The organism is Neorhizobium sp. T7_12 (assembly GCF_002968535.1).
GTDB classification, from domain to species: domain Bacteria; phylum Pseudomonadota; class Alphaproteobacteria; order Rhizobiales; family Rhizobiaceae; genus Neorhizobium; species Neorhizobium tomejilense.
Window position 1 is genome coordinate 1 of sequence record NZ_PVBK01000023.1, and the last position, 55,087, is coordinate 55,087.

A 55,087-nucleotide genomic window follows, 5' to 3' on the forward strand; every position below is an offset into this window, starting at 1 on the left:
TTTCGAGAGAGGTCGATCCACTGTCGGTCACAGACACAGATCTGATCGAGATCTGCAACCACCTCAATGCCACGCCGCGCAAGTGCCTTGGCTATCGAACCCCGGCCGAAGTCTTCCGCAAAAAATTGCTCGCCCAGATGAGACACGCCGGTTAGCTTAAAGCAGCCCGCAAGTCGCGGTTCAGCATGAACTCACATCGGGAACGTTACAGACGAACGCTCGTTCTCTCTCTCGCTGAGGCTTCCCGGACCGTTGGCCTCTTCGTCAAGCTCGGCGCAAGCAAGCGTCCCTAACGTCGGCCTCACCCGGAATGATTCCGGTTCAGATTGAGGACAATGATATGTCGAACGAAACTACCCACCAGCCGTCCGAACAGTCGCTCGCGCTGTTCCTGCAGGACAACGACGCCGACAAGCTGACCGATATTCTGGTCGAGGCGCTCTACGAAACCTTCCGCATTCTCGAGGACGAAGTTCGTCCCGAAACGTTTCACTAAAACGTCCGTGCTGCTCGAGTGCTCGGACATGCTTGTCTTTCGCGTGCGAACATGATTGCCGTACGGCATTAGCAGCCCTCACGGATTCTCCCATCATGTTTGCAAGCGCCACGCCCTTCCTCACCATCGGCCTTCTGATTCTGTCGAACGTCTTCATGACCTTCGCCTGGTACGGGCACCTGAAATTCGAGAGCAAGCCGCTTTATCTCGTCATCATGGTGAGCTGGGGCATCGCCTTCTTCGAATATTGCGCCCAGGTGCCGGCAAACCGCATCGGCTACGGTTACTTCAATGCAGCCCAGCTGAAGACCATTCAGGAGATCATCACGCTCTCGGTCTTCGTCATTTTCTCCGTGCTTTATCTCGGCGAGCCAATTCACTGGAAGCAGATCGTCGGCTTCGGTTTCATCGCGCTCGGAGCGTTCTTCATCTTCACGAAATAGAGCGAATGCCGGGAACCGGCGCGCCACAGATGTGTTCGGGCCACCATGACGTCAGGTGGTGCGATGAAGAAGAGATCGGGCGATATCCGGATCGGCATTTCGGGCTGGACCTACAAGCCCTGGCGCGGCGTGTTTTATCCCGAGGGCCTGCCGCAGAAGCAGGAACTCACCTACGCCGCCGAGCATTTCCGCTCGATCGAGATCAACGGCACCTTTTACGGACTTCAACGGCCGGAGAGTTTTGCCACCTGGCATGACGCGACACCCGACGATTTCGTCTTCGCGATAAAAGGGTCGCGTTACATTACCCATATGCGCCGCCTCACCGACATCGAAACGCCCCTCGCCAATTTCCTGGCCTCCGGCGTCCTGCGCCTCGGCAAGAAGCTGGGACCCGTCCTCTGGCAGTTCCCCCCGCGGATGAAATTTTCGGCGGAACGTTTCGAGCCGTTTCTGAGGCTGCTGCCGAAGGCCACGGGAGATGCCGTCGACCTTGCGGGGCGGCACGATTCGCGCCTCGACGGGCGCGACTATGTGAAGACGGATGCGGATCGGCCGATCCGCCATGCATTGGAGATTCGCCACGACAGCTTCCGCTCGCAGGATTTCATCGACCTGCTGCGCCATTATAAGGTCGGCTTGGTCGTCGCAGACACGGTCGAGTGGCCTCTCCTGATGGATCTCACCGCCGATTTCGTCTATTGCCGCCTGCACGGCTCCGAGCAGCTTTATGTCAGCGGATATGATGACGAGGCTCTCGACCGCTGGGCGCAGCTCATCCGCCAATGGACGAAGGGTCGCGACCCGAAAGACGCGGAACGCGTGGGGCCGCCTTCCCCACCGCGTGCGCACGGCCGGGATGTCTATGTCTACTTCGACAACGACGTGAAAGTGCGCGCCCCGCGGGATGCCCAGGCCCTCGCCGACCGGCTTGATGCGGGGCCGATTTCGTCGATTGCGAAGACCGCCAGACGCGCCTGAACGGGAGGTTTTCGCTTTTCCGTCGGCATGCCTTCATTTCTATCTCGGTTTGATTTAGAGACAGTCCTTCAATCCGCCTTTTCCGGGCGGTAGGACTGTTCGCAAGGTATGTTGATAAATGCTTGATTCCCTCAGAAACGCCGCCCGCTCCTGGGTTGCCAAGTCGCTTCTCCTGCTTCTGGTTGCCTCGTTTGCCGTCTGGGGTGCTTCTCAGTCGTTGGTGACGACCGGCGGCAACACGGTGATGACCGTCGGGGACCAGCAGATTTCGAGCGAGGAATTCCGCCTCGCCTACCAGCGGCAGATCGCCAATCTCAGCCGCCAGTTCGGGACACAGCTGACGGCCGAGCAGGCCCGCGCCTTCGGCATCCAGAACGAGGTGTTCACGCAGCTCGCAGCCGGCGCCGCGCTCGATCAGCTTTCCGACGACATGAACCTCGGCCTTTCGGAGGACCGCCTCGCCAACCTGATCGCCGAGGACCCGGCCTTCAAGGGCGTCAACGGCCAGTTCGACCGCAACCTCTTCACCTCTCGCCTGCGCAATGCCGGCATTCGGGAGGACGACTACATCAAGGAGCGCAGCAAGGTCGCGGTCCGCAGTCAGATCGTCGAGGCAGTTTCGGATGGCTTCCAGCCGCCGAAAGTGCTGGTCGATGCCTTGAAGAGCTATCGTGACGAAACCCGCACGATCGACTACATCCTGCTCTCCAACGCCAATATCGATCCAGTGAAGGCACCGGCAAACGATGTACTCGCCGCCTGGTTCGAGGGCGTGAAGACCCGTTACCGCGCACCCGAATACCGCACTTTCACCTATGTGAAGCTGCAGCCGGGCGACATCGCCGACGCATCTTCGATTACCGACGAAGCGGCGCGCGCCGAATATGACAAGCGCAAGGACAGCTTCAAGACGCACGAAACCCGCACGATCGAGCAGCTCCCCTTCCCCAACAAGGAAATGGCGCAGGCGGCCGCGACGCAGCTGAAGGACGGCACCGCCACTTTCGACCAGATCATCAAGGATCAGGGCAAGACGGCGACGGACGTTCGGCTCGGCGATTTCACCAGGGAGAACGTGCCTGATCCGGCCTTTGCCGATCCGGCCTTCAAGGTCGCTGCCAGCGGCGGGACGACGCCGGTCATCGACGGCACCTTCGGCCCGGTCATCCTGCGCGTCACCAATATCCGCCCGGAGACGACGCGTTCGTTCGACGAGGTCAAGGAAGACATCCGCAAGCGGCTTGCCGTCTCTTCCGCGTCGCAGGAAGTTTTGAGCGTTCACGACCGTTTCGAGGACATGCGCAGCGGCGGCACCCCGCTCGAGGAGACTGCCAAGGCGCTCAACCTCAAGGCCGTCACCGTGACATCCGATGCCTCCGGCCGCGACGAGAAGGAGCAGCGCATCACCGAATTGCCGGCTTCCACCGCGCTGCTCGGCGATGTATTCCGGACCGAGCCCGGCGCCGACACCATTCCGGTCAACCTCGGCAATGACGGTTATGTCTGGTTCGAGGTGCGCAACATCGTGCCCGAGCGCGACCGCCCGCTCGCCGATGTGCGCGAAAAGGCCGTCGCCGACTGGACCGCCGAACAGCAGCGCCAGGCGCTCACCGCCCGCGCGACGGAGCTCAAGAGCCGCCTCGACAAGGGCGAGACGCTTGCAGCCATCGCCACCGAACTTGGCGTAGCGGTCGAAAACAAGCAGGGCCTGCGCCGTGGCGCCGAGGACGCGATCTTCGGCAACGAGGCGATTTCGGCGGCCTTCTCCGGCTCGGTCAACAAGACTGCGACAGCGATCGGTTCCGACGGTGAAAGCCGCCTTCTGATGAAGGTGGCCGCCGTCGACCAGGCAACGACGGATGCGGTTTCCGGCGACCAGCAGCTGCAGCAGATGGCGAACGCCGCCGGTGACGACATGCTCGATCAGATGGTCAACAGTCTGAAGACAAGCTACGGCGTGTCCGTCAACCAGACCGTCGTCGATCAGGCCATGCTGCAGTAAACCAGAGGGACGGCCGACCATGCCTGAGCTGAAACCCCTGCTTGCCAAGGTTGCCAATGGCGAGAGCCTCAGTCACGAAGAGGCGCGAGGCGCTTTCGACATCCTGATGTCCGGCGAGGCGACGCCCTCTCAGATCGGCGGCTTCCTGATGGCGCTGCGCGTGCGCGGCGAGACGGTTGCCGAGATCACCGGCGCGGTCGAAACCATGCGATCGAAGATGCTGCCCGTCTCCGGCCCTGCCGACGCCATCGACATCGTCGGCACCGGCGGCGACGGCCTCGGCACCTACAACATCTCGACGCTTGCCTCCCTGATCGTCGCCGGCTGCGGCGTCCCGGTCGCCAAGCACGGCAACCGGGCGCTGAGTTCGAAATCCGGCACTGCCGATACGCTGTCGGTTCTGGGCGTCAACCTGGAGATCGGGCCCGACCAGATCTCCCGCTGCATCACGCAGGCCAGTATCGGCTTCATGTTCGCCTCGATGCATCACGCGGCGATGCGCCATGTGGGGCCGAGCCGCGTCGAACTCGGGACCCGCACGATCTTCAACCTGCTCGGCCCGCTTTCAAACCCTGCCGGGGCCAAACGCCAGCTTCTCGGCGTGTTCGCGCCGAAATGGCTGGGACCGATCGCCGAAGTCCTGCGCGATCTCGGTTCGGAGACAGTCTGGATCGTCCACGGGGACGGCATGGATGAGATCACCACCACGGGCATTACCCAGGTGACGGCGCTGGAAGGCGGCAAGATCCGTTCTTTCGAACTGACGCCGATGGATTTCGGCGTTCAGCCTGCAACACTCGACGAACTCAAGGGCGGCGATGGCGTGCACAACGCGGCCGCATTGCGCGCAGTGCTCGGTGGTGCCAAGAATGCCTATCGCGATATTTCGCTCTGCAATGCGGCTGCCTCGCTGGTCGTCGCCGGCAAGGCGGAAACGATCGCCGACGGCATGAGGCTTGCCACCCGTTCGCTGGATGGCGGTCAGGCGGCTGCCGCGCTCGACCGTCTGGTTGCCGTCTCGAACGAAAAGGATTGAGGTCATGACGGATATCCTCAAGAGGATCGAAGCCTACAAGCGCGAGGAAATCGCCGCTGCCAAGGCAAGCGTACCGCTTGCGGAGCTGAAGGCCCGTGCAGCGGACCAGCCCTCCCCGCGCGGCTTTCATCGCGCACTGAAGGCGAGGCAGGATAGCGGTGCCTTCGGGCTGATCGCCGAGATCAAGAAGGCAAGTCCGTCCAAGGGCCTTATCCGCCCGGATTTCGATCCGCCTTCGCTTGCAGCAGCCTACGAAGCCGGTGGCGCCACTTGTCTCTCCGTCCTCACCGATGCGCCGAGCTTCCAGGGCGCACCGGAATTCTTGACGGCGGCCCGCAACGCCTGCTCGCTGCCGGCGCTGCGCAAGGATTTCATGTTCGAGACATACCAGATCCACGAGGCGCGCGCCTGGGGCGCCGACTGCATCCTGCTGATCATGGCCTCGCTTTCCGACGACGAGGCGCGCGAGCTTTACGACGTTACCGCCGAACTCGGCATGGACGCGCTGATTGAGGTGCATGACGAAGAGGAGACTGAGCGGGCGCTGAAACTCCCCTCGCCGCTGATCGGCATCAACAACCGCAATTTGCGCACCTTCGAGCTTAACCTCGAAACGAGCGAGCGGCTGGCGCCGATGGTGCCGGCCGACAGGCTGCTCGTCGGCGAAAGCGGCATCTTCACCCACGAGGACTGCCAGCGCCTGAAAAAGGTCGGCATCAACACCTTCCTCGTCGGCGAGAGCCTGATGCGCAAGGATGACGTGGCCGCCGCCACACGCCTTCTTTTGACCGGCGAGGCTACGGCCCAGGCGGCGGAATAATGGCTGGCCTCACCCATATCGGCGCGTCCGGCGAGGCGCATATGGTCGATGTCGGCGACAAGGCCGAAACCAGCCGCTCCGCGACCGCCGAAGGTTATGTCCGCATGCTGCCGGAAACGCTGGCAACGATCCGCGAGGGCAATGCCAAGAAGGGCGACGTGATCGGCACGGCGCGGCTGGCCGGCATCATGGCCGCCAAGAAGACCTCGGATCTCATCCCGCTCTGCCACCCGCTGATGCTGACCAAGGTGGTCGTGGATATCGCCGAGGACGAGGAGCTTCCGGGCCTCCGGGTGACCGCAACCGCCAAACTCACCGGCAAGACCGGCGTCGAGATGGAAGCACTGACGGCCGCTTCGGTCGCCTGCCTGACGATCTACGACATGGCCAAGGCCGTCGACCGGGCCATGGAGATCGGCGGTATCCGCCTTCTCGAAAAGACCGGCGGCAAATCCGGAACCTATCGCGCGGAGGACTGAGACATGGCGCTACTGCCCGTTTCCGAAGCGAAGAACCGCCTGCTCGGCAAGGCCAATCCGATCGGCACGGTGGAGACGGTCGCTCTTGGCGAAGCGGACGGTCGGGTCCTTGCGACGGACCTCGTTGCCCGCCTCACCCAGCCTCCCTTCGACGCATCTGCCATGGATGGCTATGCGCTCAAGGCTTCCGACGCACCGGCGATCGGGGCCGAACTGACCGTGATCGGTACCGCCGCCGCCGGCCACGCCTTCGAAGGCACGGTTGGCAAGGGCGAGACCGTGCGCATCTTCACCGGCGCCCCGCTGCCGGAAGGTGCCGATTCCATCCTCATCCAGGAGGATGCCGAAAAGCTCGAAGGCGACCGCATCCGCACCAGGTTCGAAGTCATCAGGGGCCGGCATGTGCGCCCCCGCGGCCAGGATTTCGCCGAGGGCGAAGCCGTGCTGCCGGCCGGCACGCTCATCGACTTCTCGCATCTGACGGTCGCTGCGGCCATGAACCACCCGGAGCTTTCCGTCTATCGCCGCCCCCGCGTCGCAGTCCTTGCAACCGGAGATGAGCTCGTCCCGCCCGGCGCCACGCCCGGGAGCGCGCAGATCATCGCCTCCAACACCTTTGGCGTTTCCGCGCTTGTGCGCGACAATGGCGGCGAGGTCCTCGATCTCGGCATCGTCCGCGACCGGCCTGAGGATATCACCGCGGCCATCGACAAGGCCCGTGCGGCCAAGGCCGACGTGCTGGTGACCCTCGGCGGCGCCTCGGTCGGCGATCATGACCTGGTGCAATCGACGCTGAAAGCGGCCGGCATGGAACTGGATTTCTGGCGCATCGCCATGCGGCCGGGCAAGCCGCTGATGGTTGGCGCACTGGGCGAAATGCATGTTCTCGGCCTGCCCGGCAATCCGGTCGCGAGCCTCGTCACCAGCCTGCTCTTCCTCGAACCGCTGATCCGCAAGCTCGCGCACCTGCCGGAGAAGCGCAGGGAGGTGCAGGGCGTCGCGGCAAGCAAACTTCCCGCCAACGACCAGCGCCAGGATTATCTGCGCGCCAGGCTGACGAGAGACCGCGACGGCAATCTCGTCGCGGAGGCCTTCGCGAAGCAGGACTCATCGATGATGAAGATCTTTGCCCATTCCGACGGCCTCATCATCCGCCCGGCGCACGCGCCGGAACTGCCGGCCGGCGCGCCCTGCCCGATCCTGCTGATCCGCCCTTGAGCTGATCGGGTCCGTCCGGCGCCCGGTCTCCATCCGCGAGCCGAACGGCCGCGACGAGACTATTCCTCGTCCTGCTCCCGCTCTCGCTCCGTCAGCACCCAGACGTGACCGGCCGGATCGAAGATCGAGGCAACCTGGCGACCATCCATGTCCGTCTGGATCCTGTCGCGCATCATGCCGCCGAATTGGAACGCCGCCTCGACCACGCTTTCGACATCCGGCACCGTCAACTGGAAGATCGTGCTGACGGCGCCGTCGTTTTTCGGATGGTAAGGCCCCTGATAGGAAGGTGCTGACTCCCTTTCCGGATCGGATCCGCAGACGACAATGCCGATCGGTCCGAGCTGCAGCTCGATCATCATCAGGCGCAGCATTTCATAGGAATTCGTTTCCGTGGCGCCGAAGACGTTCTTGTAGAACTCGGCCGTGTCGCGTTCGCGCCCCTGTGCCACGAACAGGCTCAAACTCAAGCTGAAATTACTACCCAACATCGTCCATGCTCACCCGTGATTCCCCGGCAGGATAAAGGAGTTATTGTGGTGGTGTCATGTCAGCCGTGGAGGCCTCCGGCCTTTAACGGACGCTATACACCGGATTCGCCGCCGGGGCCTGTATAACGCGCCCGTGGACGGATCAGGTGTCCGCTCTCAACCTGCTCCATGGCATGCGCCAGCCAGCCGGCGGTGCGCGAAAGCGCGAAGATGACGAGCGGCGCGTCTTCAGGGAGCTTGAAGGTCGCAGCAAGCGATGCCAGTGCGAAATCGATGTTGATCGGCTCGCCGAGCAGTTCCTCCCCCGCTTCGGCGAGCGTGACGTAGAGCGGTGGCGCTTCGAAGCTCGCCATCAGCGCCCGTGCCCGCGGATCGCCATGCGGATAGAGCCGGTGGCCGAAAGGCCGGACGACGCCTTCCGAGGACAGCATGCTGCGGATCGCCTCCCGCACGCCGACCGAAGCCGCCTTTTCCGCGAGCACCGTGACGCTGGTCCAGGCGCCGCCATGCCGCGGGCCTGTCAGCGTCGCAAGGCCGGAAAGCGCCGCAGCGGAGAGTGCGGCGCCCGACGACGCCGTCACGCGCGCCGCGAAGGCGGAAACGTTGAGTTCATGTTCGGCCGCCAGCACCAGTGCCCTGCGGATCGGCTCGGCCGCATCGGGCCGCTGCCAGCCGAGCGCCAGCCGCTCATGCAGGGGCAGCGGTTCCGGCCACGGCGCAAGCGCCATGGCGACGGAGGATAGCACGTCGGCTGCTTCCGCGCGCAGGATGGAGGGTTTTCGCCGCAGCGCCGGCAGGTCGCTCATCACCCGGGCGGCAAGCCCGGCAAAGGCCGCAGCCATACGGTTGGCGCCGCTTTGCCCTGCCCCGCCTGCGGTGACGCGCACGCTTTCCGTATCCCAGAGGAGTGCGGCGACCTCTTCCAGCGTCGCATGTTCGCAGAATTCGACGGCATCGCGGCCGCGATAGAAAAGCCGCTCGCTGGAAATCGTCGAGATTGTCGTCGGCAGGACCGGGTCGCCCCAGCGGATCGCGTCCGCTGCCACCGCCGCCGATTGTCGCCGCCCGGCATGCCGTTCCGAAAGGCGCTTGACGTCGTCGGCTTGATAGAGGCTGCGGCGCGGATCGGCAGGATCCGCCTTGGCGCGGATGCGGCCGCGGCTGACATTGGCATAAAGCGTCTGCGGTTTGGTCCCGAGGCGGGAGAGAGCTTCTTCGGCGGTGATCCAGAGCATGTTCATATTGATCGATTACATCAAGATTGACGTCAATAAGACTAGGTCGGATCATCACCTTCGTAAAGGAGAAACACTCATGAAAAACAACGGACTTGAAGATGTCATCGCCGCCGAGACTCGGCTTTCGGACGTGGACGGAGAAGCGGGCCGCCTCGTCATTCGCGGCGTATCTCTCGACCTGCTTGTCGAGCGCGCGACCTATGAAGACGCTGCAGCGCTGCTCCTCGATGGCTTCCTGGAACGTCCCGTCACCGCGGCCGATCTCAAGGCCCGCCTCGGCCAGGCCCGCGCCGAAGTTTTTGCGCATGTGCGCGCCGCAGATGCCGCACTTCTGAACCTGCCGCCTGTCGATGCCATGCGCGCCCTGATCGGGCGGTTGCCGGACGGCGAGGATTTCGAGACGACGCTTCGACTGCTGGCCGCTCCCGCCGTCTTCCTGCCGGCCGTGCTGAGGCTGCAGAAGGGAGAGATGCCGGTGGCGCCCACCCCGTCGCTTTCCCAGTCCGCCGATATCCTCGCCATGCTGAACGCCAGCCTGCCGACGCGTGAACAGGTCGCAGCGCTGGACGCCTATCTGGTGACGATCGCGGATCACGGTCTCAACGCCTCGACCTTCGCCTCGCGCGTCGTCGCCTCAACCGGCGCTGGCCTCACGTCATCGGTGCTGGCTGCCATCAGCGCGCTCAAGGGGCCGTTGCATGGAGGGGCGCCGGGACCGGTGCTCGACATGCTGGATGCGATCGGCAGCGACGACAACGCCAGGACCTGGCTCGGCCAGGCGCTCGATCGCCGCGAGCGGCTGATGGGGTTCGGGCACCGCATCTACCGCGTCCGCGATCCCCGCGCCGATGCGCTGAAAGGCGCATTGGCGCCCTTGGTCATGACCGGACAGGTGGACCCCGACCGCATACGGCTCGCCGAAGCCGTCGAGCAGGCGGCGCTCGCCATCCTCAGGGAGCGCAAGCCGGACCGGCCGCTCGACGTCAATGTCGAGTTTTACACGGCCCTGCTCCTCGATGCGCTGAAATTTCCGCGGGCTGCCTTCACCGGCGTCTTTGCGATCGGCCGCACGGTCGGCTGGATCGCCCATGCCCGTGAACAGGCGCTGGAAGGTCGGCTGATCCGGCCCCGCTCGGTCTATGTCGGCCCCCTGCCCCAGGCGGCATGACTGGCGATCACATCTGGATGGACATGCCGCCGTCGACGGTCAGCACATGGCCATTGACGAAGGAGCCGGCGTCGCTTGCCAGGAACAGCGCGGCGCCGGCGATCTCTTCGGGCCGGCCCCAGCGCTGCAGCGGCACGCGCTGGCGCATGAATGCGATCATGTCGGGTTCCGCGGAAATCGCCGCATTGGTCTCGGTGGCGAACATGCCGGGCGCAATCGCATTACTAGTGACGCCGAATGGACCGTATTCGACTGCCAGGCTTCGCACCAGACCGGTCAGGCCCTGTTTGGCGACGGGATAGATGGCATCGCCCGAACGGGCCATGTTGCCGATGATCGACGTGACCGAGATGAGACGGCCATGGCCCTGAGCCTTCATGATATCAGCGGCCTTGCGGGACAGCGCGATTGCCGAGAGCAGGTCGGTCTGGATCAGGTTGAGGATTTCGGCACTCGCTGAACGCTGCAAACGGGCGCCGGTCGCGGGCGCCGACATTGTTGACCAGGATATCCAGCCGGCCGTGATCTGTGTGGAGTTTTGCGATCGCCTCGCGTCCGGCATCGAGATCTGCGACGTCAAAGGCGGCAGCGCTCGCCTTGCCGCCCGCACCCTTGATGGAAGCCACTGCCTGTTCGAGCAGGTCGCCGGAGCGGCCGCTGAGCACCACATGCGCGCCGGCCTCCGCCAGAGCCTTGGCCATCTGCAGGCCGAGCCCTCGGCCGCTGCCGGTCACCAGCGCCACGCGCCCGATGAGGGAAAATCTGTCGAAAATGGCCATATCGCACCGCTGAAATGAAAAGAGCAATTCGGCGAAGCATAAGGGATGTTGAAGCATTCCCGCCAGTGCGAAAACAGAAGGTCTCCGCCTGACGGCAAAAAGGCAGGATGCGAGACCCTGCCTTTTTGAATTTGCTCAGACGAGGCGACTCTGTTCCAGGGCTGCTTCGATGAAGCTCGCAAACAGCGGATGCGGATCGAGCGGCCGGCTCTTCAGTTCCGGGTGGTACTGGACGCCGATGAACCACGGATGGTCCGGATATTCGATCGTCTCCGGCAGCACGCCATCCGGCGACATGCCCGAGAACACCAGGCCGCAGCTTTCCAGCCGGTCCTTGTAGTCGACATTCACCTCGTAACGGTGGCGGTGACGCTCGGAAATATCGGTCGAGCCATATATCTCCGCGATCTTGGTTTCCTTCTTGAGCGCCGCCTTGTAGGCGCCAAGGCGCATCGTGCCGCCGAGGTCACCGGCGGCCGAGCGGACTTCGAGCTCGTTGCCCTTGACCCATTCGGTCATCAGGCCGACTACCGGCTCCTTGGAAGGGCCGAATTCCGTCGACGATGCCTTCTCGATGCCGGCGAGATTGCGGGCAGCCTCGATGACGGCCATCTGCATGCCGAAGCAGATGCCGAAATACGGCACCTTGCGTTCGCGCGCGAAACGGGCCGCATTGATCTTGCCCTGCGAGCCGCGCTCGCCGAATCCGCCCGGTACCAGGATACCGTGAACCTTTTCGAGCCAAGGTGCCGGATCTTCCTTCTCGAAGATTTCCGACTCGATCCACTCAAGGTTGACCTTGACGTGGTTGGCGATGCCGCCGTGATGCAGCGCCTCGATCAGCGACTTGTAGGCGTCCTTGAGGCCCGTGTACTTGCCGACGATCGCGATCGTCACTTCGCCTTCCGGGGTGCGGATGCGGTTGCAGACCTCTTCCCAGGCGTCGAGGCGCGGCTTGGGGGCCGGTTCGATGCCGAAGGCGGCGAGCACCTCACTGTCGAGGCCTTCCTTGTGATAGGCCATCGGCACGTCGTAGATATTGGCGACGTCGAGCGCCTGGATGACCGCGGACGGGCGGACATTGCAGAACAGCGACAGCTTGCGGCGTTCGGCCTCCGGGATTTCCCGGTCGGCGCGCACCAGCAGGATGTCGGGGGCAATCCCCATCGCCTGCAGCTCCTTGACGGAATGCTGGGTCGGCTTGGTCTTCAATTCGCCGGCCGCCGGAATGAACGGCATCAGGGTCAGGTGGAGGTAGATCGCGGTGCCGCGCGGCAGGTCGTTGCCGAGCTGGCGGATCGCTTCCATGAACGGCATCGCCTCGATGTCGCCGACCGTACCGCCGATCTCGCAGATGACGAAATCATAGTCGTCATTGCCTTCGGTGACGAAATCCTTGATCTCGTTGGTCACGTGCGGGATCACCTGGACGGTCGCGCCGAGATAGTCGCCGCGGCGTTCCTTGTCGATGATGTTCTTGTAGATGCGACCCGTGGTGATGTTGTCGGTCTTCGTCGCCGAGCGCCCCGTGAAGCGCTCGTAGTGACCGAGATCGAGGTCGGTTTCCGCCCCGTCGTCGGTGACGAATACCTCGCCGTGCTGCGTCGGGCTCATCGTGCCCGGATCGACGTTGAGATAAGGATCGAGCTTCCTCAGCCGAACCCGGTAACCTCGTGCTTGTAACAAAGCTCCGAGTGCCGCGGCCGCAATTCCTTTTCCGAGGGAAGAAACCACGCCGCCAGTTATGAATACATATCGCGCCATGGGATTCACCGGATACCTTTTCATTGGTGATTCCGCCAGCCCAAATCGTCTGCTTTATAAAAACGGCTGTGGAATCTTCACAAAATAAAACCGGCAGGCTTTTGGCCTGCCGGAGCTTCAAACGTTGACCGAGCCTTATTGGCCGGTCGGAACACCCGTCGGCGCAGCCGGAGCGGCAGGCGCCGAACCGGTCGCTGGGGCCGCAGGAGCGGGCGTTGCAGGGGCAGCACCAGTCGCCGGGGCTGCCGGAGCGGATGCGCCGGAACCGGACGGAACGCCGTTGCCTGCCGGAGCGGGTGCGGGTGCCGGGCCGAGCTGGTCGAGAATGCCGCCGCCGGTGCCCTGCTGGCTCTGCGGGATGCGGTTCAGGATGTCGCTCGGACGGGATTCGTACCGCGCGAGGATGCCGAGCGCCAGCGAAGTGATGAAGAACAGCGTCGCGAGGATGGCGGTCGTGCGGGTCAGCGCATTGGCGGTGCCGCGTGCCGACATGAAGCCGGAGCCGCCGCCGATGCCGAGCCCGCCGCCTTCGGAGCGCTGGATCAGCACGACGCCGACAAGCGCCAGCACGATCATGAGATGAATAACGATCAGAACGGTCTGCATGAATTAAAGATCCCTGCCCCTCGACGAGGCAATAGAAGAAGATTGGCGGCTCTTTACATGAGGCTCGCGTGCATTCCAAGCCCTTATCAAAAAGCTTTAGGCCGTCAGTCCCTCATAGACCCGATAGATGGCGAGAAAGTCCTCGGCTTTCAAGCTCGCGCCGCCGATCAGTGCGCCGTCGACATTCTCGACGCCCATCAACTCCCGGGCATTGCCGGGCTTGACCGAACCGCCATAGAGGATGCGCATCTGTCTGCCTTCGTCGCCGAACCGCTGGACGAGTTCTGCCCGCATGAAGGCATGGGCGATTTCGATATCCTTGACGGTCGGCGTCAATCCGGTGCCGATCGCCCAGATCGGTTCATAAGCGACGACGGTGTTGGCGGCGTTTGCCGAGAGGGGCAGCGAGCCGAAAATCTGACGTTTCAGGATATCGAGGGTCTGGTAGGCGTCGCGTTCGTCGCCGGTTTCGCCGATGCAGACGATCGCCGTCAGGTCGGCGGCATAGGCAGCCTCCGCCTTGGCGCGGACCAGATGATCGGTCTCCGCGTGGTCAGCACGGCGCTCGGAATGTCCGACGATCACATAGGTGCCGAAACAGTCGGCGATCATCTCCGCGGAAATGTCGCCGGTATGGGCGCCGCTGAGGTTCTGGTGGCAATCCTGGCCGCCGATTTCGAGCGGACTGTCGGTCGCCAGGGCGGTTGCGACATAGAGCAGCGTCGCCGGCGGGCAGATCAGCGTATCGACCTTTTCTGACAACGGTCCGATCACGCCATCGGCAATCGTCTTGATTTCGGTCAGGAACTCGCGGGTGCCGTTCATCTTCCAGTTTCCGGCAACGAGCGGGCGCACATCAGGCGTCATAGGCAAATATTTCCTCTCCGTTCGGTTCCGACCAGCAAAACCGAGGCCTCCGTCTATTCGGGAAACTGTTTTTAGACATATCCTGCGTGAATTGGTATGCAAAAGACAGGTTTTGGTTCAGGACCTTAGTTAACGGCCGGCATTTCAGTGGCCGGTCAGGAGAAAATTCAGGACCTTCCGCCAATCGACCATCCGGATCGGCGTGCCGTGGCTGCCCGTCGCAAACAGCGTGAACCGGGTCGGGTAGCGTGCGGCCTTCAGCTTGCGATAGACCGCTTCCTGATCCTGCGACTTGTAGACGCTGTCGCTGCCGCCATGCGCGAAATAAATGGGAAGCTTGCGCTTTGCCAAAAGCGATTTCGGCAATTCCGGGTCCGGCGGACCGCCGAGCTGGGCCATGCCCTTCAGATACCGGACGGCCTGCTCGTCGCGGCTGATGCCCTGGCATATAAACCCGCCCATCGACGCGCAGGCGAGGATCACCGGCCGTCCGGACGAACGGTCGAACGCGTAGCGGATCAGCGCGGCGATATCGGCAACCCCTTGGTCGTCGAACGAGGTGACGCTCGGTGAATAATAGGTGCCGCCATTGCCGGTAGCGAGGTTCTTCAGGCGGTTGAAATTGCCGCCGAACGTATAGTCGTTGACGCCGAGCCGGCGGTCACCGCCGCGGCCGTGGATGAAGATCACCGTGAAAGCGGCGCCGTCCACCTGTCCCACCCAGGTGACATCGAGCCGGCGCCCGGCCAGATTCAGCGTCTCGTTCTGTTGATAGCGCCTGACGCCCAGGGAAACATACTCGTCCTTGACGCGCCGTTCCGGCTCGCGGTCGCGGCCGTTGATGTCGCGCATTTCCTGGTAGTCGATCACCTCATAGGCGCCGCCGTCCAAGGATTTCAGCACCGTCATCTGGGAAAAAAGCTCATCCTTGAAGGGCTTTATCGGCCCTTGCTGCGCTTGCGCTGAAGCTGCGGCAAGAGTTGAGAGGACAGCAAGAAACGTGCCGAAAATGAAATGAACTGTGGACATGCTTTGTTTCATCCGGTTCCTTCAGCCTCGCAAGCTTGCCATGGCCCGATCGGCGCAGCATTGGTGAAAAACGACCGTTTCCATGCGGCATCGCGAAAAAGCCGGGTTTCTGGCAGAATCGCGAGTGATTCGAAACAGCACGAGATGGGTATGGCTTCCTCTTCCGCACCCCGACAGGTAGTACCGACGCAGCCAATGGATGACAATAACGACCTTTTTGCCGATTTGCCGGTGACAGCCAAGGCGGTCGCCGCCGAACCTGCGCCCGCCCTCAAGGCCGAGCCCTCGACACCGCGCCCGGCGCCGACGACACTGTCCGGCGACGACTACGGCGCCTCCTCGATCCGCGTGCTCGAGGGCCTGGAACCGGTCCGCATGCGCCCCGGCATGTATATCGGCGGCACCGACGAAAAGGCGATGCATCACCTCTTCGCCGAGGTCATCGACAATTCGATGGACGAAGCGGTCGCAGGCCATGCGGACTTCATCGACGTACATCTCGATGCCGAGGGCTTCCTGACGGTCACCGACAACGGCCGCGGCATCCCCGTCGAGAATCACCCCCAGGTTCCGGGCAAATCGACGCTCGAAGTGATCATGACCAAGCTGCATGCGGGCGGTAAGTTCGACGGCAAGGCCTATGAGACATCCGGTGGTCTGCACGGCGTCGGCGTTTCCGTCGTCAATGCGCTCTCCGATCTTCTCGAGGTGGAAGTCGCCCGCAATCGAAAACTCTATCGCCAGCGTTTTTCGCGCGGCATGCCGCAGGGCGGCCTGGAGGAACTCGGCGACGTCCATAACCGTCGCGGCACCAGGGTGCGCTTCCATCCCGACCCGCAGATCTTCGGCGACCATGCGAAATTCGATGCCGGCCGCATCTTCCGCATGGCACGCTCCAAGGCCTATCTGTTCGGCGGCGTCGAAATCCGCTGGAGCTGCGATCCGGGCATGGTTGCCGCCGGCGGCGACATTCCGGAAAAGGCGGTCTTCCACTTCCCCGGCGGCCTGAAGGATTATCTTTCCGCCACGCTCGGCAAGGACTTCACGGTGACGCGCGAGATCTTCGCCGGTCGCACCGAAAAGACGGGCGGCCACGGCGCCATGGAATGGGCGATCACCTGGTATGGCGGCGATCCGGAACTGCATTCCTATTGCAACACCATCCCGACGCCCGAGGGTGGGACGCATGAGGCGGGTCTGCGCATCGCGCTGACCAAGGGGCTCAAGAATTATGCGGACCTGACCCAGAACAAGCGTGCGAAGGAAATCACCACCGATGACGTGATGATCTCGGCGGTCGGCATGCTCTCGGTCTTCATCCGCGAACCGGAATTCGTCGGCCAGACCAAGGACAAGCTCGCGACCGTCGAAGCCCAGCGCATCGTCGAAAACATCCTGCGCGACCCCTTCGACCACTATCTTGCCGGCAATCCGGCGGAGGCCGCGAAACTCCTCGAATGGGTGATCGAACGCGCCGAAGAGCGCCTGCGCCGCCGCAAGGAAAAGGAAGTCAACCGCAAGACGGCGGTGCGCAAGCTGCGCCTGCCCGGCAAGCTCGCCGATTGCTCGCAGAACACCGCCGAAGGTGCCGAACTCTTCATCGTCGAAGGTGACTCGGCAGGTGGCTCCGCCAAGCAGGGCCGCAACCGCGCCAACCAGGCCATTTTGCCCTTGCGCGGAAAAATCCTCAACGTCGGCAGCGCCAGCCGTGAAAAGTTGTCGGCCAACCAGCAGATCGCCGATCTCATCCAGGCGCTCGGCTGCGGCACCCGCACCAAATACCGCGAGGAAGACCTCCGCTACGAACGCATCATCATCATGACCGATGCTGATGTCGACGGCGCCCATATCGCTTCGCTGCTGATCACCTTCTTCTACCAGGAAATGCCGGAACTCATCCGCGGCAACCATCTCTATCTGGCGGTGCCGCCGCTCTACGTCCTGCGCCAGGGGGGCAAGACCGTCTATGCCCGCGACGACGCCCACCGGGCGGAGCTGATGGAAACGGTGTTCAAGGGCAAGAAGGTCGAGATCGGCCGCTTCAAAGGCCTCGGCGAAATGATGGCGGCGCAGCTGAAGGAAACGACGATGGATCCCGCCCATCGCACCCTGCTGCGCATCTCGATCGACGACGTGGATTTCGAAGGCACCCGCGAAGCCGTCGACAACCTGATGGGCACCAAGGCGGATGCCCGCTTCCGCTTCATCCAGGAGCGCGCGGCGTTTGCCGAAAACCTCGATATCTGAGCCGGATTTCCGGCTCCGACATTTTCAAAGGCCCATATTTTCAAAGAGCTTGGGCGGCCACGATCAGCAGGCCGCCGATCACGCCGATATTGGCGATCCAGCCATTGATCGCGCCGTCGCGCGGAAAGCCGTCCTTGTTCCAGAAGTCGAGCATTATCCACGAGGCGATGAGCGTGAAGGCGACAAGCCCAAGTGCCGCCCAGCCGGCGTAAAAACCGAAGATCACCATCAAGCCGGCAAACACCTCGAAGATACTGCCGGTGATCAGTACTTGCCCCGGACGCGGTATGCCCCGCGCAGCCATCGGCGCGATCACCGCGGGAAGGATGAAGAAGTGCCGGACGCCGGCCACCACGAAAAGGCCCCCGATGAGCACGCGTCCGAAGACCATCAGGAATTCCGATGTGGTCATGGAAGTCAGCTCCGTTCGCCAAGCACCTTGGTAACCGCCCCGATCAACGCGACCGCCTCATAAGGCTTGAGGACGACAGGCGCAGAAAAGCTTGCCGGGATGATCGACTTGTCGCTGTAGCCGGTCGCAAAAATGAACGGAATGTCCCGGCGGATCAGTTCCTCGGCGATCGGCAGCGATGTGCCGGAGCCGAGATTGACGTCGAGGATCGCGACGTCGAACCTGAACTCCTTGAGCTTGCGGAACGCATCGGCGACAGAGGGCGTCGTCGTCACCTTGTCGATGCCATGCTCGGCAAGCATCGCTTCCACGTCCGCGGCGATCAGCATCTGGTCCTCGACCAGCAGGAATTCGAGATCCTGAAGCCGAAGCGTAGCCGTGTCATCGCTGACGGCGCTGCTGCTTTCCTCGGTTTCGACTTCCGCCAGCTCATCATCGCCATGGATGTGTTTCGATGGCACCACGAAGCGCGCCCTCACCCCTTCGGGCGGATATTCGATCTTCGCCTCGCCCTCCAGCTCGTAAGGCACGCTGCGGGTGATGAGGACGCTGCCAAAGCCGGCGCGTGACGGGAGGTTTACCGGCGGCCCGCCGTTCTCGGTCCAGACGAGTTCGCAATCGTGGTTGGCAAGCCGTCGCCACTCGACATCCAGCCGTCCGCCATTAACGGAGAGCGAACCGTATTTTGCCGCATTGGTCGACATCTCGTGCAAGACCAGCGCCATCACCGAAAAGGCGCGGCTGTCGAGCCATATGCGCGGGCCCCTGAGCGTGACGTTGCGCGTTCCCTCCCTGTAGGGCTTCAGCTCCGCTTCCAGAAGATCGGACAGCACGCCGCCGTCGCCGCCGCGCACCACCTGGTCATGGGCGAAGGCGAGTGCTTGGATGCGCCCCTTGAGCGAGCCGACATAATCCTTGAGGCTGACGTCGGCATCGACCGAGTGCCCGACCAGCGCCTTGATCACTGCAAGGATGTTCTTGACCCGGTGGTTGAGCTCCTCGTTCAGCATTCGCTGGCGCACGTCCGCCTTGCCGCGTTCGTCGGCCAGCAACTCGTTGTGATGCAGGACCACCTCGACAAGCACGGCGCGGATCGCGTCGGCGATCTCGCGGTCGGCATCGGTCCAGGGCTGTGCCTGCTGATGCACCATTTCCTTCCAGATGGCAAAACTCTTGCGGGGCGTCAATCGGTCGCCGAGCGGCCCCGTCTCGTAGGATTTTTCAGGATTGCCCGCCCAGTCGAGCGTCTGCACCTTTTCGCGGCGGAAGAAGAACAGGTAGTCGCGCGGCCTCTGCGAAAGCGGGATGGCCAGCAGGCCGCATATCGTGTCCGGAGAAACGGGCAGCCCTGGCAGATCTACGGAGAGCTGAAAGCTGGACCAGATCCTGCCGCCCGAGGCACCGCCGACAAGTTCGGCGAGCTCCGCGATCAGGTTCTGCGGCGGCACGGCCCCATCGCCGGTCCAAACGCCGTCGAGCAACAGGCCGACGCCGTCGCAGGTCAGCATCCGGCTGAATTCTCCAAGCGAACTGCGCAGCAGGCCGGTGATGTCCGCGTGGTGGGAGGCGGCCTGCAGGAAGCGGTCGAGCGACCGTCGCGCCTGACCCGCGGTCTCCATGAGCTGCCGCTGTCTCAATGCGCTCAGATGCAGCGAGAAGAACTCACCGAAGGTTTCCGCCGCCACCCGCTGCGGCATCGAGAGCACTTTCGGAGAATAATGGTGGCAGGCGATCAGGCCCCAGAGTTCATTGTCCACCACGACCGAAATCGACATCGAAGCGGCGACGCCCATGTTGCGCAGATATTCGCAATGGACGGGCGAAACGCTGCGCAGGTGCGCGAAGGACAGATCGAGCGCCTCGCCGGTCTCGTCGGTTTCCGGCACGATCGGGATGCGCGGGTTGCTGGCGTTGGAAATCACCCGCACCGTGTTCTTGACGTAAAGCGCGCGGGCCTGTTTCGGGATGTCGCCTGCCGGGAAATACTGGCCCTTGAAGCTTTCGAGGTCGCGCCTCTTGTATTCGCTGACGACTTTTCCGGCGCCGTCCTCCTCGAAGCGATAGATCATCACCCGGTCGTAGCCGAGCATGGCATAGATCAGCCGCACCGAGCTTTCGATCAACCGGTCGAGGCTGGCGACGTTGCGGATGCGGCTGATCAGCATGCGCGCCACTTCGAGCGGCTGGTCGGAATCGGTCGAGGCAGGCTCGAACTCCAGGATCACCTTCGATTCGAAACGATGGATCGCGACGTCGAAAGCGGCCCCGGAGGCAAATCTGAGACCATGCCGAAGCGCCGGTCGCGCCGGGTTATCGGAGGTGGCGAGCGCATTGCGCAATGTGTGCGCCGCCTCCCCGCCGACGATCTCCTCCAGCCGCCGGCCGTTGATGTCTCCCGTGATCGAAAGCATGTCCGCCACATTGGCGGAGTGTTGCACGATCTCCGCGCCAGCGGCGTCGCAGGCGATAAGGCATCCATGGGGTTGAATGCTGCCGGGGATATGGATCGGCTCTCGGTCGCAATTGCTAAGGTCGACCGCATCCCTGTGAGGCATGTTACAAGTCCCTGAAGACAGTCCGGCCAATACAATGGGGACAGCAGACGCTTCGGCATCCTTAAGGTTAGGAAAACGTCATCAAGAAGGTTTGCATCGTATTTCCGGCTCTGCCGGAAGGTGATTTCATATTTCTATCGCATCTGCCGTCTAGGGCAAGGAGTAAGCTTCCTTTTAATGGATGACGCATTAGTCTTGTACCAGCGGACCTCATAAGCCATATGATGGTGAAAACGAAAAAAGGAAATTCGGTGAGCGGAAATAACGATCGCAGAGGCCCGAAAGAGCCGCGCTGGCTTGGGCCGGTCGCACCGAGCAGGGTCGCGCTGATCCCGCCGATCTCCGCTGCTCGCTGGCTTCTCGTGCTCGTCGCCGCTGCCGGCATCTATTTCTTCCACGGATTCCTGGTTCCGGTTCTGGCCGCCCTGGTGATCGGCTTTGCCAGCTGGCCGCTTTATCGCGAGCTGCTGCGCCGGACCGGCGGCAACACCACCATCGGCGCCTCGCTCGCCATCATCTTCATTCTGACCTTCCTGATCGTGCCGATCGGCATCGCGATCTCCTATACGATCGGAGAAGTGCGCCAGTGGATCATCTGGGCGGCTGAAGTGAACCGTTTCGGCGCCCCGCCGCCCGCCTGGATCACCGGCCTTCCCTGGGTCGGCGAATGGCTGGGCATCCAGTGGGTCCAGCATGTCGGCTCGCCCGGTGCGGTCGGCGAACTCATCCAGATCGTCTCGGGCGCCAATATCGGCAATATCTACCGCGCCATCGTCGCGGCAGGCGACGGCGCCTTCCATCTGGTGCTGACGCTGCTCTTCATGCTGATCGCTCTGTTCTTCGTCTATCGCGACGGCGGCTCCTTCAGCGAGCAGATCGACCTTCTCGGCGAGCGCATCCTGCCGACCCGCTGGGAACGCATCTCGCGCATCGTTCCAAGAACGATCAGCTCCACCGTGACCGGTCAGACGCTGATTGCGATCGGCGAAGGTATCGTGCTCGGCATAGCCTACTGGATCGCCGGCGTCCCCTCGCCCGTCACCCTCGGCGTATTGACCGGCCTGATGGCGCTCATCCCCGGCGGCGCGCCGCTGTCTTTCACGCTGATCTCGTTTTATCTGGTCGCCAACGGTGCCTATGTCGCCGGCGGTGCGCTTTTCCTCTGGGGCACGGTCGAACTCTTCATCGTCGACAAGACGCTGCGGCCGCGCTTGGTCGGCGGTCCGATCAAGCTTCCCTTCCTGCCAACATTCTTCGGACTCGTCGGCGGTGTCAGCACCATGGGTTTCCTCGGCCTGTTCATCGGCCCGGTCCTGATGGCGCTACTCGTCTCGATCTGGCGCGAATGGATCCGGGAAGTGAAAATGGCCGATGTGACCGAGGTCGAATCGGCCGACCTGGCCAAAGGGCCGGCGACGTCCCCGGACCTTCCGCCCGATCTTCCCGTGGTCAGGAAAGTCTCTTCTCCATGAAGATGCTGAGCGGATCGGGCCGGTAGTTCGAGAACGGCCCGATCTCTGAAAAACCGTAGGCGCGGTAAAGTCCGATCGCCTGCGGTTGATGGATGCCCGTTTCCAGCCGGATCGCCGACAGGTGGAGCTCGCGGCCCCGTTCCAGGATCGCATCCATCAGCCGTCTGCCGAGTTTCAGCCCTCGCGCCGCCTCGTCGACGAACATCCGTTTGATCTCCGCGGTGCCGTCACCCGCCTCGACCAGCGCACCGCAGCCCAAGATCGTGTCTCCATCGCGCGCCACGAAGAAGGAGACGCCTGGACCCTCGAGTGTCGCGACGTCCACCATGTGATTGCTCTCGGTGGGATAGAGCGAGGCCGCATAGGCGTTGGAGAGTTCAAGAAGCTTCAGTACGCCCGCCTGGCGTGGCGGTTCAATCGCGATCGTGACGGTCATTTCTGCCTCCGGGAGCTTTGGTAAAAGCATGACTTAACGGATGCGGCATGCCTGTGAAACCTGCCTTGGTCGGGCCAAGATTGTTCGATCTAAGTCATCCACCACATTCCAGGGGACGACATGAATTCCGCACTGATTGTCATGACCATTCTCGGCTGCAACGACGCCGGAACGGACTGCCACTATATTGCCACTGCTGAAAATCGCTGGCCGAGCATCGAATTGTGCAATTCCGTGTCGGAGCAGCAGCTGTCCGGTTATGCCAACCAGCCCTATCCGATGCTTATCGCCGTTTGCCAGAAGCCGGAAGCCGCCGAGATCGCCAATGCGCCGGTGCCGCGGGCTCGACCCGAGACGCCGCCGCCCGCACCAGCCGGACAGCCGGCCGCGACGCTTGCTCAGGAACCGGTGACGCAGCAGGAGAAGGAAACGCTTGCGGGCCGCGCCATCCAGCGGGTCAAGACCGTGCTTCCGACCACCGAAGGGGTGAAAACGCTGATGACCAGTCCGGTGCGGCTGGTCGAGAACGGCTATTCCTGGGTCGCCAAGAAGTTCCAGCGCTAAGCAGGCAGTTACGCCGCCAGCGACACTCCGTTTGCGTAGGACCGTGCGCTGAGCCGGACTTCCAGCCGATGCAGCTTCTCGATCATGTCGAGGAGGTCGGAGACCGGCGAAAGCTGCATGTCCGACCGCTGGAACTTTTCGAGCAGTAGGCCGGCAATATTGTCGAGCGCGCCGGTTGCCGCCGCCTTGCGCCAGAGGAAGACCGCTTCGACAAAGACGGCCGCGATATCCCGTCCGAGGCCCGAGGCTTCGAAGAGCGCCCGCACCGCATGCATACGGCCAGTCGCAAGGATTGCCCGCACGCGACGGTCGTCGAGCCCGGAAAGCGATACCATTGCGCCTGCGAAGAAATCGACCTTGCCGCTGCAGAGCGCATGGATGAGAAAGGCGGGCGTCAGCCGTCCGGCGATACGCAAATGTTCGACCAGACCGGGGATTTCCTCCTGCAGCACGGTGCCCGCAATCGCGACGGCCGCAGCCTCGCCCGCTTCGCGGGTCATGTGTTCGATCCGTGCCGGCGCCATGCTCGTCTGCACCAGTCCGGAGCCGGCAAGTGCTGCGGTAATGTGGTTGACGAGCATGTGGCGGGCGTCCGCAGGCAGCACGTCGCGCTCCAGCAGCAGGTTGCGGATTTCGCAGCAATGCCCGAACCGCTCGGCGATCCGCCGGAGCGAAACCCGGGTGATCGAGGCGGTCTCGTTTTCCAGCAGAATGGTGACTTCGCATTCGTCGCCAATCTCGGCGATCGCGGCCGCGACCCCGCGCGAAAGGTTCGGCCTTGCGGCGATCATTCCACGGGTCAGGCTGTCGCTGCGCCCGGCAAGGTCGACGAGGTCGTTTTCGGTAAGTACCGGCGAACAGGCGATGACCGTGCAGGCGATCTCCGGCTGGTCTTCGGCAAGGCATACGATGACGGCCCGCGGCGCATTGGGAGAGTCCGCCAGAGCCTCCGCGAGCGCCAGGCGCACGTGCGGCGATGGATCGTCGAGGAGATAGGTCATGGCAAGGCCCGCGGCGCGATGCTGCTCACCGCCCATGGGCGAGTGGAGATAGGCCCGGCCGAGAGCATTGGCCGCCTTCGCCTTCTCGCCTGTTCTTGCCGTTTCTGCCCAACGAAGAAATGCCTGTACGATCACACTCGGCCTCGACTACACATGCCAGTTCGGATCTGGCTGGCTTGATCCGTCACGCTAATGCCAAAAAGTTTAAGATTGGTTCACCACGTTCCTTAACCATGGCGAAGTCCTTGAAAATACGGTCCTGGTTTATCGTCGCCCCGTCTGCTGAGGCCTCAACGGTCCACTCGGCGGACGCGGATGTGGTCGTGCTCGATCTCACGGGCCTCCCTGAGTCGCGGAATGCGGTTGGGGATTTCTGCCGGGCATGGGCCGACTTGGCGCCGGTCGCCGGCCTCTCGTTTCTCCTGCCGGCTTTCTCTTCGGCACGGACGGAGGCCGCCATCGATCTCGCCATCCAATATGGCGCCGCTTCGGTCGTGCTTTCGGGCGCCCGCAGCGGGGCCGAAGTCCAGAGGCTCGACATGGCTTTGCGCGTGGCGGAAATCCGCGCGGGGCTGGCGCCAGGCAAGACACGGATCGTCGCGCTTGCCAATGCCTCCGGCATCCTTGCCGCTTCCAGCTTCGAACGCTGCAGCAATCGCCTGGCGGCCCTCGGCTGGGAAGGCAGCTATGATCCCTCCTCCGATACCGCGCGTGTTGCGGCTGGAACCATCGCGCTCACCGCCGCCGCTACAGGCATAGCGGCCGTCGACGTCGTCTCGCCCGCGGGGGACGCGGCTGCCTTCCTGTCTGACTGCGAAAGAGCAAGAGCGAACGGCTTCTCCGGCAAGCTCTGCCGCAGCTCCGATCAAATTCCGATCGTCAATCGGATTTTCAGCGTTTAGGCTCGGCGCCGGCCGGCCGGGTCATCTCGAACACGTCCGCGCCGCCGTCGGCATAGTCGCGATAACCCATGCGCGCAATCGGCCGGGCAAGCCCCATGTCGATCCGCCCGCCCCGCAGGATCTCTTCGCTGACATGGATGCCGACCACCTGGCCGAAAACCATGTAGGCCTCCGCCGGCTTGCCGTCCAATCCGATCGGCTGGATTACCTGCGTGACGCGGCATTCCAGCACCGTATAGGCCTCCGCGACATAAGGCGCATCGATGAGTTCCGCCATCTTGGCGGTCAACCCGGCCACCTCGAACTCGCTGACGCCGTAGGGCACCGGCTCCGAGGAGGCGTTCATCTGCTCGGCCAGATGACGGCTTGCGAGGCTTGCTGTGAAGACGCCGGTTTCCTCGGCGTTCTTCAGGCTGTGCTTTCGGCCGCTGGAGGAAAACATCACCAATTTCGGGCTGTCGGAAATGGCGTTGAAGAAGGAATAGGGCGACAGGTTCATGGACCCGTCCCTGCCCTTCGTGCCGATCCAGCCGATCGGGCGGGGCGCGACGATCGCCTTGAAGGGATCGTGCTTCAGTCCATGCTGGTTGGTGTCGGTCGTGTAGAACATCGAAAAATCCTATTCGCCGGCGTAGGTGACGATCTGCGACAATTCCGGCCGCGGGCGGTCCGGCGTCGCGAAATCGCTTGAGCCGATATGGATGAAACCGGCGATCTTTTCGCCCGGCTTCACGCCGAGGAGCGCCAGCGCCTCGTCGTCATAAGCGACCCATTCCGTACGCCAGTTGGCGACATAGCCATGCGCGTTTGCAGCCATCAGCATGTTGAAGCAGACGGCGCCGGCCGAAAGCACCTGTTCCCATTCGGGAATTTTCGGATGCGGCGCCGCGGTGCTGACGACGGCGACGACCAGCGGCGCACGGGTGAAGCGCATCAGCTCAGCCTCTTTGGCGGTATCAGCCATGTCGGGCGTCTTCTTCAGCGACAGGGCCAGAAACTGTTCGCCGAGCGTCCTGCGCAGGTTGCCGCGATAGACGATGACGCGCCAAGGGGCCAGTTTGCCGTGATCCGGAATGCGGGTTGCGAGGGTGAGAATCGCCTTCAGTTCTTCCTGCGACGGGGCCGGCTCCTTCATCTGGGCTACCGGCGTGGAATGCCTGTCGCGCAGAAAATCGATGAGTTTAACGTCATTTTGCATGGTCAAAGCTTTCATTTGGAGCTGGCGGTCGGGAAGGTCTTGAAATTGCCTTGTCATTGGTCTTCAAGTGACGTCTCGGAAAACAAGAGTCAACCGGTACAACAGATGGCAGGCACTTCCCTTGCGGCACGCTGGTTCCTCGCCGGAGCGATGGCTTTCGGCTCAGTTTTCAGCGCATTCGCCCAGGAAGAAGCCTTCAAGAATTTTCGCGCGCTGGACAGCACGGCGAAGATGCCCAAGCTCAATGCCTTCTCGGCTCTGCCCGGCGGCCCGCCCGGCTCACTCTCAAGGGACGTGCAGTTCGACGCCAAGCTGACGTCCGACGGACAGCCCATGCAGGAAGGCCTCACCTGGCGCGTCTTCAGCCCAATTGCCGGCGAAGACGGAAAATTGCCGCTGGTGGCCAGTTCCGAAGGCGGCTCGGCGTCGTTCCAGCTCCCCCCCGGCGACTATTTCGTCAATTGCGCCTTCGGCCGCGCCGGCGTCACCAAGAAACTGAAAGTCCCCGAAAGCGGAAACGTGCCGAAACAGACGCTGGTGCTCGATGCCGGCGGTTTCGTGCTGAATGCGGTTGCCGGTACCGACCAGCGCATTCCGCCCAAGGAATTGAGCTTTTCGGTCTATTCGGCTGATGTGCGCGACAACGGCGACCGGGCGCTGGTGATGTCGGACGTGAAGCCGAATACAGTCGTGCGGCTGAATGCCGGCACCTATCATGTCGTCTCGGAATACGGCGGCGTCAACGCGGTGGTGCGGGCCGATATCCAGGTGGAGGCCGGCAAGCTTACCCAGGCCGTGCTGCAGCATCGTGCGGCGCAGATCACCCTCAAGCTGGTCTCCCAGCCGGGCGGCGAAGCGATTGCCGATACGGCCTGGTCCGTCCTGACCGCCGCCGGGGACATCGTCAACGAAAGCGTCAGCGCTTTCTCCACCATGGTGCTGTCAGAGGGCGAATATCTTGCTGTCGCCCGCAACAAGACCAAGATCTATCAGCGCTCGTTCACCGTCAAAGCCGGCCGCAATACCGAGGTCGAAGTGCTGATGCGCGAAACGCCTCAGGTCGCCGGCGCCGTTGCCAACGACAGGAACTAGCCGGGTTTCCGCAGCAATCGCCGAACCTTAGCCAGCCCGACGACGCCATCTCATCTTATCGTTGCCCTATCGCATTTGATGGCGCCTGCATTCACAGGCGCCATCATCAGTTAGGTCAGGCTGCTGCCTTTGCCGCCTTCCTGGCTTCGAGGCGACGCAGCACGTCCGGCGGGGTTGCCTCGAGGCTGAGCGAGGCGATCGCCTCGTCCAGCGTCATCGAGGTCTGGGCCTGCGAGCCGAGGCGGCGGATGTTGACCGAACGCTCCTCGGCTTCCTTTTTGCCGCAGACGATGATGACCGGCACCTTGGTGACCGAGTGCTCGCGGATCTTGTAGTTGATCTTCTCGTTGCGGAAATCGGTCTCGACCACCATGCCCGCATCGCGAAGCGCTTCCGCCACCTCGCGACCGTAATCGTCGGCGTCCGAGGTGATCGTTGCAACGACCACCTGCATCGGCGCGAACCACAGCGGCATGTGGCCCGCAAAATTCTCGATCAGGATGCCGAGGAAACGTTCCATCGAACCGCAGATGGCACGATGGATCATCACGGGCTGGGTCTTTTCAGAGTTCTGGTCGATGTAAAACGCGCCGAACCGTTCCGGCAGGTTGAAGTCGACCTGGGTCGTGCCGCACTGCCATTCGCGGCCAATCGCGTCCTTCAGCGTATATTCGAACTTCGGACCGTAGAACGCGCCCTCGCCCGGCAGGATGCCGGTCTTGATGCGGCCTTCCGACTGCGCCTCGATCGTCTTCAGAACATCGAGCATAACGGATTCGGCGCGATCCCAAAGCGCGTCGGTGCCGACGCGCTTGTCCGGCCGGGTCGACAGCTTGACCACGACTTCCTTGAAGCCGAAATCCTCGTAGACCGACAGGATCAGGTCGTTGATCCGCAAGCATTCGGCGGCCATCTGCTCGTCGGTGCAGAAGACGTGCGCGTCGTCCTGGGTGAAGCCGCGCACGCGCATCAGCCCGTGCAGCGCTCCTGACGCCTCGTAGCGGTGCACGAGACCGAATTCGGCAAGCCGGATAGGCAGTTCGCGATAAGACTTCAAGCCATGCTTGAAGATCTGCACGTGACCCGGGCAGTTCATCGGCTTCAGCGCGAATACGCGGTTGTCCGCTTCCTTGTCTTCCGGATGCGTGAAGGCATAGGCAGACTTCACCGCGAACATGTTCTCCTGGTACCAGCCCCAGTGGCCCGACGTCTCCCAGAGCGAGGCATCGAGAACCTGCGGCGCGTTGACTTCCTCATAGGTACCGGCGAGCCGGCGGCGCATATAGGCCGTCAGCGTCTGGAACATGCGCCAGCCCTTGCCATGCCAGAAGACGACGCCCGGACCTTCTTCCTGGAAATGGAAGAGGTCCATTTCCCGGCCGAGTTTGCGGTGGTCGCGCTTTTCGGCTTCGGCCAGCACATGCAGGTACTGGTCGAGTTCTTCCTGCGTCGCCCAGGCGGTGCCGTAGATGCGGGTCAGCATGGCGTTGTTGGAGTCGCCGCGCCAATAGGCGCCGGCAACCTTCATCAGCTTGAAGGCCGTACCGATCTGGCCGGTCGAGGCCATATGCGGACCGCGGCAGAGGTCGAACCAGTCGCCTTGATAATAGATCTTGAGGTCCTGGTCTTCAGGGATCGCATCGATCAGCTCGACCTTGTAGCCTTCACCCTTGGCTGCGAAGACTTCGCGGGCCTTCTCGCGAGACCAGACCTGCTTGGTGAACGGTTTGTTGCGGCCGATGATTTCCTTCATCTTCGCCTCGATCTTCGGCAGATCGTCGGGCGTGAAAGGCGCGTTGCGGGCAAAATCGTAATAGAATCCGTTCTCGATCACCGGGCCGATGGTGACTTGCGTGCCGGGCCAAAGCTCCTGCACGGCCTCCGCCATCACGTGGGCGGCGTCGTGGCGGATAAGTTCCAGCGCTCGGGCGTCGGTGCGGGTGACGATCTCGATCTTTCCGTCGATCACCGGCTCGGCAAGGTCCTGCACGGTGCCATTGATGGTGACGGCGACAGCCTTCTTGACGAGCGACTTGGAAATGCTCTCGGCAACGTCACGGCCAGTCGTGCCGGCGTCGAAAACGCGGACGGAGCCATCGGGAAATGTAAGGGAAACGGATTGGGACATGTCTTTCTCCTGTCCAGTCCCGCCAACGAATGCGGGTGGTGTTGGAATAAATGGCGGTTCGCCCTTGGGGCGCAACCGGCGTGGCTGATAAATGCTTTTGGCGTTTTAGTAAAGGCGAGCGGCCGCTCAGCCGATCATTTCGGCAAGCCCGGCGACCGTGTTGGCATTGCGGATCGTGCCGATGCCGAGCTTTTTTGTGGTCATCGCCGACAGCAGCCGCGTCTCGCTTGCCTTGCCGCCGAAATCCACCCAGAGATCGCCGTCGACGATGGAAATCTTCTCCTCGCCGCGGTGGCGCTCGAGCAGGTTGAGGACACTTTCGGCGAGTGGTTGTCGCATCACCCGCACGCCGACCTCGGAACCCTCCCCTGATGGAAAGGGATTGCCGGCCGCGAGCTTCAGCCAGTCGGCCCCGGTCCTTGCGATGATATCGACATGTTTGCCGAACTGTTTCTCGAAGGCGGTCTCCAGTCTCTGCTCGAGATCGCCGATCGATGACCTGCCGGTTTCGAAGACGAGATTGCCGGTCGAAACCAGGGTCCGGCAATTCCGATAGCCGAGATCCTCCGCCATGGCGCGCAGGTCGGCCATCACGACCCGTTTGCCGCCGCCGAGAACGATGCTGTGAAGCAGCGCGACATAGGTGATCATCGGTTCCTCATGGAGGCGATGCCGGTTTGACATGACGGCGCCAGTATCTCCATGGCGTCCACCAATGCTGCCGCCCTTCGAGCGCTTCCGGCACCGGGTCGAGACCGCTTGTACCACCAGGCCCGCAGCGCCCCACCCGAAACAGCGTCATCCATCCGCCCGGCCACAGCCCATGCCGCGCCACCGCCTCATATCCATATTCCGAGCAGGTCGGAATATGCCGGCAGGAATTGCCGATGAAGCCTGACAGGGTCAGCTGGTAGAGGCGGATCAGCCCCATGCCGAATAGCCGGCCGGGCGTCTTGGCAAACGGGCCGGTCCAGTTGCGTGAGCGGCCTGCCTTCGGTTCGGATCTGGAATGCTGGCAGTCGGGGGCATTGCACATCGGATCAGACGGTGGCCGCTTCGGACCGTTCCCTCGCCTCGATCTGGTCGATCGCATCGACGACCGCTTCGAATGTCAGCATGGTGGAGGGATGGCGGGCTCGGTAGTCCTTGACCGGCTTCAGGTAGCGCATCTCCTCGAACCGGCCGTCCGGCCCCTCGCCGTGTTCCTTCAGCATGGCGAGCATGTCCTGGCGCGCCTTGCGGATCTCGGCCGTGGTTGCGCCGATCACATGCCGCGCCATGATCGAGGACGAGGCCTGGCCGAGTGCGCAGGCGCGGACCTCATGGGCGAAATCCGTAACCCGGTCGCCGTCCATCTTCAGATGCACGCGTACCTTCGAGCCGCACAGTTTCGAATGTTTTTCGGAACTCGCATCCGCATCGGGCAACACGCCCGCATGGGTGATATTGCCGGCGAATTCGAGGATCTTGCTGTTATAGATGTCGTCCATCAAGGCTCGCTTTTGAAACCGCCGTCGCTTGTTGAACACTGCGTCACGTCCGGCGGGCTACCATAAAAGGCTTCCTGCCATTATATGTGATGTCCGGGCGAGATCATCAAGAAAGGATGTTTTCACGAAATCCTACCGAAAACGGAATAGGATATCTTGTAAAAATGTTCGCCGAAGGTCAGATAACCCCAGATTGCCCAAAAATCAGCCGCAGGTGCCCAGCGGCTGATCAGTCCGTGAGTAACGCCAGTCGGATGCGGCCTTGAACCGCATCAGGAGACGATAGATGGATGCCATTGTAAAGAATTTCCCGGCTTCGAAAGAGAAGCAGGTCCGGCCCTCGCAGCAGGAAGCCGAAGAAGCTGTGCGCGTTCTGCTGCGCTGGGCAGGTGATGATCCAGCTCGCGAAGGCCTGCTCGAGACCCCGAAGCGTGTCGCCGCCTCCTACCGCGAACTGTTTGCCGGTTACGAACAGTCGCCGGAGGACGTGCTCGGCCGCACTTTCGAGGAAGTGTCGGGTTATGACGATATTGTGCTGGTGCGCGACATCCCGTTCTTCTCCCATTGCGAACACCACATGCTGCCGATCATCGGCAAGGCGCATGTCGCCTACCTGCCGAACGGCCGCGTCCTCGGGCTCTCGAAGATCGCCCGCGTCGTCGAGATCTTCGGCCGTCGCCTGCAGACTCAGGAAAACCTAACGGCGCAGATCGCCAATGCGATCGAGGAAACGTTAAAGCCGCGCGGCGTCGCCATAATGATCGAGGCCGAGCACCTGTGCATGGAAATGCGCGGCGTGCAGAAGCAGGGCTCGCATACGATGACGACGACGTTTACCGGCGAGTTCAAGGCGAACGCCGCCGAACAGGCCCGTTTCTTCACGCTGGCCCGCAACCGCTGATACGCGGTTGCCCGGGCGGAGTTTCCCCATGCCGCTTTCTTTCGACCAGCCTTCCGACGACAAGACGGAACTCGAAGGCGCTGGCGCTTTCACGCCCCGCTTCGATCAGAACGGTCTCGTCACCGCCGTCGTCACCGATATCCGTGACGGCGAACTGCTGATGGTCGCGCATATGGACGCCGAGGCGCTGGCGCTGACGGTCGAGACCGGCATCGCCCACTATTACAGCCGGTCGCGTGCCAAGATCTGGAAGAAGGGTGAATCCTCCGGCAATCTCCAGACCGTTCATGAGCTGCGCACCGACTGCGACCAGGATGCCGTCTGGCTCAAGGTCTCAGTCGCAGGACACGACGCCACATGCCACACGGGACGCCGCTCCTGTTTCTATCGGGCTGTTACCCAAAGTGATGGTAGGGCGGTTCTTGAAATCACCGACGATCAGCGTCATTTTGACCCAGGTGTGGTCTATTCGGATCAAGGAACCATTTAGGGATCTGCCTCGTTTTTCGGCATGTCTCGACTGAATAAACGATTTCGAAATCTGTTGGTGTGTTAATCGACAGACTGGGGTTTGTTCAGCTGTGGAGGGCGTTTATCGATGCTGAACTGGAGTTGGAACCGTCACGATCCGCAAGCGGCACCTGCCGACGGCGGCGAAACGAACATCCTCGAACCTACCCCTCCTCCCATCATCGAATCCCCCAAAAAAGCAAAGCTTGCCCTCGCCCTCGGCGGCGGTGCCGCGCGCGGCTGGGCGCATATCGGCGTGCTCAGGGCGCTTGACGAAGCCGGGATCGAGGTCGGCATGATTGCCGGCACTTCAATCGGCGCTCTGGTCGGCGGATGTTATCTTGCCGGCAAGCTCGACGAACTCGAAACCTTCGCCCGGTCGCTCACCATGCGCCGCATCGCCGGCCTGCTCGATCTGACGATCGGCGGCGGCGGCCTTCTCGGCGGCATGCGGTTGACCAAGCGGATGCAGGAACATCTCGAAGGCCTGTCGATCGAGGAGCTCGACCGCCCCTTCGTTTCGGTTGCGACCGAACTTCATACCGGCCATGAGGTGTGGATCTCCAGCGGCTCGCTGATCACCGGGCTTCGCGCCTCCTACGCCCTGCCGGGCATTTTCGAGCCGGTGAAATGCAACAACCGCACGCTCGTCGATGGCGCGCTCGTCAATCCGGTGCCGACCTCGGTATGCCGCGCCTATGAGCAGCCGCTCGTGGTCGCCGTCAACCTGAACTATGAGATTTTCGGACGGTCGGCTGTCGTCAAGCACAATGCCAGCGTCCAGCCGATCGATGACGGCCGCAAGAAACCCGAGGATGTCCGCGTCGGTCTGACCGGCACCATGGTGCAGGCTTTCAACATCATCCAGGAACGCATCTCGCGGGCGCGGCTTGCCGGCGATCCACCGGACCTGGCGCTGCATCCGCGGCTTGCCGATATCGGACTGTCGGAATTCCACCGCGCCGGCGAAGCGATCGACCGCGGTTACACGGAGACGATGGCGCAGATCTCGGCGCTGAAGCGCATGCAGGAAGTTTTCGCTCGCTGAGCGGGCAGTTCGCCTCGCCACATATGTAAAGAGCCTCGCCTTTTGGCGAGGCTCGGCCAAAATCAGCCGGCGATATAGGCCTTGATCTGCTCGGCCTCGAGTTCGATCTCGCGGATGCGCGACTTCACCACGTCACCGATCGAGATTATGCCGGCGAGCTTGCCGTCCTGCTCGACGGGCACGTGGCGGAAACGGCCGGAGCTCATCATTCCCATCAGTTCGTCGACGGTCGTTTCGTCCTTGCAGCGCTGCACCGAAGTGGTCATTGCCGACTTAACCGGCTGATCGAGCACGGCGGCGCCCTCGCCGGCGACGGCACGCACCAGATCACGTTCCGTGAAGATGCCGGCGATGCGGCCTTCCATGCCGATCACCACCACGGCACCGATCTTCTTGTCGTTGAGGATCCCGGCGACTTCGAGCAGCGTTTTGTCGGGACCGACGGTCACCACGTCACGCCCTTTTGCATCCAGCATGTTCTTGACGACTATTGCCATGGCTCTCTCCTCGCAACCAGTTCGGCTTGGACATTGTCCGTTCCCGAAAGCAAAGCGCCTGGGTGGAGGAACCGTCCCTGCACGTATGCGGAAGTGTAGAGCGAGGCGGGAAAGAGATCAAGAAAGAGATCAAGGACGCGCGAGCGGCATGGCGCGGCGCGGCAAGGGATCGAAAAGACCGAACAGCAGGAAGCCGAACAGAAAGCCACCGATATGCGCGTCCCAGGCGATCGGCCCCATATCCGCGCCGAACAGTGTCACCCCGAAGGCGATCAGCAGGTTACCGGCAAACCACATGGCAGTGAAGATCACCACGGTGCGGTTGCGGAAGGAGCCGAGGATCGACTGACGCGGATAGAGATGGCCGTGGGTGCGGTCGTAGCCCCGACGTTCCGGGAAGGCGAACCGGCAGGCGGCCCCCATCAGCGCCGAGACGACCCCCGACGCGCCGATCAGCAGCGTCTCGTTGCCCCAGTTGAGCGCGGCGTGGAAGAAGGCGGCGGCCACCGCCGAGAGGATCCAGAAGATCATGTAGCGCAGGGTGCCGATCCGTCTCACGACCGGCGCCCCGAAGGCCATCAACCAAAGCGCGTTGAAGAGGATGTGTTCGATGCCGCCGTGCAGAAGCGAGTAGGTGACCGGCGTCCACGCCCATGCAAAGCCCTGCTCGCCGAGCGGATAGACGTAACGCAACGGCGTGAACGCCAGATTGACGACCATATAGGCGCGCGTATCCTCGTCCAGCACATAGTCCTGCACGATGTAGATGACCGTAAGCAGAGCCAGCGTCACGACAAGGCTCCGCGGGAGATTGAAAATCGGCTGCGAGCGCTCGGCGTCGTCATCCGCCTCGGGCTGCTCGTTTGCCATATCCGGCCCGTCGTTCATGCCAGTCCCTTCCGTCTTCTCATTCCCCGGCGGAATGGCCGACAGCCATATAGGAGCGGCCGTTCAAATGAAAGCACACCGGGATCACAGTCACGCCAGCGCGTCGGAGGCTCATGGATCGTTAACCATGACCCCTCTGCCGTGGCATGGATTTCGCTGCTGAAGAAGGACCAGCCGCGCATGAAGCGCGATCTGTCTCGAAATGCAACAGGTAAGATGAATGCGCAACCAGGCCAGCCGGGCGATCTTCGACTACTGGATCAATCTCAAGCACGACGGGGCACTTCCCCTCAAGACCGAGATCGATCCAGCCGCCTTGCGCCATCTTCTTCCGCATCTTTTCATGGCTGCCATGGACCCTGCCGGCACGCTGGTATTCCGCCTGGCCGGTACCCGCATCTGCGAACTATTCGATCGTGAATTCCGGGGCCAGGCTTTTGCGGATGTCTGGCCGGAAACCGACCACCGGCAGCCGGTGGAAATCGCCCACAACGTCATTCACTCGCAACAGCCGGCGCTTCTGGACGTCCTCGCCTCGAACGGCCACATTCGCCATGCCTATGAGATGTTGCTTCTGCCAATCCGATCGGCGGAGACAACGGCGAGCGACCGCATTTTCGGCGCCCTCCTGCCCCGGCTCTCTCCCTATCCCGTAACGGCGACGCCGGCCACGTTCCTGACGCTCGAGAACTGGACGTTCCTGACCGGCAGCGGTTCGCATTTCGGCGTACCGGTCACGGGCGATCGCGGGATTTTCCGCAACGCGCCAGGTCGGCTTCCGACCGACCGCCCTCCCTCGTGAGAGCGAATGCCGGTCGCGGCAGATAGCAGCGGCGGCGCCTTCCAAAACCTTCTGTTAACCGAGGCGCGCTAATACTCTTAACGATAGACTTAGAAGAGAAAAGCTCTCTCAAATGTATTCATTTCAGCCGGCTCATACTCCATCTACACCCAGCGTTCCCGCACAGCGTTCCTTTCAGCGCGTATCCGTCAATATTCCAGGACGGCTGATGCTGGCGACGCATGAGGAATTTCCCTGCAACGTCGTGGACATGTCGCCGGGCGACGTCAGTTTTGCCTGCGTCGGTCGTCCTCTCGTCGGCGAACGCGTGATTGCCTATCTAGAGCATATCGGCCGGCTGGAAGGCATGGTCGTCAGTGTGTCGGATACCGGCTTCGTGATGTCGATCAACGCGACGGACCGCAAGCGCGAGAAACTGGCCGCCCAGCTGACCTGGATCGCCAACAAGCATGAACTCGGCCTGCCGGAAGATCGCCGCCATGATCGCCTGGCGCCGCGTGTTACCCGCACGGAGATCACGCTCGACGACGGTCGGCGTTATGCCTGCCGCATCGTGGACCTTTCGCTGTCCGGCGCAGCCGTCGATATCGATATCCGCCCGGCGCTCGGCACACCCGTCCGGCTCGGCAACATGCGCGGCCGAGTCGTGCGTCACTTCATGGAAGGCGTGGCGATCGAGTTCAATTCGGTCCAGTCGCGCGAAACGCTGACCGAATTCCTCTAAAAGCATTCTCACCATCGCCATCCGGAAGCGTCCCGTTCGGGGCGCTTTTTTTGTTGTCTGCCTCCGCCAGCCGTCCCGTTTCGTTGCTGGACAGACCGAAAAAAGCCGGCGGCTTGTGCCGAAACGGGCTTTCTTTCAAAAAAATGTCCCCTTTCGGCACTTTTTTTGAGGCCGAGAATCGACCTCGGCGAGCCCGATTCGACTGTGGTGCACCCTCACTCCGCCCTTTCCTTTCCTGCTCCAACACAACCAACCGCCGCCATATCCGGGTTCCCGACGCTCCGGCTGCTGCTCCAGCCCTTCGCAAGAAGTGCTTGAATTACAGGCGGATAGCGGGAAAGCGGCAATGCCGGCAGGACGCATTTTATGAAAACCAATGGCAAATTTGTCTCGAATTTTATGAAAGTTCGAGATGCATTTGAGCTATGTTTTAGACGAATTGAATTCAAATAAGATATTGATTTTACTACGAGATTTTCCGGTCGATCAAACCCTGTCTGGCAGTGTTCTTCCCACAACGGGGAGACATAAAAATGAAGTACAGCAAGGGACTGGGCCTCGCCGCCATCACCGCCATCGTCACAATCTTTACCGCCGGAAATTCGTTCGGCATGCCGGCCGGCTCCGTGCGTGTTCTCGGCCAGGCCAATCCGCCGCTCGGCCACTATGAGTTTTGCAAGACCTATGTCAGCGAATGCGCCGCGACCTACAAGGACGCCGGCCCGTTGGCGCTGACCGAAGACAAGTGGCGCACGCTTCTGGACGTCAACTACACGGTCAATTCCTCGATCACGCCGATGACCGATCAGGACATCTACGGTGTCGAAGAGCGCTGGGCCTATCCCCGCACCGTCGGCGACTGCGAAGACTTCGTGCTTCTGAAGCGGAAGATGCTGATCGCGAAGGGCTTTTCGCCGTCGGACCTGCTGATTACCGTCGTCCTGCAGCCGAATGGCGAAGGTCACGCGGTCCTGACTGTCCGCACCGATCGCGGCGACTTCGTGCTCGACAACATGCGCAACAAGGTCATGGTCTGGTCGGATACCGAATACACCTTCCTGAAGCGCCAGGCGAACGACGATCCCGCCCGCTGGGTCAAGCTGCAGGACGGTCGCGCCACCGCCGTCGGCTCGGTCGGCCAGTAATCCCACCTCTCCTGTCGGCGGGAAACCGCGGCGACCCGAGCCGCGGTCAATGGGCACGATCGCACCTCTGTAGGCGATCGCCCGAACTGTCCCGGATTCGATTTGCTTTACGAAGCGTTAATCATAACGATCCAGACTGTAGCCAAATCGCTTGGCCTCTTCCCGTATTCCTGTCCCGTTCCGGCGCTGGCGAATCCCCTCTCGAACGAGAACATGGAGCGCACGTCATGGCAGGTCCGGCCCGGAACCTCTCGGCTGCAGAAGAAACGCCGCTCCTCTCCAATCGCTTCGTCTATCGGCTGACTGTCGCCATCGCCGTCCTTGCTTTGTTGACGGCGGTGGTCAGCATCAGTGGTCATTGGTTCGGCCAGCGTATCGCACTTGCCGGCCACACCGACGGTACCGAAGAATTCCTGATTCGGATCGGCCAGGACAAGCTCAAGCTTCCTGCCAACACCATTCGCTTCCGCGACCAGCGCCGGGCCGGTATCACCGAGCGCGTCGACCTCTATCTCACATGGCCGGAGCTTGAAGGTTACAGCGCCGGCCTGCGGTCTCGCTTCGATGATGTCGGCCAGTCTTCCTCATTGATTTTCCTGCAATTATCCCAGAGCACCATGTCTCGCGACATGTCCGGGCGGCTGGAGCCGATATACTCAAAACTGTTCGACGGCGCGCCGCAGCAGGCGGCCTTCGGATTGACGCTTCACCGGCTGCGCGCCGACTCGGGCTATGGCAGCGAGATCGTCCTGACGGGGCGGGTCGCCGGTGCACCGGATTACGTCGTGCGCTGCGTGCTGCCGGCTGCCGGTGAGAAGGCGACCAGCGGCGACTGCCAGCGGGATATCCACATCGGGCATGACCTGACGATACTTTATCGCTTCTCCAGTGCGCTTTTGAGGGATTGGCAACATATTGATGCCGCAGTTCGCCTCTTTGTCGAAAACCGGTTGGCGAAATAAGCCGCCGCGGACGGGTCCGGTCCAAGCCCCAAGTTGATGTCTAAAATGCAGTATATCGAAGCAAGCTGCTGTTCATCATAAACCTCTTGGTAACGCTAATCCCCTAGATTGACGGGTAACGGTCGTGGCGGGGGCGCGTCCGGATATGACTGATGTGATGCAAGCGATGAGTGCGGCAGTGTCGAAAAAAATGTTCTCTGCATTCCCTTCGAAGGGTGATGCGACGGTTCCGGGACGTTTTCTCGGGTTTCTCTTCACATTGGCTGTGGCGATTTCGATCTTTTCGACGCCGGCTGCCGCAGGTCCGAAATATGCCGGTATCGTAGTCGACGCCAAGACCGGCAAGGTTCTCTATTCCGAGGATCCGGATGGTCTGCGTTACCCCGCGTCGCTCACCAAGATGATGACGCTCTACCTGACTTTCGAAGCGCTTGAAGCCGGCCGGATCAGCCTCGACACGCAAGTCCCGGTCTCGGCTCATGCTGCATCCGAGCCGCCCTCCAAGCTCGGCGTTCGCGCCGGCGGTTCGGTCTCGGTCGACCAGGCCATCCGCGCACTCGTCACTCGCTCCGCCAACGACATCGCTACCGCTCTCGGTGAATTCATCGGCGGCTCCGAAGAGCGCTTTGCATCGTTGATGACCGGCAAGGCACGTGCGCTCGGCATGACCCGTACCACCTATCGCAACGCCAACGGCCTGCCGAATACCGCGCAGATGACGACGGCACGTGACCAGGCGCGTCTCGGCATGGCCCTGCGCCAGCACTTCCCGCAATATTACGGCTACTTCGCGATCCGCAGCTTCAATTTCGGCAAGCAGACGATCGGCAATCACAATCGCCTGGTTGGCAACGTCAAGGGCGTCGATGGCATCAAGACCGGCTACACCCGCGCCGCCGGCAGCAATCTTGCAACTTCGGCCCAGCTCGATGGACGTTCGATCGTCGCCGTCGTGCTCGGTGGCCGCTCCAGTGCTGCCCGTGACGCAACGATGCGCAAGCTGGTTGCGGAATATCTTCCGGAGGCATCTCGCGGCGGCAACAACAACCTGATCGCTCAGGTGGCTCCGGCTGCCCCGGCTGCGCCCGCTCCTTCTCTGCCGGTCAGGTCCGCTTCGCCGGTTGCCGCGTCCCAGTCCGACGCACGCCAGATGGCTGCCCTCGACCTGCCGCCCAGCGGCCCGCTGCCTGGCGCCCGTTATGCCGAGCAGCAGGCTGCAGCCATGGCTCCCGCCGCATCGGCCTATGCCGCGGAACCGGAACAGAAGAAAGTCATCACCCAGGCGATGAACTCGGCAATGGCCTCCGCCGTCCCGACGCCGGCTCCGGAATATATGCCGGCCAAGACCGAGGTGGCCGTGGCGCACCGGACGAGCCGCTCGGCCGTCGATGAAGTGACGACCGCTTCTACCAAGGCCTCTGCCTCCGCGGCATCCGCAAAGCCCTCCTCCGAGGCGTCGATGGCGGCGAACGGCTGGGTCATTCAGATCGGCGCCTCGCCGAACCAGAAACAAGCTCAGGATCTCCTGCAGAATGCGCAGGATAAAGGCGGCAAGGTATTGCGTTCCGCCAAACCCTTCACTGTCGCCTTCAGCAACAATGGCGAACAGATCTACCGCGCCCGCTTCGGCGGCTTCGACGACCAGAAGACGGCCATCGATGCCTGCAACCTGTTGAAGAAGAAGGGCATCAGCTGCTGGGCGTCGCTTCAGTGAGCGTCGCCGCCGGCGATCAAGGAAATACCCGCGCCGGGCTTTCGGCGCGGAGGGATCTCGAGAGTAACGAGTAGACGGGGTTTCCGATGGCAATGAATGAAAACAGCGCAGAACTGGCCTTCAAGCCGGCGCAGAAGTCCAGAGCGAAGGGCGTCGCCCTCAACCCGCTTCACGAGGCGGCCATGCGGCTTGCCGGTCTCGGCTTGAACCGTTCCAAGGAAAAGACCCGCGACCTGGTCGCCATGCTGCTCAGCCACGGCGCCCGCGCCTGGCGGCATTCCCAGCCGGAAGCCAATGTCCACCTGCATATCGGCATCCGCGCCGGCCGTGCGCCAGTCCGCATCAGGCTTCGCTGATCGCGAGATCAGCCGCTACAGAAGTCCAAGTTCGGCCAGTTCCCGCCGCAGATCTTCCGGAAGCGCCGCCACGTCCTCGCCCAGTTTGCCGAGGTCGCGCGGCGCTTCTTCGCTTTTCAGATACCGCCATCCCTGGAAAGGCCGTTTCGGCTGCGGTGCGGTCTCGATGACCTCGGGCCCGAGCACCAGCTGGCAGCGCTGGATGCCGTCGCCGCCGGTAACCGTGCGAATGTCGAGCAGCTTCTGCCGCGCCATCACCTGCCCTTTGATCACCCAGTAAAGCGATCCGTCGTCAAGCAGTTCCTCCATGCGCTTCGGCGCCATGCGGGTCGTATGGATGCTGTGCGGCTCGAGGCCAGCAGCCATCGCATTGAGCGACCGCTCGGCGACCCAGTCCTGGAGATCCTGGATCGAATCGGCGCCGACGCAGAGTTTGATGAGATGTAGAGCCATGGTTCGGTTGAAGACCCATCCGCACGTGAGGTCAAGCGTTTGCTCGGTTCACTCCACAGCGGGGACGGTTCAACACTCGACGACGTTGACCGCAAGACCGCCCGTGGACGTCTCCTTGTATTTCTCGCTCATGTCGTTGCCGGTCTGGCGCATCGTCTCGATACAGGCGTCGAGCGGCACGAAATGCGTCCCGTCACCCTTGATGGCGAGCGAGGCGGCCGTGACCGCCTTGACGGCCCCGAGCGCGTTGCGCTCGATGCAGGGCACCTGCACGAGACCAGCGATCGGGTCGCAGGTCATGCCGAGATGGTGTTCCAGCGCGATCTCGGCGGCGTTCTCGATCTGCTCCGGCGAGCCGCCCATGACGGCCGCAAGCCCCGCCGCAGCCATGGCGGCGGCCGAACCCACTTCGCCCTGACAGCCGACTTCGGCGCCCGAGATCGAGGCATTGTGCTTGATGATGCCGCCGATGGCGGCCGCCGTCAGCAGGAAGTTGTGGACGTCGGCCTGGGTCGCGTCCTCATGGAAGTGCAGGTAATAGCGTACCGTCGCCGGAATGACTCCCGCCGCGCCATTGGTCGGTGCCGTGACCACCCGCCCGCCGCCGGCATTTTCCTCGTTGACGGCCATCGCATAGACGCTCAGCCAGTCGTTGGCGAGCAAGGGGTTCAGGCGGTTGCTGCGCCATTCCTCGTTCAGCTTGTCGTGAATTGCCTTCGCCCGGCGCTTCACCTTCAGCCCGCCGGGCATGATCCCGTCGACCTTGAGGCCACGGTCGATACAGCTCGACATCGCCTCCCAGATGCGGTCGAGACCGGCATCGAGTTCGGCGGAGCTCATCTTGGTTTCTTCGTTGGCGCGCTTCATCTGCGCGATCGTCAGCCCAGAACCGCGCGCCATGTCGAGCATTTGCCGGGCGGAAGCGAAGGGATAGGGAATGCGCGCATCGCCTGCCGATTTCTTGGAGGCACGCATGGCCTCCAGCTCGGTGTCCGTCACCACGAAACCGCCGCCGATGGAATAGTAGATGCGCTTCAGGAGAAGCCGGCCGTCGCGGTCAAAGGCGGAAAAACTCATGCCGTTGGCATGGCCCGGCAAGGGCTGCTTCTTGTCGAAGATCAGGTCGGTCTTCGGCTGGAATTCGTAAGCCGGATGGCCGGGCGGCATGACGCGGCCGCTGCGCTCCACTTCGCCGATGATCTCGTCCATCCTGTCGGGATCGACGGCGTGCGGCTCCTCACCGACCAGGCCTAATATCACCGCCCTGCCCGTCCCATGACCTATCCCGGTGAACGCCAGAGACCCGTGCAGGCTCACCTTCAGCGCCGCGACATGCGCGCCGGTCGGTCGTGGCCAGTCGCTGGACAGGATGAGCTCCAGGAAGCGGTTGGCCGCCGACATCGGTCCCATCGTGTGGGAGCTCGACGGACCGATACCAATCTTGAAAACGTCGAAAACGGACAGGAACATGAGAATCCGTGCGGTGATACGAGGATGGGCAAGCCTATGTCAGCCAAACCTATGTCAGAGTGCCGCCATGCCTTGGCGATTGCCCGACATCCGGTGAGCCGGCCGCGACATGGTCTTAAAATAGAAACGGCGCGGTACGAATACCACGCCGAGAACCGAAATTCCGGAATTTCACTGAGACGGTCAGATAGCGCCGAAAAGATATGCGAGGGCCAAGGCACCTGCAAATCCTACCAGCGCCTTGAAGGTCACGCCCCAGCAGGACTTCTGAACGGTATCTTCCATGTCGTCTCCAGGTTCTTGCCGCATTGATAAACGTCCACTTCGGGTCGTCATGGCTAATGGTCTATTAAAATCCTGCCGCCAGCGCAATCCAAAAATGGCGGAAACATGGCGGAACTCCAGGCTGCTCATGTTTGCAACGCCTGCCCGCCCCAAATAGTTCCCTTGAAGATGCAGGAGGCTTGCCGCCGAAACCGAAACAAAGCATGACGGAACGGATCAAGACCGATTCCGACGGTGAGGCCTATGACGAACGCTGATTATGTTGCGCTTGCCCTCTTTGCCGTGCTTTGGGCCCTTTATTCCTGGATAACCGCCGGCGCCGGCTCGCGGCTGTTTCCGCGCGCCAGCCTCAACCGGGCGATGGCCGAACGGCGGAAGGACTGGATCTACAACTCGCTCCGACGCGACCTGAAGATGATCGACACTCAGATCTTGGCGGGTCTGCAGAACGGCACCGCCTTCTTCGCCTCGACGTCTATCTTTGCGATCGGCGGCTGTTTCGCGCTGCTGGGCGCCACCGAACAGGTGGAAGCGGTCTTCCGCGACCTGCCCTTCGTCGCTTACGGCGGCCGCACCGCCTTCGAACTCAAGGTGGCCGGCCTCACCTTCCTGTTCGGCTATTCCTTCTTCAAGTTCGGCTGGTCCTACCGGCTGTTCAACTACTGCACCATTCTCTTCGGCGCCCTGCCGATGCTGCACGACACCCATGCCGACCGGGCGGCGGCGGAGCGGGCGGCCGATCAGGTGGTGCGGATGAACACGATCGCGGCCGGCCACTTCAATTCCGGCCTGCGCGCGCTGTTTTTGTCGATCGGCTATCTCGGTTGGTTCATCGGGCCCTATATGTTCATCGCGATGACCGTCGTCGTGATTGTCGTGCTCACCCGCCGCCAGTATTTTTCCGAGGCCCGGCTGGCGATCATGGACCGTGGGACGCCCTGAGATCTGATCCGGAAAGACAAGCAGTGACCGTTGCCGAAACCGAAAATCCCGCCCTGCGCAGACCCCGCATCACGCTGATCGATACGCTGCGCGGCGTCGCCCTCATAGCCATGGCGACCTACCACTTCACGTGGGATCTCGAGTTTTTCGGCTATGTCGATCCCGGCACGGCGACTCAAGGGTTCTTCAAGGTCTATGCCCGCTCGATCGCCAGCTCGTTCCTGTTCCTGGCGGGCGTCAGCCTCGTCCTCGCACATTTCCCGAAGATCCGCTGGGAGCCCTTCTGGAAGCGTTTTGCGATGGTCGCAGGTGCCGCACTCGCGATCAGTATCGCGACGTTGGTCGCCTTTCCGAGCGAATGGATCTATTTCGGCATCCTGCACAATATCGCGCTGTCGAGCCTGATCGGCCTCGCCTTCCTGCGTCTGCCCCCGTTGCTGACGGGTGCCGTCGTCGTCCTCGTCGCGGCAGCTATGATCGTCGACTACAGTCTTTTCCCCGGCGCGTTGGACGGGGCTTTATTCAACGCCCGTTACCTGAGCTGGCTCGGCTTTGCTGAAATGCCGCCGCGTTCGAACGACTATGTGCCGCTGTTTCCGTGGATCGCAGCACTTCTGGCCGGGGTGGCCGTTACGCGGCTGGCGCTATCGAAAAACTGGCTTCCGAAGCTCGCAGCGGTCCAGACGCAGCAAAACCTTCTCTCGAAGGCCGGTCGCCATAGCCTGATCGTCTATCTCGTCCACCAGCCAGTGCTGATCGCCCTCGTCTATCTCTTCTCGCTGGTGCATCCCGCCCCGCCGCCGGAACCGCGGATCGGCTATGTCAGAAGCTGCGAGGCGGGCTGCACGGGCCAGGGCAACGACGCCGGCCTCTGCCAGAAGTTCTGCGGCTGCACCGCCGACAAGCTGATCGCGCAGTCGCTGATGACGCCGCTGCAGTCTGGTGCCATCGCCGCGCAGGACGAAAGGGTGCAGTCGCTCGCCGAACAGTGCTCGATCGAGGCGCAATAGCGGTCGCTTTGAAGATCAGGTGCCGACGCCGATTTCGGCGAGCCGGGTCAGGCAGGCTTCCTCGACATTGTCAAGTTCGCTCAGCGTATCGTCGATATCCTTGCGCTTCTGGCGCAGGTCGTTGCGCTTCTCGTCGAGGCGCGTCATCAACAGCTTGAGCTGCCCCAGCTCTCCCGGCGGCTCCTTGTAAACCTGGATGATTTCGCGGATCTCGGCGATCGTGAAGCCGATCCGGCGGCCGCGCAGGATTTCCTGGATCAGCCGCCGATCCGTTGCCCGGAAAAGCCGCGTGCGACCCCGGCGTTCGGGGTGGATAAGACCCTCGTCCTCGTAGAAGCGCAGCGTGCGGGTCGATACCCCGAATTCACGCGTCAGCTCCGTAATGCTATAATACTTGTTCACGATCATGTCCTGCTACTCGTCAGCCAAACTAATTGACTTTTACGTAACAGTCAATTTTTTGGGCTCAGGGGAGCATGAACCACCAGGTCGCGAGGCCGAGGAACGAGAAGAAGCCGGTCGTGTCGGTAATCGCGGTCACGAACACCGCCGACGATACCGCCGGGTCAGCCCCGGCCCGGTCGAGAAGCAGCGGGATCGTGATGCCGGCCATGGCCGCCGCAAACATGTTGATCAGCATGGCGGTAGCGATCAACCCACCGATATGGACGTCGTGGAACCACAGGCCGGCCACCATGCCGACGAGACAGCCGATCACCACGCCGTTGATCAGGCCGACGCCCGCCTCGCGTCGAGCGACGCGCCAGGCATTGTGGATGTCGAGATTGCGGGTCGCAAGCGCCCGCACCGTCACCGTCATCGTCTGCGAGCCGGCATTGCCGCCCATGCCGGCCACGATCGGCATCAGGATGGCGAGCGCCACCACCTGTTCGATCGTCGCCTCGAACAGCGAGATCACGGACGCCGAAATGAAGGCAGTGAAAAGATTGACCAGCAGCCACGGCACCCGCGACCGCGAGGTTTCCCGGACGGAGTCGGACAGTTCCTCGTCGCCGACGCCCGAGAGGCGCATGATGTCCTCTTCCGCCTCCTCCTGGATGACGTCGACCACGTCGTCGATGGTGAGCACGCCGACGAGGCGGCCGTTGTCGTCGACGACGGCTGCCGAGAGCAGGTCGTATTGCTCGAAGAGCTGGGCTGCCTCTTCCTGGTCCATGTCGGCGGGGATCGGATAGTTCGTCTCCCGCATGATCGTCTCGATCTTCACCTGTCGCTTGGCGCGCAGGATGCGGTCGAGGTCGAGCACGCCGAGCAGCTTGAAGGTCGGGTCGATGACGAAGATCTGGGTGAAGCTCTCCGGCAGGTCCTCCTCGTCGCGCATGTAGTCGATCGTCTGGCCGACGGTCCAGAACGGCGGCACGGCGACGAATTCCGTCTGCATGCGGCGGCCGGCCGACTGTTCGGGATAATCCAGCGCGCGGCGCAGCCTCACCCGCTCGGTGAACGGCAGCTGCGCCAGGATCTCTTCCCGGTCCTCGTGGTCGAGGTCTTCGAGAATGTAGACCGCATCGTCCGAATCGAGTTCGCCGATCGCCGCCGCGATCTGCGCGTTCGGCATCTGGTCGACGATCTCCATTCGGATATTTTCGTCGACCTCGGTGAGTGCGGTGAGGTCGAAATCGTCGCCGAGCAGTCGCACAAGCGCATGGCGCTGGTCCGGCAGTATCGCCTCGAGCAGGTCGCCGAGTTCGGATTCGTGCAGCCGCGCCACATGGCTGCGCAGGAAAAGCGTGTCGCGGTCGGCGATTGCGGCGCCGACCATCGCCAGGAAGTCGGCGCGGATCGCGCCGTCCTCGGAATAGATATCGTCCCCGGCATCGTCGGTTTTTGTGCGCAGGCGGTGGTCTTCGCCGATATCGCTCATCTGCCGCCCTCGCTGCTGGTCTCTGACAAAAGGAGAATGGCGGCAAAAAACATATTGTCAACAACTGGATAGCTGCATCCGGCGCTATTGCTTATGCCACCGGTTTTCCTGCTAGAACAATTGCCGTTCCGGGTCCAGAGCGCATGACGAAACGATGCGGAAAAACCGGGAAGTCAGCCCGAAAGGCAGAAAGAGGAGTTCGAAAATGGCCATCCGAACCATCCTGAAATATCCCGATCCGGGCCTCTCCAGGCCTTGCGAACCGGTCACCGTTTTCGATGCTGCCTTGACCGCCCTCGCCGATGACCTACTCGATACGATGCGGGCAGCACCCGGCGTCGGCATCACCGCCGCGCATGTCGGCGTCTTCACGCGGCTCGTGGTGCTCGAACTGTCGAGGGAAAGCGGCCCGCGCTTCTACGCCAACCCGGAAATCCTGGTCTCCTCGGGCGAGTTGATGCGTCATACGGAAGGCAGCGTCTCCATGCCCGGCGCCAATGACGAGGTCGAGCGGCCGAAAAGGATCCGGTTCCGCTACCAGGACCTCACCGGTACCGTCCGCGAGGAGGACGCCGAAGGCTTCTATTCCATCTGCATGCAACACGAGATCGACCAGCTCGACGGCATCTTCTGGCTGAAACGGCTTTCCCGCCTGAAGCGCGACCGGCTGCTGCGCAAATGGGACAAGGGAAAATGAAAACGCGGCCGAACCAAATTCGCGTTCGCCCGTTGTGAGGTCGCAAGTCCAGCGAGGATCTACGACCATGAATGCGACAGCAGACAAGACCGCAGCCGAGCTCGAGCGAAAAGTATCCGAGCGTCTGGCTGCACTGCCGGACGTCGATTCGTCGATGATCGAACCACATGCCGAGGGAACCAAGGTTGTCCTCGAGGGTTCTGTCGATACCGTGTTCTCCGCCCGCAAGGCGGTGTTGAGCGCGGAAACCGTGGATGGCGTACATGATGTCGAAAGCCACCTGACCCTGACGGGTAAAAGGAATGGCGCATCCACGAGCCACTGAGCCGAAATACCCGGCGCACCGGCCTTTCAGGAGGGGGTGCGCCGGGTCCCATGTGGGCATGATAGGAGACTGCGGTGCCGGGCAAGAAAAAAGCTGACGACATTTCCCGCGAGGAAGATTTCCGCGACTATGACGACCGCAATATCGACGAAGGCTGGCCCTACGACGATGCCGCCGGCGCACGCCCCGTCGACAACGCCGCCTATGGCGATCCCAAGGCCAATTTCGACACCGACCGCAACCGAGGCTATCAGGTGGATGGTGTCGAGCGGGACGGCTCGGAAGAGCGGCTCGTCGACAGCATCCGCCCCGGCACCAAGGGGATCGAGGAGGCCGACGATCTCGAAGAACGGATCACCGACGCGATCGAGGAGCTGGGCATGATCGACATGGCGTCGATCGACGTGCATGTCGAGGACGGCACCGTCACGCTCGAAGGCGCCGTCGACGATGCGGCGACCTCGCGCAAGATCGTCCGCAGGATCCAGCGTGTCGCCGGCGTCCGCCAACTGGTCAACAACCTTCGCCTCGAAGGCGTCGACAGCCACATTCCCGACGACGACTAATCGATCGTCAGGGAAATCTCCGGAGAACTTTTCAGCGTATTGCTGACGGTGCAGATTTCCTCGGCCATGTGGGCAATCTGCTTCTTCTGCTCGTCGTCGAAATCCCCTTCAATACGGAAATCCACGATGAACCGGGTGATCCGGGACGGGCCTTCATGGGCCTTTTCGCCGGTCACATGCACCTTCACCTCGCTCAGCCTGTCGAGAATGCCGAGCTTGCTTGCCGCGATTCGACCGCTGAGCACGAGGCAGGCGGCAAGCGATGAGAACATCAGGTCGAGCGGGTTGAACCCAGGTTCGGAAGCGCCGGTCACCACTTCCACCTGACCACCCGTCTCACTCGTCACCTGCGGGTGACCGAGGCGTCCGAGAACGGCGGTCGCTCCGATCGGCCGTGTCTTGATTTTCAGTTCGACCATGGGGTCATTTCCTACCCTGCAATAATGCACACGCCTCAATTCATCAGATAGGCATGGAATTTCAAAGCCGCAATTCGTCTTGCTGCACGACTGCCTTGTACAATCAGCAAAATTTGGGTTTTCGCTTAATCTACTTGAGTCATTCTGAGGCTCATTTGCGCGGCAGCGTATCAATCCTCATCAAAATTCATCGGCGCTCACGGGCCGATAGCGACAATCACGGGATTCGGGCACCCATCGTACAGTACGCAGGTGGGTGAGTGCGTAGGCTGATGCGCTAATCAGGTGAACGAGAGCTTGCCCGATATGACGCGATACGGCGCGGGCGGGACCACTCCAGATGAGTATGGTAAGAGGGGTAGGCAAGACATGAAACGAGGCGTCGCAAACCATACGCCTATCGTCACCGCGCCGGAAGATGTCACCACCGGCCACCAACCCTGGATGATTCTGCGAAAACCCATGGCCAAGACCCGATCCGAGACACTATTCGAGACATGGTTAGCGTCAAACAGCCTGCCCTTTCGGTCAATCTCAGCCGAACGGGGCGTCTCGACGCCAGACTACGGCGTGACAATCGGTGAGGCGGAGATCATTTTCGAGCTAAAGCAGATTGAGGCTGGCCGAAATTGGGCGGATGAAATGGTTCACAGTGGGGAGGTCGGCAAATTTATCCGAGATAGAATCACCAAGAGCAAGAGGCAAATACAAGCCGCGTCTAAGGGCGGGAAGCCGACCGTTCTGATGATCTACAACGACTATGACCCGTTTCAACTATTCGGCACGGAGGACCACGATTTCGAGCACGCGATGTACGGAGCAGACACAGTCGTTCTCGCTAGAGAATCGGGACGACTGGTTGATCGCTTTCACGGGGACGGGAAGTCGTTTCAATCGAGTAAGAACACGTCGTTCAGCGCCCTAGCGCGTTTGCGCCAAGCGGGACGCGACCCAGAAGTAACCGTGACGATCTTTGAAAATATGCACGCCGCAGTTCCGATTGATTACGTCTCGCTCCCCCCGTGCTTCAAGGTCGTCCGAGTAAATCAGTCGCGTTGAAAGTCTAGGCGTCGGACGACAGGTGTCGCCTGCGTGAACACCGGCCGACGATTCATCGGCAATGCGCTATATAGCTCGATGTTTTGCCATAGGAGCGGCAGATCGGCCGCTCAGTTTTCTAGATGTCATTTCATCCGGGCAACAAAAAACCCGCCGAAGCGGGTTTTTATTTTGGTGCGGTCGAGAAGACTCGAACTTCCACGTCTTGCGACACAGCGACCTCAACGCTGCGCGTCTACCAATTCCGCCACGACCGCATCGTGGTAGATGCCGACTTGCGCCGGCGGGGCTGCATGTAGCAAAAGCATTTGGGGTGCACAAGTGCGCCGTGACAGATTTTTGAAGGATAAAAATTCCAGGTGTGAATGCCTATATAAACCGGGCCGAAACCAGGCCCTTGCCGCACCCTTTTGTTTTTGCCAGAAGATTTTCCATGCTCACACGCACCGACCTCAATCTGTCCATGCTGCCGCAAACAGGCTCGCCGCCGGTGCGCTGGCGAATCTCCGACGGGCTTGTCCCCTACGAGGAGGCCGTGGCCGAGATGGAGCGCGAGGTGGCGGCGATCGCCGATGGCCATGCCGACGAGCTCGTCTGGCTGCTCGAACACCCGCCGCTCTATACCGCCGGCACCAGCGCCGACGCCGCCGATCTGATCGAACCGGACCGGTTTCCGGTGTTTTCCACAGGCCGCGGCGGCGAGTACACCTATCATGGTCCCGGCCAGCGCGTCGCTTACGTGATGCTCGATCTCAAGCGCCGTCGCCAGGACGTCCGCGCCTATGTTGCGGCGCTTGAGGAACTGATAATCCGCACCCTCGACATGATGAACGTGCGCGGCGAGCGGCGCGAGGACCGCGTCGGCGTCTGGGTGCGCCGGCCGGAAAAACCGCTTCTGCCGGACGGTTCGATGGCGGAGGACAAGATTGCCGCTCTCGGCATCCGGCTGCGCCGCTGGGTCAGCTTCCACGGCCTCTCCCTCAATGTCGAGCCGGACCTCTCGCATTTTACCGGCATCGTGCCCTGCGGCATCAGCGCTTACGGCGTGACGAGCCTCGTCGATCTCGTCCTTCCGGTGATGATGGCGGATGTGGATATGCGCCTGCGTGAAGCCTTCGAGGAAATCTTCGGCGCCACCGTTTCCGAAACCGCCGTCGCCTGATCCCGGCTTGAACATTGCCGCCCGCCGTGGTTGAAGAACCCGGTTCCTCGAAAGTGCCGGGCATGCCCTCTTCCACACCTGAAAATCCGCTGAAGGGCATGGCCATCATGGCCACCTGCATGGCCATCCTGCCGCTGATGGATGCCATCGCCAAATACATGGCGACCACCGAGGCGATGTCGCCCGCTCAGGTGACGTTCTACCGGTTCTTCTTTCAGCTGGTCTGCATCCTGCCGCTCGCCGTATTCACCGGGGCTGCCATCTTCCGGCCGAAACGCCCGTGGATGAACCTGCTGCGCGGCGTACTGCATGCGGCGGCCAGCCTGATGTTCTTCGCGGCGGTCAAATACATGCCGCTCGCTGACGTCTTCGCCATATATTTCGTCGAACCCTTCATGCTCACCATGATGTCGGCGATCTTCTTGCGGGAAAAGGTCGGCTGGCGGCGGTGGCTGGCGATCGTCGTCGGGTTCAGTGGCGCCATGATCGTCATCCAGCCGAGCTATGCGATCTTCGGCTGGACGGCGCTGTTGCCGGTCGCCTGCGCCTTCCTCTTCACGCTCTACCTCTTCCTCAACCGGGCGATCGGGGAAGCCGATTCGCCGCTCGTCATGCAGACCATGGCCGGCGTCGGAGGAACGCTGTTCATGGCCGCGGCCCTGGTCATCGGAGATAGCACAGGGGCTGCGGATTTTACTCCATCGCTTCCAGCCTCCTGGCTCGGTCTCATCCTCCTGATGCTGCTCGGCTCGATCTCGGGCTACATGCATCTGCTCGTGGTGCGCGCCTTCCGGCTGGCGCCGCTTTCGCTGCTTGCGCCCTTCCAGTATTTCGAGATCATCTCGGCCACCGTGCTCGGTTACGCCTTGTTCGGCGATTTCCCGACCGCCTCCAAATGGCTCGGCATCGCCGTCATCGTCGCCTCCGGCCTGTTCATCATCTGGCGGGAGCGTTCCAAATCGAAGCAGCTCGAAACCGTTTGACGGCCCTGTTTGCCCCCGATTAACCGCGCTTGTTGGCCACCCCTCAACTTCTCTCAATTATCACCCACATTGGTTTCATGATGAAACGGAGAAATAAAGATGAGCGGGTTCCGCTTTTCTTTTCCGGCATGTGTCATCGCCGGGAAGGGTCGGATTGTGGCCGACGATATTTTGATGCTGCGCAAATACGCGTTCCCGGATGGCATTTGCTCCTCCGAAGACGCGCTCGCCCTTTTTGCACTGAATGATTCCTGTCCCGAACAAAGCCCCGAATGGTCGACCTATTTCGTCGAAGGCCTGACGGCATATCTCGTGCGCGGCAGAGAGCCGATGGGACGCATCGACGACGCGAAAGCCGGCTGGCTGATGCGCACGATCGCCGCCGACGGCGCCGTGCGTTCCGCCCTGGAGCTCGAACTGCTGCTGCATGCCATGGAAATGGCGTCCGAGGTGCCGGAAAGTCTGTCGGCCTTCGCGCTCGACCAGATCCGCCTGGCGCTCGAGCCCGGCGCGCGGGGCGCCTATCGTGCCATCCGCCCGGCCTCTGCCGGCATCACCGCCTTTGACCTCACCTATATCTGGCGGGTTCTGCGGGGAGCGACGGAACGTGGCCGGCTGATGCTGTCGCCGGTCGAAGCGCTGGTCCTGCGCGAGATCGACGAACTGGCCGATGCTAAGATCCATCATCCCGCCTGGCGGGAGATCATCGCGGCGGTGACGACATATGAAAGGCCGAAGGAAGTGCTGCGGTCGGGTCCCTGGCTGGTGACCGATGCCGGGCATCGCCTGACGCAAGAGGTGGCGGCCTGACGAACCGCCGGCCGCGACGCGTTGCACGGCTGCTCGTTCGCATTTTATCGGTTGGCTAAACCGCCTGGAAAATCAATCGGCCTAATGGTGTCCTTGATGATCGGCCGATGGCGAGCCGACAGGCTTCCGAGGTCGATATGACGCCTACCGTTTCCGCAGTCCTGTTGCTGACGATCAATCTCGGTCTGCTCTGGCTGCTGATGGCTGCGCCCGTCGGCCGCCGCACCATCGCGCTGCGCCGGACACTCGAAATCGCTCCGGAGCGTCTGTGGCATGCCTTTCACCCCGGCGGCGAGGAAGCGAGCTGGAACCCTTCGATCCTCTCCTCAGGGACGGAAAAAAACCGCGGCGGGATCGAGATCGCCTACAGCCATCCCGATCGCCACGGTGCGCCGATCCGGCGGGTCTTCAAGGTCGAGGAAACTATCGATAGTGCCGAGTTCTGCTACGAGAGCCGTGCACGCGTCGTCGACGACACCGCGCTCGACATTTCCTTCTGGCGCAATTTCGAGGAATACCGTGCCGTGTCGCCTTCACCCGGCGGCTCCACGGTCACCCTCGCCCAGACGGACGACTATCGCGGCTTCGCCGTCTACCTGTTTCGCTATTTCATGATCCGCCGCGAGCTTTCATCGCTGACTACCTGGCTGAAGAACGGCCGGCCGAAAACAGGCGGCATGATCGAACACCCGGTTGTCCAGATAGTCCTGGCTCTCCTCTCGACGCTGCTGCTCTGGCCCTTTTTCGGGCTGACTGCGGCGGGCCTGACGATCTCCATAATCCTGACCCTGGTCATCGTGCTGCACGAGCTGGGGCACATGGCGGCCTATCGCGCCTTCGGGCATGAAAGGGTCAGGATGATCTTCGTGCCGTTTCTCGGAGGCATCGCCATCGGCGGACGGCCCTATAACAGCCGCTTCGAAGTCGCCACATGCGCGCTCATGGGCGCAGGCATGTCCGCCTTCCTTGTACCGGTGGTGATTTCCATCCACGACCTCTCGACGGCCCGCCTATTGTCCGTGTCCCTGCGTGAGCCGGCTCTGGTCTTCCTGCTGATATTAGGGGCATTCAACCTCCTCAATCTTCTGCCGATGTCCCAGTTCGACGGCGGCCGGGTGCTGAGGCAGATCTTTCCGACCCGCAGCCTGCTCGTCGCCGGCAGTTTCGGAATCACGCTTCTGATGCTCTGGGTCGGTTACCGGATCGGCCTGTCGTCGACCGCCCTGATCGCGGCACTTGCCGTCTTCACGCTGATGAGCCTGATGGGCATTTCGTCCGCCAAGCCGCGCGAAAGTCTCGACCCCATGCATCCGGGCGAGCGGCTGATGGCGGGCCTCGGCCTCTATGCGGCGGTCGCCATCCATTCCCACGGTATCGTATATGCCTGCGACCGCCTTTTCGGCTGATCACCCGCCTTCGATATCACGTGCCATCGACGTCTCCACCCATTGACATCAACCCGCCAACCGGCTCAAAAGGTTACATGAAAAGCGAAAATCCCACACTACCGTCCGGCTATTCCGCGGTCCCTCCGGGCAAGATTGCCACCGTCGTGACCTGCCTCGAAATGTTCGAGAAGCCGCGCAGGAAAACCGCGACGGCGCCGGACACGCTTACCCTGGAACGCTGGCAGTCTCCTGCTCTCGACGAATACCGCTCGCTGTTCCGCGCGGTTGGCGAGAACTGGATGTGGGTCTCGCGGCTTGTCATGAGTGACGACGAACTTGCCTCGGTGCTCAACGATCCGCAGGTCGAGATCTACGTGCTTCTCGACGGCGGCCGCCGGATCGGCCTCCTGGAGCTCGATTTCCGGGAACAGGGCGAATGCGAACTCGTCTATTTCGGCCTCGTTACCGGTGCGATCGGCAAGGGCGCCGGCCGTTTCATGATGAACTGGGCGATCGAGAGGGCCTGGGCGCATCCGATCCGCCGTTTCTGGGTGCATACCTGCCACTTCGACCACCCGGCCGCCATGCAGTTCTACCAGCGGTCGGGGTTCACACCCTACGCCCTGATGGTCGAAGTGCTCGACGATCCGCGCCTGACCGGCCTGGCGCCGCGCACGACCTCGCCGCACGTGCCCCTGATCGGTCCCTGATCCGCTCACCGAAATGCGACTGCGAACGGCTCGTTCCGGCTTGAGCCGGCCCCCTCGCCTGTGCCAAGGTCGCGCCGAATCTAAAAAGCCTCAAGGGAGAACATCATGGATGTCCGCGCCGCCGTTGCCGTTCAGGCTGGCAAACCGCTCGAAGTCATGACCGTGCAGCTCGAGGGCCCCCGCGCCGGCGAAGTGCTGATCGAGGTGAAGGCGACCGGCATCTGCCACACCGATGATTTCACCTTGTCCGGCGCCGATCCGGAAGGCCTCTTTCCGGCGATCCTCGGCCACGAGGGTGCCGGCATCGTCGTCGACGTCGGCCCCGGGGTCACTTCGGTCAAGAAGGGCGATCACGTCATCCCGCTCTATACGCCGGAATGCCGCGAGTGCCCGTCCTGCCTGTCGCGCAAGACCAATCTCTGCACCGCCATCCGCTCGACCCAGGGCCAGGGCCTGATGCCC

The 55,087-nt window shown here is 62.2% G+C and carries 59 protein-coding genes, 1 tRNA gene and 2 pseudogenes (1 of these 62 cut by a window edge); 36 read left to right on the top strand and 26 right to left on the bottom strand.

Annotation, left to right across the window (positions count from 1 at the left end):
- The 9 genes and pseudogenes from C5J26_RS33420 to glp form a co-directional block, all read left to right on the top strand.
- A pseudogene (locus tag C5J26_RS33420) lies at positions 1–155 on the top strand (IS30 family transposase); the annotation flags it as partial.
- A 185-nt stretch (positions 156–340) separates the two neighbouring features.
- Positions 341–496: a hypothetical protein gene (locus tag C5J26_RS28540; protein WP_172746154.1), complete on the top strand. Its 156-nt coding sequence runs from the start codon at positions 341–343 to the stop codon at positions 494–496.
- Positions 497–591: 95 nt separating this feature from the next.
- Positions 592–939 carry a DMT family protein gene (locus C5J26_RS28545; RefSeq protein WP_037082394.1) on the top strand — a complete coding sequence of 116 codons (348 nt, stop codon included), beginning with the start codon at positions 592–594 and terminating at the stop codon, positions 937–939.
- 63 nt (positions 940–1,002) lie between these two features.
- The gene (locus tag C5J26_RS28550; RefSeq protein WP_105404843.1) at positions 1,003–1,920 is read left to right on the top strand and encodes a DUF72 domain-containing protein; all 918 of its coding nucleotides are present in this window, start codon (positions 1,003–1,005) and stop codon (positions 1,918–1,920) included.
- A 118-nt stretch (positions 1,921–2,038) separates the two neighbouring features.
- Positions 2,039–3,922, top strand: coding sequence for a peptidylprolyl isomerase (locus C5J26_RS28555; RefSeq protein WP_105404844.1), 1,884 nt, complete (start codon positions 2,039–2,041; stop codon positions 3,920–3,922).
- A gap of 19 nt (positions 3,923–3,941) precedes the next feature.
- Complete coding sequence (gene trpD / locus C5J26_RS28560; RefSeq protein ID WP_046666893.1) at positions 3,942–4,958, top strand: anthranilate phosphoribosyltransferase; 1,017 nt, start codon at positions 3,942–3,944, stop codon at positions 4,956–4,958.
- Between the two features lie 4 nt (positions 4,959–4,962).
- The gene (gene trpC / locus C5J26_RS28565) at positions 4,963–5,778 is read left to right on the top strand and encodes an indole-3-glycerol phosphate synthase TrpC (RefSeq protein ID WP_105404845.1); all 816 of its coding nucleotides are present in this window, start codon (positions 4,963–4,965) and stop codon (positions 5,776–5,778) included.
- Positions 5,778–6,257 carry a cyclic pyranopterin monophosphate synthase MoaC gene (gene moaC / locus C5J26_RS28570; RefSeq protein WP_046666895.1) on the top strand — a complete coding sequence of 160 codons (480 nt, stop codon included), beginning with the start codon at positions 5,778–5,780 and terminating at the stop codon, positions 6,255–6,257. Before trpC ends, moaC begins: the two co-directional genes overlap by 1 nt.
- Positions 6,258–6,260: 3 nt before the next feature.
- The gene (glp, locus tag C5J26_RS28575; protein ID WP_105404846.1) at positions 6,261–7,475 is read left to right on the top strand and encodes a gephyrin-like molybdotransferase Glp; all 1,215 of its coding nucleotides are present in this window, start codon (positions 6,261–6,263) and stop codon (positions 7,473–7,475) included.
- 59 nt (positions 7,476–7,534) lie between these two features.
- On the opposite strand, the gene C5J26_RS28580 is transcribed toward glp, so the two are convergent.
- Both C5J26_RS28580 and C5J26_RS28585 read right to left on the bottom strand, forming a co-directional pair.
- Positions 7,535–7,945, bottom strand: coding sequence for a VOC family protein (locus C5J26_RS28580; protein WP_245441310.1), 411 nt, complete (start codon positions 7,943–7,945; stop codon positions 7,535–7,537).
- 113 nt (positions 7,946–8,058) lie between these two features.
- Complete coding sequence (locus C5J26_RS28585) at positions 8,059–9,201, bottom strand: citrate synthase (RefSeq protein WP_105404905.1); 1,143 nt, start codon at positions 9,199–9,201, stop codon at positions 8,059–8,061.
- 79 nt (positions 9,202–9,280) lie between these two features.
- On the opposite strand from C5J26_RS28585, the gene C5J26_RS28590 reads away from it, so the two are divergent.
- Entirely contained in the window at positions 9,281–10,372 is a 1,092-nt protein-coding gene (locus C5J26_RS28590) for a citrate synthase/methylcitrate synthase (protein ID WP_105404848.1), read from the top strand.
- 7 nt (positions 10,373–10,379) lie between these two features.
- On the opposite strand, the pseudogene C5J26_RS28595 reads toward C5J26_RS28590, so the two are convergent.
- The 5 genes and pseudogenes from C5J26_RS28595 to C5J26_RS28615 all read right to left on the bottom strand — a co-directional run bounded on the left by C5J26_RS28595 (position 10,380) and on the right by C5J26_RS28615 (position 15,417).
- Positions 10,380–11,151, bottom strand: a pseudogene (locus tag C5J26_RS28595) (SDR family oxidoreductase).
- Positions 11,152–11,286: 135 nt separating this feature from the next.
- On the bottom strand, positions 11,287–12,915 hold the full coding sequence (locus tag C5J26_RS28600; RefSeq protein WP_172723839.1) for a CTP synthase: 1,629 nt from the start codon (positions 12,913–12,915) through the stop codon (positions 11,287–11,289).
- 135 nt (positions 12,916–13,050) lie between these two features.
- Positions 13,051–13,521, bottom strand: coding sequence for a preprotein translocase subunit SecG (gene secG / locus C5J26_RS28605; RefSeq protein WP_038543050.1), 471 nt, complete (start codon positions 13,519–13,521; stop codon positions 13,051–13,053).
- A 96-nt stretch (positions 13,522–13,617) separates the two neighbouring features.
- Positions 13,618–14,388: a triose-phosphate isomerase gene (gene tpiA, locus C5J26_RS28610; RefSeq protein ID WP_105404850.1), complete on the bottom strand. Its 771-nt coding sequence runs from the start codon at positions 14,386–14,388 to the stop codon at positions 13,618–13,620.
- A 144-nt stretch (positions 14,389–14,532) separates the two neighbouring features.
- Positions 14,533–15,417 (bottom strand): alpha/beta hydrolase, encoded by an 885-nt coding sequence (locus tag C5J26_RS28615; protein ID WP_172746156.1) that lies wholly within the window; start codon positions 15,415–15,417, stop codon positions 14,533–14,535.
- 195 nt (positions 15,418–15,612) lie between these two features.
- On the opposite strand from C5J26_RS28615, the gene parE reads away from it, so the two are divergent.
- On the top strand, positions 15,613–17,664 hold the full coding sequence (gene parE, locus C5J26_RS28620; RefSeq protein WP_105404852.1) for a DNA topoisomerase IV subunit B: 2,052 nt from the start codon (positions 15,613–15,615) through the stop codon (positions 17,662–17,664).
- Positions 17,665–17,704: 40 nt separating this feature from the next.
- Here the strand turns inward: parE and C5J26_RS28625 are convergent, their stop codons facing one another.
- Both C5J26_RS28625 and C5J26_RS28630 read right to left on the bottom strand, forming a co-directional pair.
- Positions 17,705–18,076 (bottom strand): DoxX family protein, encoded by a 372-nt coding sequence (locus tag C5J26_RS28625; RefSeq protein ID WP_105404853.1) that lies wholly within the window; start codon positions 18,074–18,076, stop codon positions 17,705–17,707.
- A 5-nt stretch (positions 18,077–18,081) separates the two neighbouring features.
- A complete protein-coding gene (locus C5J26_RS28630; protein ID WP_105404854.1) occupies positions 18,082–20,631 on the bottom strand; it encodes an HWE histidine kinase domain-containing protein in 2,550 nt (849 codons plus the stop codon).
- A 224-nt stretch (positions 20,632–20,855) separates the two neighbouring features.
- Here C5J26_RS28630 and C5J26_RS28635 point away from each other — a divergent pair, with 224 nt between their 5' ends.
- Positions 20,856–22,103, top strand: a complete 1,248-nt coding sequence (locus C5J26_RS28635) for an AI-2E family transporter (RefSeq protein WP_245441314.1) — start codon at positions 20,856–20,858, stop codon at positions 22,101–22,103.
- On the opposite strand, the gene C5J26_RS28640 is transcribed toward C5J26_RS28635, so the two are convergent.
- Positions 22,081–22,539, bottom strand: coding sequence for a GNAT family N-acetyltransferase (locus tag C5J26_RS28640; RefSeq protein WP_105404855.1), 459 nt, complete (start codon positions 22,537–22,539; stop codon positions 22,081–22,083). The genes C5J26_RS28635 and C5J26_RS28640 overlap by 23 nt on opposite strands.
- A gap of 120 nt (positions 22,540–22,659) precedes the next feature.
- Here C5J26_RS28640 and C5J26_RS28645 point away from each other — a divergent pair, with 120 nt between their 5' ends.
- Positions 22,660–23,103, top strand: a complete 444-nt coding sequence (locus C5J26_RS28645; RefSeq protein WP_046607020.1) for a hypothetical protein — start codon at positions 22,660–22,662, stop codon at positions 23,101–23,103.
- A gap of 8 nt (positions 23,104–23,111) precedes the next feature.
- Here the strand turns inward: C5J26_RS28645 and C5J26_RS28650 are convergent, their stop codons facing one another.
- Positions 23,112–24,239, bottom strand: coding sequence for a DUF2336 domain-containing protein (locus C5J26_RS28650; protein ID WP_105404856.1), 1,128 nt, complete (start codon positions 24,237–24,239; stop codon positions 23,112–23,114).
- Between the two features lie 188 nt (positions 24,240–24,427).
- Here C5J26_RS28650 and C5J26_RS28655 point away from each other — a divergent pair, with 188 nt between their 5' ends.
- Positions 24,428–25,006: a hypothetical protein gene (locus C5J26_RS28655; protein ID WP_245441311.1), complete on the top strand. Its 579-nt coding sequence runs from the start codon at positions 24,428–24,430 to the stop codon at positions 25,004–25,006.
- Here C5J26_RS28655 and C5J26_RS28660 read toward each other — a convergent pair.
- Positions 24,996–25,616: a flavin reductase family protein gene (locus C5J26_RS28660; protein WP_105404858.1), complete on the bottom strand. Its 621-nt coding sequence runs from the start codon at positions 25,614–25,616 to the stop codon at positions 24,996–24,998. The genes C5J26_RS28655 and C5J26_RS28660 overlap by 11 nt on opposite strands.
- A gap of 9 nt (positions 25,617–25,625) precedes the next feature.
- Positions 25,626–26,204 carry a nitroreductase gene (locus C5J26_RS28665; protein ID WP_105404907.1) on the bottom strand — a complete coding sequence of 193 codons (579 nt, stop codon included), beginning with the start codon at positions 26,202–26,204 and terminating at the stop codon, positions 25,626–25,628.
- 105 nt (positions 26,205–26,309) lie between these two features.
- Between C5J26_RS28665 and C5J26_RS28670 the strand changes: the two genes are divergently transcribed.
- Positions 26,310–27,296: a hypothetical protein gene (locus C5J26_RS28670; protein WP_105404859.1), complete on the top strand. Its 987-nt coding sequence runs from the start codon at positions 26,310–26,312 to the stop codon at positions 27,294–27,296.
- A 115-nt stretch (positions 27,297–27,411) separates the two neighbouring features.
- Here the strand turns inward: C5J26_RS28670 and thrS are convergent, their stop codons facing one another.
- From thrS to C5J26_RS28690, 4 genes are all read right to left on the bottom strand, one after another.
- Positions 27,412–29,424: a threonine--tRNA ligase gene (thrS, locus tag C5J26_RS28675; RefSeq protein WP_105404860.1), complete on the bottom strand. Its 2,013-nt coding sequence runs from the start codon at positions 29,422–29,424 to the stop codon at positions 27,412–27,414.
- 126 nt (positions 29,425–29,550) lie between these two features.
- Entirely contained in the window at positions 29,551–30,075 is a 525-nt protein-coding gene (locus tag C5J26_RS28680) for a DUF1697 domain-containing protein (protein ID WP_105404861.1), read from the bottom strand.
- A 7-nt stretch (positions 30,076–30,082) separates the two neighbouring features.
- Positions 30,083–30,460, bottom strand: coding sequence for a membrane protein insertion efficiency factor YidD (gene yidD / locus C5J26_RS28685; RefSeq protein WP_105404862.1), 378 nt, complete (start codon positions 30,458–30,460; stop codon positions 30,083–30,085).
- Between the two features lie 4 nt (positions 30,461–30,464).
- On the bottom strand, positions 30,465–30,914 hold the full coding sequence (locus C5J26_RS28690; RefSeq protein ID WP_172746158.1) for an iron-sulfur cluster assembly scaffold protein: 450 nt from the start codon (positions 30,912–30,914) through the stop codon (positions 30,465–30,467).
- Positions 30,915–31,200: 286 nt separating this feature from the next.
- Between C5J26_RS28690 and folE the strand changes: the two genes are divergently transcribed.
- The 3 genes from folE (at position 31,201) to C5J26_RS28705 (ending at position 33,373) form a co-directional block, all read left to right on the top strand.
- Complete coding sequence (gene folE / locus C5J26_RS28695) at positions 31,201–31,815, top strand: GTP cyclohydrolase I FolE (protein ID WP_105404864.1); 615 nt, start codon at positions 31,201–31,203, stop codon at positions 31,813–31,815.
- A 28-nt stretch (positions 31,816–31,843) separates the two neighbouring features.
- On the top strand, positions 31,844–32,305 hold the full coding sequence (gene hisI, locus C5J26_RS28700; protein ID WP_105404865.1) for a phosphoribosyl-AMP cyclohydrolase: 462 nt from the start codon (positions 31,844–31,846) through the stop codon (positions 32,303–32,305).
- Between the two features lie 108 nt (positions 32,306–32,413).
- Positions 32,414–33,373, top strand: a complete 960-nt coding sequence (locus C5J26_RS28705; protein WP_105404866.1) for a patatin-like phospholipase family protein — start codon at positions 32,414–32,416, stop codon at positions 33,371–33,373.
- Between the two features lie 62 nt (positions 33,374–33,435).
- Here C5J26_RS28705 and C5J26_RS28710 read toward each other — a convergent pair whose 3' ends face one another.
- On the bottom strand, positions 33,436–33,870 hold the full coding sequence (locus tag C5J26_RS28710; protein ID WP_105404867.1) for a CBS domain-containing protein: 435 nt from the start codon (positions 33,868–33,870) through the stop codon (positions 33,436–33,438).
- Between the two features lie 129 nt (positions 33,871–33,999).
- A complete protein-coding gene (locus C5J26_RS28715; RefSeq protein WP_105404868.1) occupies positions 34,000–34,758 on the bottom strand; it encodes a rhomboid family intramembrane serine protease in 759 nt (252 codons plus the stop codon).
- Between the two features lie 220 nt (positions 34,759–34,978).
- Between C5J26_RS28715 and C5J26_RS28720 the strand changes: the two genes are divergently transcribed.
- The 6 genes from C5J26_RS28720 to C5J26_RS28745 all read left to right on the top strand — a co-directional run bounded on the left by C5J26_RS28720 (position 34,979) and on the right by C5J26_RS28745 (position 40,461).
- A complete protein-coding gene (locus tag C5J26_RS28720; protein ID WP_105404869.1) occupies positions 34,979–35,560 on the top strand; it encodes a PAS domain-containing protein in 582 nt (193 codons plus the stop codon).
- A gap of 112 nt (positions 35,561–35,672) precedes the next feature.
- The gene (locus C5J26_RS28725; RefSeq protein ID WP_105404870.1) at positions 35,673–36,284 is read left to right on the top strand and encodes a PilZ domain-containing protein; all 612 of its coding nucleotides are present in this window, start codon (positions 35,673–35,675) and stop codon (positions 36,282–36,284) included.
- 533 nt (positions 36,285–36,817) lie between these two features.
- Positions 36,818–37,429: a transglutaminase-like cysteine peptidase gene (locus C5J26_RS28730; protein ID WP_105404871.1), complete on the top strand. Its 612-nt coding sequence runs from the start codon at positions 36,818–36,820 to the stop codon at positions 37,427–37,429.
- Positions 37,430–37,656: 227 nt separating this feature from the next.
- Positions 37,657–38,391 carry a hypothetical protein gene (locus C5J26_RS28735; protein WP_105404872.1) on the top strand — a complete coding sequence of 245 codons (735 nt, stop codon included), beginning with the start codon at positions 37,657–37,659 and terminating at the stop codon, positions 38,389–38,391.
- Positions 38,392–38,581: 190 nt separating this feature from the next.
- Positions 38,582–40,105 carry a D-alanyl-D-alanine carboxypeptidase gene (locus C5J26_RS28740; protein ID WP_245441312.1) on the top strand — a complete coding sequence of 508 codons (1,524 nt, stop codon included), beginning with the start codon at positions 38,582–38,584 and terminating at the stop codon, positions 40,103–40,105.
- A gap of 86 nt (positions 40,106–40,191) precedes the next feature.
- Entirely contained in the window at positions 40,192–40,461 is a 270-nt protein-coding gene (locus C5J26_RS28745; RefSeq protein WP_046640241.1) for a hypothetical protein, read from the top strand.
- A 15-nt stretch (positions 40,462–40,476) separates the two neighbouring features.
- Here the strand turns inward: C5J26_RS28745 and C5J26_RS28750 are convergent, their stop codons facing one another.
- The 3 genes from C5J26_RS28750 to C5J26_RS32930 all read right to left on the bottom strand — a co-directional run bounded on the left by C5J26_RS28750 (position 40,477) and on the right by C5J26_RS32930 (position 42,798).
- Positions 40,477–40,914 carry a DUF1489 family protein gene (locus C5J26_RS28750; RefSeq protein ID WP_046636189.1) on the bottom strand — a complete coding sequence of 146 codons (438 nt, stop codon included), beginning with the start codon at positions 40,912–40,914 and terminating at the stop codon, positions 40,477–40,479.
- A 69-nt stretch (positions 40,915–40,983) separates the two neighbouring features.
- The gene (locus C5J26_RS28755) at positions 40,984–42,384 is read right to left on the bottom strand and encodes an L-serine ammonia-lyase (RefSeq protein ID WP_105404874.1); all 1,401 of its coding nucleotides are present in this window, start codon (positions 42,382–42,384) and stop codon (positions 40,984–40,986) included.
- A gap of 183 nt (positions 42,385–42,567) precedes the next feature.
- Positions 42,568–42,798 carry a hypothetical protein gene (locus tag C5J26_RS32930; RefSeq protein ID WP_172746153.1) on the bottom strand — a complete coding sequence of 77 codons (231 nt, stop codon included), beginning with the start codon at positions 42,796–42,798 and terminating at the stop codon, positions 42,568–42,570.
- 114 nt (positions 42,799–42,912) lie between these two features.
- Between C5J26_RS32930 and C5J26_RS28760 the strand changes: the two genes are divergently transcribed.
- Together C5J26_RS28760 and C5J26_RS28765 are read left to right on the top strand one after the other, a co-directional pair.
- Positions 42,913–43,611, top strand: a complete 699-nt coding sequence (locus C5J26_RS28760) for a DUF599 domain-containing protein (RefSeq protein ID WP_105404875.1) — start codon at positions 42,913–42,915, stop codon at positions 43,609–43,611.
- A gap of 23 nt (positions 43,612–43,634) precedes the next feature.
- On the top strand, positions 43,635–44,621 hold the full coding sequence (locus C5J26_RS28765) for a DUF1624 domain-containing protein (protein ID WP_105404876.1): 987 nt from the start codon (positions 43,635–43,637) through the stop codon (positions 44,619–44,621).
- Between the two features lie 15 nt (positions 44,622–44,636).
- On the opposite strand, the gene C5J26_RS28770 is transcribed toward C5J26_RS28765, so the two are convergent.
- Positions 44,637–45,029, bottom strand: coding sequence for a MerR family DNA-binding transcriptional regulator (locus C5J26_RS28770; protein WP_037082306.1), 393 nt, complete (start codon positions 45,027–45,029; stop codon positions 44,637–44,639).
- 58 nt (positions 45,030–45,087) lie between these two features.
- Positions 45,088–46,506 carry a magnesium transporter gene (gene mgtE, locus C5J26_RS28775; protein ID WP_105404877.1) on the bottom strand — a complete coding sequence of 473 codons (1,419 nt, stop codon included), beginning with the start codon at positions 46,504–46,506 and terminating at the stop codon, positions 45,088–45,090.
- Between the two features lie 205 nt (positions 46,507–46,711).
- On the opposite strand from mgtE, the gene C5J26_RS28780 reads away from it, so the two are divergent.
- The 3 genes from C5J26_RS28780 (at position 46,712) to C5J26_RS28790 (ending at position 48,094) form a co-directional block, all read left to right on the top strand.
- Positions 46,712–47,203, top strand: coding sequence for a peptide deformylase (locus tag C5J26_RS28780; protein ID WP_105404878.1), 492 nt, complete (start codon positions 46,712–46,714; stop codon positions 47,201–47,203).
- Between the two features lie 67 nt (positions 47,204–47,270).
- Positions 47,271–47,528: a BON domain-containing protein gene (locus tag C5J26_RS28785; RefSeq protein ID WP_105404879.1), complete on the top strand. Its 258-nt coding sequence runs from the start codon at positions 47,271–47,273 to the stop codon at positions 47,526–47,528.
- A 74-nt stretch (positions 47,529–47,602) separates the two neighbouring features.
- Entirely contained in the window at positions 47,603–48,094 is a 492-nt protein-coding gene (locus tag C5J26_RS28790; RefSeq protein ID WP_105404880.1) for a BON domain-containing protein, read from the top strand.
- Here the strand turns inward: C5J26_RS28790 and C5J26_RS28795 are convergent.
- Entirely contained in the window at positions 48,091–48,513 is a 423-nt protein-coding gene (locus tag C5J26_RS28795; protein ID WP_105404881.1) for an OsmC family protein, read from the bottom strand. The two genes, C5J26_RS28790 and C5J26_RS28795, sit on opposite strands and share 4 nt — an antisense overlap.
- Positions 48,514–48,882: 369 nt before the next feature.
- Between C5J26_RS28795 and C5J26_RS28800 the strand changes: the two genes are divergently transcribed.
- Positions 48,883–49,572, top strand: a complete 690-nt coding sequence (locus tag C5J26_RS28800) for a hypothetical protein (RefSeq protein WP_172746160.1) — start codon at positions 48,883–48,885, stop codon at positions 49,570–49,572.
- Between the two features lie 172 nt (positions 49,573–49,744).
- Here C5J26_RS28800 and C5J26_RS28805 read toward each other — a convergent pair.
- Positions 49,745–49,829 (bottom strand) — tRNA-Leu (locus C5J26_RS28805).
- Between the two features lie 176 nt (positions 49,830–50,005).
- Between C5J26_RS28805 and lipB the strand changes: the two genes are divergently transcribed.
- The 6 genes from lipB to C5J26_RS28835 form a co-directional block, all read left to right on the top strand.
- Positions 50,006–50,734, top strand: coding sequence for a lipoyl(octanoyl) transferase LipB (gene lipB, locus C5J26_RS28810; RefSeq protein ID WP_105404883.1), 729 nt, complete (start codon positions 50,006–50,008; stop codon positions 50,732–50,734).
- A gap of 62 nt (positions 50,735–50,796) precedes the next feature.
- Entirely contained in the window at positions 50,797–51,717 is a 921-nt protein-coding gene (locus C5J26_RS28815) for a DMT family transporter (RefSeq protein WP_105404884.1), read from the top strand.
- 156 nt (positions 51,718–51,873) lie between these two features.
- The gene (locus tag C5J26_RS28820) at positions 51,874–52,527 is read left to right on the top strand and encodes a hypothetical protein (protein WP_172746161.1); all 654 of its coding nucleotides are present in this window, start codon (positions 51,874–51,876) and stop codon (positions 52,525–52,527) included.
- A gap of 137 nt (positions 52,528–52,664) precedes the next feature.
- A complete protein-coding gene (locus C5J26_RS28825) occupies positions 52,665–53,933 on the top strand; it encodes a hypothetical protein (RefSeq protein ID WP_105404909.1) in 1,269 nt (422 codons plus the stop codon).
- Positions 53,934–54,010: 77 nt separating this feature from the next.
- A complete protein-coding gene (locus C5J26_RS28830) occupies positions 54,011–54,625 on the top strand; it encodes a GNAT family N-acetyltransferase (protein WP_105404886.1) in 615 nt (204 codons plus the stop codon).
- 105 nt (positions 54,626–54,730) lie between these two features.
- A protein-coding gene (locus C5J26_RS28835; RefSeq protein ID WP_046626304.1) for an S-(hydroxymethyl)glutathione dehydrogenase/class III alcohol dehydrogenase crosses the window boundary here: on the top strand, positions 54,731–55,087 show its 5' portion. Its footprint extends 771 nt past the window's final position; the window shows 357 of its 1,128 coding nt (coding positions 1–357); its start codon is at positions 54,731–54,733; the stop codon falls past the right edge of the window.

Coding starts and splice junctions, on each gene's coding strand:
- C5J26_RS28540 (WP_172746154.1), top strand. CDS start 341: ATGTCGAACGAAACTACCCACCAGCCGTCCGAACAGTCGCTCGCGCTG.
- C5J26_RS28545 (WP_037082394.1), top strand. CDS start 592: ATGTTTGCAAGCGCCACGCCCTTCCTCACCATCGGCCTTCTGATTCTG.
- C5J26_RS28550 (WP_105404843.1), top strand. CDS start 1,003: ATGAAGAAGAGATCGGGCGATATCCGGATCGGCATTTCGGGCTGGACC.
- C5J26_RS28555 (WP_105404844.1), top strand. CDS start 2,039: ATGCTTGATTCCCTCAGAAACGCCGCCCGCTCCTGGGTTGCCAAGTCG.
- trpD (WP_046666893.1), top strand. CDS start 3,942: ATGCCTGAGCTGAAACCCCTGCTTGCCAAGGTTGCCAATGGCGAGAGC.
- trpC (WP_105404845.1), top strand. CDS start 4,963: ATGACGGATATCCTCAAGAGGATCGAAGCCTACAAGCGCGAGGAAATC.
- moaC (WP_046666895.1), top strand. CDS start 5,778: ATGGCTGGCCTCACCCATATCGGCGCGTCCGGCGAGGCGCATATGGTC.
- glp (WP_105404846.1), top strand. CDS start 6,261: ATGGCGCTACTGCCCGTTTCCGAAGCGAAGAACCGCCTGCTCGGCAAG.
- C5J26_RS28585 (WP_105404905.1), bottom strand. CDS start 9,201: ATGCTCTGGATCACCGCCGAAGAAGCTCTCTCCCGCCTCGGGACCAAA.
- C5J26_RS28590 (WP_105404848.1), top strand. CDS start 9,281: ATGAAAAACAACGGACTTGAAGATGTCATCGCCGCCGAGACTCGGCTT.
- C5J26_RS28600 (WP_172723839.1), bottom strand. CDS start 12,915: ATGGCGCGATATGTATTCATAACTGGCGGCGTGGTTTCTTCCCTCGGA.
- secG (WP_038543050.1), bottom strand. CDS start 13,521: ATGCAGACCGTTCTGATCGTTATTCATCTCATGATCGTGCTGGCGCTT.
- tpiA (WP_105404850.1), bottom strand. CDS start 14,388: ATGACGCCTGATGTGCGCCCGCTCGTTGCCGGAAACTGGAAGATGAAC.
- C5J26_RS28615 (WP_172746156.1), bottom strand. CDS start 15,417: ATGTCCACAGTTCATTTCATTTTCGGCACGTTTCTTGCTGTCCTCTCA.
- parE (WP_105404852.1), top strand. CDS start 15,613: ATGGATGACAATAACGACCTTTTTGCCGATTTGCCGGTGACAGCCAAG.
- C5J26_RS28625 (WP_105404853.1), bottom strand. CDS start 18,076: ATGACCACATCGGAATTCCTGATGGTCTTCGGACGCGTGCTCATCGGG.
- C5J26_RS28630 (WP_105404854.1), bottom strand. CDS start 20,631: ATGCCTCACAGGGATGCGGTCGACCTTAGCAATTGCGACCGAGAGCCG.
- C5J26_RS28635 (WP_245441314.1), top strand. CDS start 20,856: ATGGTGAAAACGAAAAAAGGAAATTCGGTGAGCGGAAATAACGATCGC.
- C5J26_RS28640 (WP_105404855.1), bottom strand. CDS start 22,539: ATGACCGTCACGATCGCGATTGAACCGCCACGCCAGGCGGGCGTACTG.
- C5J26_RS28645 (WP_046607020.1), top strand. CDS start 22,660: ATGAATTCCGCACTGATTGTCATGACCATTCTCGGCTGCAACGACGCC.
- C5J26_RS28660 (WP_105404858.1), bottom strand. CDS start 25,616: ATGTTCTACACGACCGACACCAACCAGCATGGACTGAAGCACGATCCC.
- C5J26_RS28665 (WP_105404907.1), bottom strand. CDS start 26,204: ATGCAAAATGACGTTAAACTCATCGATTTTCTGCGCGACAGGCATTCC.
- C5J26_RS28670 (WP_105404859.1), top strand. CDS start 26,310: ATGGCAGGCACTTCCCTTGCGGCACGCTGGTTCCTCGCCGGAGCGATG.
- thrS (WP_105404860.1), bottom strand. CDS start 29,424: ATGTCCCAATCCGTTTCCCTTACATTTCCCGATGGCTCCGTCCGCGTT.
- C5J26_RS28680 (WP_105404861.1), bottom strand. CDS start 30,075: ATGATCACCTATGTCGCGCTGCTTCACAGCATCGTTCTCGGCGGCGGC.
- yidD (WP_105404862.1), bottom strand. CDS start 30,460: ATGTGCAATGCCCCCGACTGCCAGCATTCCAGATCCGAACCGAAGGCA.
- C5J26_RS28690 (WP_172746158.1), bottom strand. CDS start 30,914: ATGGACGACATCTATAACAGCAAGATCCTCGAATTCGCCGGCAATATC.
- folE (WP_105404864.1), top strand. CDS start 31,201: ATGGATGCCATTGTAAAGAATTTCCCGGCTTCGAAAGAGAAGCAGGTC.
- hisI (WP_105404865.1), top strand. CDS start 31,844: ATGCCGCTTTCTTTCGACCAGCCTTCCGACGACAAGACGGAACTCGAA.
- C5J26_RS28705 (WP_105404866.1), top strand. CDS start 32,414: ATGCTGAACTGGAGTTGGAACCGTCACGATCCGCAAGCGGCACCTGCC.
- C5J26_RS28710 (WP_105404867.1), bottom strand. CDS start 33,870: ATGGCAATAGTCGTCAAGAACATGCTGGATGCAAAAGGGCGTGACGTG.
- C5J26_RS28715 (WP_105404868.1), bottom strand. CDS start 34,758: ATGAACGACGGGCCGGATATGGCAAACGAGCAGCCCGAGGCGGATGAC.
- C5J26_RS28720 (WP_105404869.1), top strand. CDS start 34,979: ATGCGCAACCAGGCCAGCCGGGCGATCTTCGACTACTGGATCAATCTC.
- C5J26_RS28725 (WP_105404870.1), top strand. CDS start 35,673: ATGTATTCATTTCAGCCGGCTCATACTCCATCTACACCCAGCGTTCCC.
- C5J26_RS28730 (WP_105404871.1), top strand. CDS start 36,818: ATGAAGTACAGCAAGGGACTGGGCCTCGCCGCCATCACCGCCATCGTC.
- C5J26_RS28735 (WP_105404872.1), top strand. CDS start 37,657: ATGGCAGGTCCGGCCCGGAACCTCTCGGCTGCAGAAGAAACGCCGCTC.
- C5J26_RS28740 (WP_245441312.1), top strand. CDS start 38,582: ATGTTCTCTGCATTCCCTTCGAAGGGTGATGCGACGGTTCCGGGACGT.
- C5J26_RS28745 (WP_046640241.1), top strand. CDS start 40,192: ATGGCAATGAATGAAAACAGCGCAGAACTGGCCTTCAAGCCGGCGCAG.
- C5J26_RS28750 (WP_046636189.1), bottom strand. CDS start 40,914: ATGGCTCTACATCTCATCAAACTCTGCGTCGGCGCCGATTCGATCCAG.
- C5J26_RS28755 (WP_105404874.1), bottom strand. CDS start 42,384: ATGTTCCTGTCCGTTTTCGACGTTTTCAAGATTGGTATCGGTCCGTCG.
- C5J26_RS32930 (WP_172746153.1), bottom strand. CDS start 42,798: ATGAGCAGCCTGGAGTTCCGCCATGTTTCCGCCATTTTTGGATTGCGC.
- C5J26_RS28760 (WP_105404875.1), top strand. CDS start 42,913: ATGACGAACGCTGATTATGTTGCGCTTGCCCTCTTTGCCGTGCTTTGG.
- C5J26_RS28770 (WP_037082306.1), bottom strand. CDS start 45,029: ATGATCGTGAACAAGTATTATAGCATTACGGAGCTGACGCGTGAATTC.
- mgtE (WP_105404877.1), bottom strand. CDS start 46,506: ATGAGCGATATCGGCGAAGACCACCGCCTGCGCACAAAAACCGACGAT.
- C5J26_RS28780 (WP_105404878.1), top strand. CDS start 46,712: ATGGCCATCCGAACCATCCTGAAATATCCCGATCCGGGCCTCTCCAGG.
- C5J26_RS28785 (WP_105404879.1), top strand. CDS start 47,271: ATGAATGCGACAGCAGACAAGACCGCAGCCGAGCTCGAGCGAAAAGTA.
- C5J26_RS28795 (WP_105404881.1), bottom strand. CDS start 48,513: ATGGTCGAACTGAAAATCAAGACACGGCCGATCGGAGCGACCGCCGTT.
- C5J26_RS28800 (WP_172746160.1), top strand. CDS start 48,883: ATGAAACGAGGCGTCGCAAACCATACGCCTATCGTCACCGCGCCGGAA.
- lipB (WP_105404883.1), top strand. CDS start 50,006: ATGCTCACACGCACCGACCTCAATCTGTCCATGCTGCCGCAAACAGGC.
- C5J26_RS28815 (WP_105404884.1), top strand. CDS start 50,797: ATGCCCTCTTCCACACCTGAAAATCCGCTGAAGGGCATGGCCATCATG.
- C5J26_RS28825 (WP_105404909.1), top strand. CDS start 52,665: ATGACGCCTACCGTTTCCGCAGTCCTGTTGCTGACGATCAATCTCGGT.
- C5J26_RS28830 (WP_105404886.1), top strand. CDS start 54,011: ATGAAAAGCGAAAATCCCACACTACCGTCCGGCTATTCCGCGGTCCCT.